This is a genomic window from Virgibacillus alimentarius (assembly GCF_000709085.1).
In the GTDB taxonomy this organism is placed as follows: domain Bacteria; phylum Bacillota; class Bacilli; order Bacillales; family Amphibacillaceae; genus Virgibacillus_B; species Virgibacillus_B alimentarius.
On sequence record NZ_JFBD01000010.1, the window covers coordinates 57,672 to 106,700 of the forward strand.

55 protein-coding genes and 2 pseudogenes (1 of these 57 cut by a window edge) are annotated in these 49,029 nt (G+C 39.3%); 15 read left to right on the top strand and 42 right to left on the bottom strand.

What is annotated here, in order from left to right; genetic code table 11:
• The 10 genes from GZ63_RS0102155 to GZ63_RS0102195 form a co-directional block, all read right to left on the bottom strand.
• Positions 1-685: the 5' portion of a 4'-phosphopantetheinyl transferase family protein gene (locus GZ63_RS0102155; protein WP_029266407.1), read on the bottom strand. It extends 47 nt beyond the left edge of the window; 685 of the gene's 732 nt are visible here — the first part of the coding sequence; it begins with the start codon at positions 683-685; its stop codon lies beyond the left edge, outside the window.
• A gap of 66 nt (positions 686-751) precedes the next feature.
• Positions 752-1,357, bottom strand: coding sequence for a carboxymuconolactone decarboxylase family protein (locus GZ63_RS0102160; protein ID WP_051681357.1), 606 nt, complete (start codon positions 1,355-1,357; stop codon positions 752-754).
• A 64-nt stretch (positions 1,358-1,421) separates the two neighbouring features.
• Positions 1,422-2,435, bottom strand: coding sequence for an alcohol dehydrogenase AdhP (gene adhP, locus GZ63_RS0102165; protein WP_029266412.1), 1,014 nt, complete (start codon positions 2,433-2,435; stop codon positions 1,422-1,424).
• Positions 2,436-2,747: 312 nt separating this feature from the next.
• Positions 2,748-4,205, bottom strand: a complete 1,458-nt coding sequence (locus GZ63_RS0102170) for a sigma-54-dependent transcriptional regulator (RefSeq protein WP_029266414.1) — start codon at positions 4,203-4,205, stop codon at positions 2,748-2,750.
• Positions 4,198-5,505 (bottom strand): GAF domain-containing sensor histidine kinase, encoded by a 1,308-nt coding sequence (locus GZ63_RS16295; RefSeq protein WP_084178906.1) that lies wholly within the window; start codon positions 5,503-5,505, stop codon positions 4,198-4,200. Before GZ63_RS16295 ends, GZ63_RS0102170 begins: the two co-directional genes overlap by 8 nt.
• A gap of 105 nt (positions 5,506-5,610) precedes the next feature.
• A complete protein-coding gene (locus GZ63_RS18265) occupies positions 5,611-5,919 on the bottom strand; it encodes a hypothetical protein (RefSeq protein ID WP_051681359.1) in 309 nt (102 codons plus the stop codon).
• A gap of 12 nt (positions 5,920-5,931) precedes the next feature.
• The gene (locus GZ63_RS0102180; RefSeq protein WP_029266416.1) at positions 5,932-7,080 is read right to left on the bottom strand and encodes an iron-containing alcohol dehydrogenase; all 1,149 of its coding nucleotides are present in this window, start codon (positions 7,078-7,080) and stop codon (positions 5,932-5,934) included.
• 435 nt (positions 7,081-7,515) lie between these two features.
• The gene (locus tag GZ63_RS0102185) at positions 7,516-8,031 is read right to left on the bottom strand and encodes a superoxide dismutase family protein (protein ID WP_029266418.1); all 516 of its coding nucleotides are present in this window, start codon (positions 8,029-8,031) and stop codon (positions 7,516-7,518) included.
• Between the two features lie 93 nt (positions 8,032-8,124).
• On the bottom strand, positions 8,125-8,841 hold the full coding sequence (locus GZ63_RS0102190; RefSeq protein WP_156947661.1) for an endonuclease/exonuclease/phosphatase family protein: 717 nt from the start codon (positions 8,839-8,841) through the stop codon (positions 8,125-8,127).
• A 536-nt stretch (positions 8,842-9,377) separates the two neighbouring features.
• Positions 9,378-10,439, bottom strand: a complete 1,062-nt coding sequence (locus GZ63_RS0102195; RefSeq protein ID WP_029266422.1) for an NAD(P)H-dependent flavin oxidoreductase — start codon at positions 10,437-10,439, stop codon at positions 9,378-9,380.
• Positions 10,440-10,594: 155 nt separating this feature from the next.
• Between GZ63_RS0102195 and GZ63_RS0102200 the strand changes: the two genes are divergently transcribed.
• Entirely contained in the window at positions 10,595-11,479 is an 885-nt protein-coding gene (locus GZ63_RS0102200) for a LysR family transcriptional regulator (RefSeq protein WP_038220865.1), read from the top strand.
• 299 nt (positions 11,480-11,778) lie between these two features.
• Here the strand turns inward: GZ63_RS0102200 and GZ63_RS0102205 are convergent, their stop codons facing one another.
• The 4 genes from GZ63_RS0102205 to GZ63_RS0102220 form a co-directional block, all read right to left on the bottom strand.
• Entirely contained in the window at positions 11,779-11,979 is a 201-nt protein-coding gene (locus GZ63_RS0102205) for a hypothetical protein (protein WP_156947662.1), read from the bottom strand.
• Positions 11,980-12,139: 160 nt separating this feature from the next.
• The gene (locus GZ63_RS0102210; protein WP_029266428.1) at positions 12,140-13,228 is read right to left on the bottom strand and encodes a LolA family protein; all 1,089 of its coding nucleotides are present in this window, start codon (positions 13,226-13,228) and stop codon (positions 12,140-12,142) included.
• 14 nt (positions 13,229-13,242) lie between these two features.
• Positions 13,243-14,691 (bottom strand): sensor histidine kinase, encoded by a 1,449-nt coding sequence (locus tag GZ63_RS0102215; RefSeq protein ID WP_029266430.1) that lies wholly within the window; start codon positions 14,689-14,691, stop codon positions 13,243-13,245.
• Positions 14,688-15,389, bottom strand: coding sequence for a response regulator transcription factor (locus GZ63_RS0102220; protein ID WP_029266432.1), 702 nt, complete (start codon positions 15,387-15,389; stop codon positions 14,688-14,690). The genes GZ63_RS0102215 and GZ63_RS0102220 overlap by 4 nt, the downstream gene beginning before the upstream one ends.
• A 199-nt stretch (positions 15,390-15,588) precedes the next feature.
• Here GZ63_RS0102220 and GZ63_RS0102225 point away from each other — a divergent pair, with 199 nt between their 5' ends.
• Both GZ63_RS0102225 and GZ63_RS0102230 read left to right on the top strand, forming a co-directional pair.
• Positions 15,589-15,783 (top strand): helix-turn-helix transcriptional regulator, encoded by a 195-nt coding sequence (locus GZ63_RS0102225; protein ID WP_029266434.1) that lies wholly within the window; start codon positions 15,589-15,591, stop codon positions 15,781-15,783.
• A gap of 1 nt (position 15,784) precedes the next feature.
• Positions 15,785-16,258: a hypothetical protein gene (locus GZ63_RS0102230; RefSeq protein WP_029266436.1), complete on the top strand. Its 474-nt coding sequence runs from the start codon at positions 15,785-15,787 to the stop codon at positions 16,256-16,258.
• Positions 16,259-16,372: 114 nt separating this feature from the next.
• Here GZ63_RS0102230 and GZ63_RS0102235 read toward each other — a convergent pair whose 3' ends face one another.
• On the bottom strand, positions 16,373-17,929 hold the full coding sequence (locus GZ63_RS0102235; protein ID WP_029266438.1) for an EAL domain-containing protein: 1,557 nt from the start codon (positions 17,927-17,929) through the stop codon (positions 16,373-16,375).
• A gap of 305 nt (positions 17,930-18,234) precedes the next feature.
• Between GZ63_RS0102235 and GZ63_RS0102240 the strand changes: the two genes are divergently transcribed.
• The 3 genes and pseudogenes from GZ63_RS0102240 (at position 18,235) to GZ63_RS0102250 (ending at position 22,048) form a co-directional block, all read left to right on the top strand.
• Complete coding sequence (locus tag GZ63_RS0102240; RefSeq protein ID WP_029266440.1) at positions 18,235-19,125, top strand: NAD(P)-dependent oxidoreductase; 891 nt, start codon at positions 18,235-18,237, stop codon at positions 19,123-19,125.
• Between the two features lie 29 nt (positions 19,126-19,154).
• A pseudogene (locus GZ63_RS16300) lies at positions 19,155-20,662 on the top strand (CoA-acylating methylmalonate-semialdehyde dehydrogenase).
• 96 nt (positions 20,663-20,758) lie between these two features.
• The gene (locus GZ63_RS0102250; RefSeq protein WP_029266442.1) at positions 20,759-22,048 is read left to right on the top strand and encodes a GntP family permease; all 1,290 of its coding nucleotides are present in this window, start codon (positions 20,759-20,761) and stop codon (positions 22,046-22,048) included.
• Between the two features lie 272 nt (positions 22,049-22,320).
• Here GZ63_RS0102250 and GZ63_RS0102255 read toward each other — a convergent pair whose 3' ends face one another.
• Together GZ63_RS0102255 and GZ63_RS0102260 are read right to left on the bottom strand one after the other, a co-directional pair.
• Positions 22,321-22,545 carry a hypothetical protein gene (locus tag GZ63_RS0102255; protein ID WP_029266445.1) on the bottom strand — a complete coding sequence of 75 codons (225 nt, stop codon included), beginning with the start codon at positions 22,543-22,545 and terminating at the stop codon, positions 22,321-22,323.
• Between the two features lie 110 nt (positions 22,546-22,655).
• Entirely contained in the window at positions 22,656-23,294 is a 639-nt protein-coding gene (locus GZ63_RS0102260) for an endonuclease III domain-containing protein (protein WP_029266447.1), read from the bottom strand.
• Between the two features lie 320 nt (positions 23,295-23,614).
• Here GZ63_RS0102260 and pdxK point away from each other — a divergent pair, with 320 nt between their 5' ends.
• Together pdxK and GZ63_RS0102270 are read left to right on the top strand one after the other, a co-directional pair.
• Positions 23,615-24,424 carry a pyridoxine/pyridoxal/pyridoxamine kinase gene (gene pdxK, locus GZ63_RS0102265; RefSeq protein ID WP_029266449.1) on the top strand — a complete coding sequence of 270 codons (810 nt, stop codon included), beginning with the start codon at positions 23,615-23,617 and terminating at the stop codon, positions 24,422-24,424.
• A 236-nt stretch (positions 24,425-24,660) separates the two neighbouring features.
• A complete protein-coding gene (locus GZ63_RS0102270) occupies positions 24,661-24,870 on the top strand; it encodes a zinc ribbon domain-containing protein (protein WP_029266451.1) in 210 nt (69 codons plus the stop codon).
• Between the two features lie 142 nt (positions 24,871-25,012).
• Here the strand turns inward: GZ63_RS0102270 and GZ63_RS0102275 are convergent, their stop codons facing one another.
• The 18 genes from GZ63_RS0102275 to GZ63_RS0102375 all read right to left on the bottom strand — a co-directional run bounded on the left by GZ63_RS0102275 (position 25,013) and on the right by GZ63_RS0102375 (position 36,829).
• A complete protein-coding gene (locus tag GZ63_RS0102275; protein ID WP_029266453.1) occupies positions 25,013-25,447 on the bottom strand; it encodes a hypothetical protein in 435 nt (144 codons plus the stop codon).
• Between the two features lie 406 nt (positions 25,448-25,853).
• Positions 25,854-26,111 (bottom strand): hypothetical protein, encoded by a 258-nt coding sequence (locus GZ63_RS0102285; RefSeq protein WP_029266455.1) that lies wholly within the window; start codon positions 26,109-26,111, stop codon positions 25,854-25,856.
• A 355-nt stretch (positions 26,112-26,466) separates the two neighbouring features.
• Entirely contained in the window at positions 26,467-26,595 is a 129-nt protein-coding gene (locus tag GZ63_RS18580; protein ID WP_264175917.1) for a hypothetical protein, read from the bottom strand.
• 566 nt (positions 26,596-27,161) lie between these two features.
• Positions 27,162-27,401 carry a hypothetical protein gene (locus GZ63_RS0102300; protein WP_029266457.1) on the bottom strand — a complete coding sequence of 80 codons (240 nt, stop codon included), beginning with the start codon at positions 27,399-27,401 and terminating at the stop codon, positions 27,162-27,164.
• A gap of 140 nt (positions 27,402-27,541) precedes the next feature.
• Positions 27,542-27,940 carry a hypothetical protein gene (locus tag GZ63_RS0102305; protein WP_029266459.1) on the bottom strand — a complete coding sequence of 133 codons (399 nt, stop codon included), beginning with the start codon at positions 27,938-27,940 and terminating at the stop codon, positions 27,542-27,544.
• Positions 27,941-28,009: 69 nt separating this feature from the next.
• A complete protein-coding gene (locus GZ63_RS18585; RefSeq protein WP_264175918.1) occupies positions 28,010-28,141 on the bottom strand; it encodes a hypothetical protein in 132 nt (43 codons plus the stop codon).
• 42 nt (positions 28,142-28,183) lie between these two features.
• Entirely contained in the window at positions 28,184-28,717 is a 534-nt protein-coding gene (locus tag GZ63_RS0102315) for a DUF1572 family protein (RefSeq protein WP_029266461.1), read from the bottom strand.
• 149 nt (positions 28,718-28,866) lie between these two features.
• Positions 28,867-29,229, bottom strand: coding sequence for a VOC family protein (locus tag GZ63_RS0102320; RefSeq protein WP_029266463.1), 363 nt, complete (start codon positions 29,227-29,229; stop codon positions 28,867-28,869).
• Positions 29,230-29,340: 111 nt separating this feature from the next.
• A complete protein-coding gene (locus GZ63_RS0102325; protein ID WP_051681360.1) occupies positions 29,341-29,610 on the bottom strand; it encodes a hypothetical protein in 270 nt (89 codons plus the stop codon).
• Between the two features lie 109 nt (positions 29,611-29,719).
• Entirely contained in the window at positions 29,720-30,916 is a 1,197-nt protein-coding gene (gene chrA, locus GZ63_RS0102335; RefSeq protein WP_029266467.1) for a chromate efflux transporter, read from the bottom strand.
• 18 nt (positions 30,917-30,934) lie between these two features.
• On the bottom strand, positions 30,935-31,240 hold the full coding sequence (locus GZ63_RS0102340) for a PadR family transcriptional regulator (RefSeq protein WP_029266469.1): 306 nt from the start codon (positions 31,238-31,240) through the stop codon (positions 30,935-30,937).
• Between the two features lie 440 nt (positions 31,241-31,680).
• On the bottom strand, positions 31,681-32,106 hold the full coding sequence (locus GZ63_RS0102345) for a MarR family winged helix-turn-helix transcriptional regulator (RefSeq protein WP_029266471.1): 426 nt from the start codon (positions 32,104-32,106) through the stop codon (positions 31,681-31,683).
• Between the two features lie 217 nt (positions 32,107-32,323).
• Positions 32,324-33,058, bottom strand: a complete 735-nt coding sequence (locus GZ63_RS0102350) for an SDR family NAD(P)-dependent oxidoreductase (RefSeq protein ID WP_029266473.1) — start codon at positions 33,056-33,058, stop codon at positions 32,324-32,326.
• Positions 33,059-33,071: 13 nt separating this feature from the next.
• Complete coding sequence (locus GZ63_RS0102355) at positions 33,072-33,821, bottom strand: SDR family NAD(P)-dependent oxidoreductase (protein ID WP_029266474.1); 750 nt, start codon at positions 33,819-33,821, stop codon at positions 33,072-33,074.
• 331 nt (positions 33,822-34,152) lie between these two features.
• Positions 34,153-35,094, bottom strand: coding sequence for an LLM class oxidoreductase (locus GZ63_RS0102360; protein ID WP_029266476.1), 942 nt, complete (start codon positions 35,092-35,094; stop codon positions 34,153-34,155).
• A 21-nt stretch (positions 35,095-35,115) separates the two neighbouring features.
• Complete coding sequence (locus GZ63_RS0102365) at positions 35,116-35,763, bottom strand: SDR family oxidoreductase (protein WP_029266478.1); 648 nt, start codon at positions 35,761-35,763, stop codon at positions 35,116-35,118.
• Between the two features lie 107 nt (positions 35,764-35,870).
• A complete protein-coding gene (locus tag GZ63_RS0102370) occupies positions 35,871-36,158 on the bottom strand; it encodes an ArsR/SmtB family transcription factor (RefSeq protein WP_029266480.1) in 288 nt (95 codons plus the stop codon).
• 71 nt (positions 36,159-36,229) lie between these two features.
• Positions 36,230-36,829 (bottom strand): NAD(P)H oxidoreductase, encoded by a 600-nt coding sequence (locus GZ63_RS0102375; RefSeq protein ID WP_029266482.1) that lies wholly within the window; start codon positions 36,827-36,829, stop codon positions 36,230-36,232.
• Positions 36,830-36,978: 149 nt separating this feature from the next.
• Between GZ63_RS0102375 and GZ63_RS0102380 the strand changes: the two genes are divergently transcribed.
• Entirely contained in the window at positions 36,979-37,353 is a 375-nt protein-coding gene (locus tag GZ63_RS0102380) for a winged helix-turn-helix transcriptional regulator (protein WP_029266483.1), read from the top strand.
• Positions 37,354-37,451: 98 nt separating this feature from the next.
• Here the strand turns inward: GZ63_RS0102380 and GZ63_RS0102385 are convergent, their stop codons facing one another.
• A complete protein-coding gene (locus GZ63_RS0102385) occupies positions 37,452-38,129 on the bottom strand; it encodes a phosphatase PAP2 family protein (protein WP_051681361.1) in 678 nt (225 codons plus the stop codon).
• A 343-nt stretch (positions 38,130-38,472) separates the two neighbouring features.
• Here GZ63_RS0102385 and GZ63_RS0102390 point away from each other — a divergent pair, with 343 nt between their 5' ends.
• From GZ63_RS0102390 to GZ63_RS0102415, 6 genes are all read left to right on the top strand, one after another.
• Positions 38,473-38,889, top strand: coding sequence for a hypothetical protein (locus GZ63_RS0102390; RefSeq protein ID WP_029266485.1), 417 nt, complete (start codon positions 38,473-38,475; stop codon positions 38,887-38,889).
• On the top strand, positions 38,886-40,352 hold the full coding sequence (locus GZ63_RS0102395; RefSeq protein WP_038220867.1) for a sodium:solute symporter family transporter: 1,467 nt from the start codon (positions 38,886-38,888) through the stop codon (positions 40,350-40,352). The genes GZ63_RS0102390 and GZ63_RS0102395 overlap by 4 nt, the downstream gene beginning before the upstream one ends.
• Positions 40,353-40,371: 19 nt before the next feature.
• Positions 40,372-41,916 (top strand): class I adenylate-forming enzyme family protein, encoded by a 1,545-nt coding sequence (locus tag GZ63_RS0102400; RefSeq protein WP_029266488.1) that lies wholly within the window; start codon positions 40,372-40,374, stop codon positions 41,914-41,916.
• A 40-nt stretch (positions 41,917-41,956) separates the two neighbouring features.
• On the top strand, positions 41,957-42,397 hold the full coding sequence (locus GZ63_RS0102405) for a MaoC/PaaZ C-terminal domain-containing protein (protein ID WP_226374292.1): 441 nt from the start codon (positions 41,957-41,959) through the stop codon (positions 42,395-42,397).
• A gap of 385 nt (positions 42,398-42,782) precedes the next feature.
• Positions 42,783-43,142 (top strand): PadR family transcriptional regulator, encoded by a 360-nt coding sequence (locus GZ63_RS0102410; RefSeq protein WP_029266492.1) that lies wholly within the window; start codon positions 42,783-42,785, stop codon positions 43,140-43,142.
• Positions 43,135-43,902 carry an HAAS domain-containing protein gene (locus GZ63_RS0102415; RefSeq protein WP_156947664.1) on the top strand — a complete coding sequence of 256 codons (768 nt, stop codon included), beginning with the start codon at positions 43,135-43,137 and terminating at the stop codon, positions 43,900-43,902. The genes GZ63_RS0102410 and GZ63_RS0102415 overlap by 8 nt, the downstream gene beginning before the upstream one ends.
• A 138-nt stretch (positions 43,903-44,040) precedes the next feature.
• Here the strand turns inward: GZ63_RS0102415 and GZ63_RS0102425 are convergent, their stop codons facing one another.
• The 6 genes and pseudogenes from GZ63_RS0102425 to GZ63_RS18035 form a co-directional block, all read right to left on the bottom strand.
• A complete protein-coding gene (locus tag GZ63_RS0102425; protein WP_029266496.1) occupies positions 44,041-45,183 on the bottom strand; it encodes an iron-containing alcohol dehydrogenase in 1,143 nt (380 codons plus the stop codon).
• A gap of 166 nt (positions 45,184-45,349) precedes the next feature.
• Positions 45,350-46,483 carry a bifunctional cystathionine gamma-lyase/homocysteine desulfhydrase gene (locus GZ63_RS0102430; RefSeq protein ID WP_029266498.1) on the bottom strand — a complete coding sequence of 378 codons (1,134 nt, stop codon included), beginning with the start codon at positions 46,481-46,483 and terminating at the stop codon, positions 45,350-45,352.
• Between the two features lie 14 nt (positions 46,484-46,497).
• The gene (locus GZ63_RS0102435) at positions 46,498-47,427 is read right to left on the bottom strand and encodes a PLP-dependent cysteine synthase family protein (RefSeq protein ID WP_029266500.1); all 930 of its coding nucleotides are present in this window, start codon (positions 47,425-47,427) and stop codon (positions 46,498-46,500) included.
• A 17-nt stretch (positions 47,428-47,444) separates the two neighbouring features.
• Positions 47,445-47,906 (bottom strand): S-ribosylhomocysteine lyase, encoded by a 462-nt coding sequence (locus GZ63_RS0102440; RefSeq protein ID WP_029266504.1) that lies wholly within the window; start codon positions 47,904-47,906, stop codon positions 47,445-47,447.
• A gap of 12 nt (positions 47,907-47,918) precedes the next feature.
• A pseudogene (locus GZ63_RS0102445) lies at positions 47,919-48,554 on the bottom strand (class I SAM-dependent methyltransferase); the annotation flags it as partial.
• Between the two features lie 274 nt (positions 48,555-48,828).
• Positions 48,829-49,029 (bottom strand): hypothetical protein (locus tag GZ63_RS18035; RefSeq protein WP_029266502.1); only part of this gene is annotated, 201 nt, incomplete at its 5' end.

Here is a 49,029-nt window from a genome sequence, read left to right on the forward strand (position 1 = left end):
CCATGAAATTACGGACGAGGAAGCTCGCCTGCATTTGCTTTATCTGTTCGGCAAATCCTTTATTTTTAGCACAAACAGCCAGTTTATACGCTGGATCGAGTGCGTATTCTTTAACATAAAAGGTTTGTTTCCCGTTTTCAACCTCATATTGCCCAGAACGAATCGAAGGGGTGATGCTAAAAGCATCCATGGAATGATACAATCCTTTTCCAGTTGCTTTTAGGTAACTTTCTTTCAAGCACCATAACCGATAATAATATGCTAATCGCTCTATTTCTTCTTTGTTCAGCAATTCCGCATATTCATCAGGAGTGAAAAATCGTTTCGCTTTAGCATAATCAATCGGATTCATTTTTTCAATAGCAACCCCAACAGACGTTGAGCTGATACTGCAGACAACCCACTCTCCAGAATAAGACAGATTAAAGTGAAGGGGCCTACTTGACTTCAACAATGGTTTACCATACTCATTTTGATAAAAGCATAAATCACTGCTTGCAACTTGTAATTTTTTGCTTAACACATATCTGGCCAACAGGCCGCCGATTAATGTCCGATGTGCTGCCAGATTATTCTGTAATGCACGTATTCGATTTTCCCTTTCTACTGACAGATAAGTCGACAATTGATGAAATGTTTCTTGGTCAAGCATCTGATCCAAATGAACTGCATAAATCCTAACCAATCGACACACCATCCTTTATTTTCGAGGAGATCCCCCCTACCGCTAGGGCAGGAGTGTAACCCCCTCTTATTTTTCGACAAAATTCGGGAAGTGACAGGCACCTGCGATTTCTTTGTTGGTTGCGCCGGAGTTTTTGGCATTTTTTAAGTGTAAGTCCATGCAGTGGGTACATCCGGATGCACATGCAACAGCGACCGCAATGAGCGCTTTTTCTTTTGCGTCAAGTAAACTTGGCTGCTCATGCCGATGAGAGAATTCGGTAAATGCTTTTGAAGCAGCCTCACTTAAAGAGGAGAATGCCTGAAGTTTATGGAAATAAACAGACCGATACACCCTACCCTGGTCAACTTTACTGAAGGCGTTTAAGGAAACCACACCATGCGCGATATCTGCTCCCGCCTTTAAGGCTGCTGTGAGCTTGATCACTTTCACTGCTTCTTCTTTTGATACTACTTTATTTTCCGCATGATTAACATGAAGTTTAACATAATAAGGACACCCTGTTGTATGTGCAACCGCAATGATAATTAATTCTTTTAACTTTGGTGATAAGACGTCTGAATCCGGGCCCTCTGGATGAACAAAAAACGTCTGGTAGATATCCGAATTTTTATTTTTAATTTGTTCTAATCGCTTGAAATATGCACTTTTATATAGGGTGTCTTTATACATACTTTTTCCTCCTGTTCATCATTCATTTCTTATTCGACAAAATTCGGGAAGTGACAGGCACCTTCTAAGAAAGGTTCATGACGATTCTGCCGTCAATTTTTCCTTTTTCCATTCGGTCAAAAATATCATTAATATTTTCAAGAGGTTCGACTGTTAAATTGGCTTTGATCTTGCCTTGTGCTGCAAAGTCGATCGCTTCTTGTAGGTCTTTTCTTGTGCCAACGATCGAGCCTTTAACGGATACGCCATTTAATACAGTATCAAAAATCGGAATCGGCAATTCATCGTTCGGAAGAGCTACCGCTACCAGTGTACCGCCACGTTTGACAGATTGATAGGCTTGTTCGAACGGCTTTTTGGCAACAGCTGTACTGATCGCTGCTTGAACGCCGCCAACCTCTTCTTTCATTACCTGTGCAGGGTCCGCTTTTATGGAATTGATGACTTTATCTGCACCTAACTTTTTAGCAAGCGCAAGTTTATCTTCATGAATATCGACTGCAATCACGTTAAATCCCATTACTTTGGCATATTGAAGCCCAATATGTCCAAGACCGCCGATTCCAAAAATAGCTACCCAGTCCCCTGGTTTTGCGCTAGAGACTTTTAGAGCCTTGTACGTGGTCACTCCGGCACAAAGAATAGGAGCGATTTCTTCAAAACTGACATTTTCAGGAATCTTTGCCACGTAATCCGCTGGTGCCTTGCAATATTCAGCGAAGGTCCCGTCCACTGAATAACCGCCATTCTCCTGATCATGACATAATGTCTCTCTGCCAGTTAAACAATATTCACATTCGCCGCATGCAGAGTATAGCCACGGAATCCCAACCCGGTCACCTACTTTAATCGATTTCACACCATCAGCAACCTTTTCAACAATTCCAACACCTTCATGCCCAGGGATAACAGGAAGCTTCGGCTTAACCGGCCAATCACCCGTTTTGCAGTGCAGGTCCGTATGACAAACTCCAGTAGCTTTTATTTTGACCAGAATTTCACCGTGTTCCAGCTCAGGAACAGGCACCTCTTTGATTTCAAGATCTTTGGTAAACTCATTAACAACTGCAGCTTTCATGAAATAACCTCCTAAAATAATTTTAAGATATCGTTTCATGATGATACATGCAATTGTCATGCCAATAGAAAAAGTGGATCATTTCAACATGAAAGGGAGATGAAGTGCCAAAAAATCGGCAAGTCTGTCGAAAAGTCGGCTAACCTGCCAAAAAATTGGTATTGGTCTGGTTCGTAAAAGATTATCAACCGAAGAAACGGGCAAATCGACTGGAGGGATGAAATTTCAACCGGAGAAACGTGCAAATCGACCGGTGGGATTACCCCCTCACATATGCCAACGTTGCACTCGCTTTCCATTTCAGAAGCGTTTTTAATCTTCCTTATTTTTTTCATTCAACAGATAACGGAACTTTCGCTGGGAAATATTTAAGAGATGTGCCGCTTCTTTTCGGTTCCCATCAGCTTCAATGAGAGCCTGTTTCATAAATGTGGTTTCGACCCGATGCTCCAGTTCTTTAATCTGGTTTTCGATGTGATTAAAGTCAAAGTTACGAAGATCCTCCAGCGAATGGATCATATGATTTTCCCATGCGTTTAAAAAAGATTTCAGGTCTGTTGTGTCATCATCCGTTGTTTGGACTGGCTGGCTACTATTCTTTTCACGCGTTTGAATTTCATTTCCAAGAATAATTTTTTCTGGTAAATCAGCTGGCGTGATGGTTGTCTTTTCCCCATCCATTAGTGTCGTGAGCTGCGTTACAGTATTTGCAAGTTCGCGGACATTACCGGGCCAGCTATAGTTTTTTAGGAGATTCATCGCCTCATCAGAAAAGGTTAAGCTGGAACTATTTTTTTCAAGGAAATAAGAGACAAACAAGGGAATGTCTTTGTTCCGTTCTCGTAAAGATGGAATTTGCAGTTTTACCACATCCAAACGGTAAAATAAATCTTCTCTGAACTGTTGCTGACGAACCGTTTCTCCCAGATTCGCATGGGATGCGGCAAGGATGCGTGTATTTGTTCTCAAAGGTTTTTCTCCACCGACTCGCATAAATTCGCGTGTTTCCAGTACACGCAGCAATTTTACTTGGACGGCGGGAGTCATTTCTGCGATTTCATCCAACAGCAATGTCCCTTGGCTTGCAATTTCAAAAATGCCGCTACGCTGGTTGACGGCGCCCGTAAAGGCCCCTTTTTCATGTCCGAACAACTCGCTTTCGAGTAAAGCGTGGGACAGTGCGCCACAGTTAATTCCAATAAATGGCTGATCTCTCCTCGCGCTTGCCTGATGGATAAAGCGTGCCAAAACCTCCTTCCCTGTACCTGTTTCTCCTTCTATTAGTACGTTGACATTTTTAGATGCAATTTTATAAGCCAATGTAACCAAATGCTTCATTTCTGCCTGCTTACCAATGATAAATCCAACCCCATGTGCCAGACTTTCAATTGTATTTTCTGTGTAATCCTTATCATTGAAAAGTGCATCAATTTGAACTTCCAACTGATCGATATCTTCAAATGGTTTTTCAATATAATCATTTGCACCAAGCTTGATTGCCTCCACTGCCGTTTTTACCGTGCTATATCCAGTCATGATAATTACTTTGCACAATGGGAGCTTTTGCTTGATTTCTTTTAATAGATCCAGTCCATTCGCATCCGGCAGCCTAACGTCGAGCATCGCAAGTCCAAACTTGTGATCGTTTAATAAATCCAATGTTTGTTTTCCACTTTCGGCCACACTAACACGATAGCCTTTCTCTTCTAATAAAAACGATAAAAAATTGCCAACTTCCTGCTCATCGTCAACGACTAATATGTTATCCATGCACATCCTCCCCATTTTCTTTTTTCGTGTGGGAAGGAATCATGAAGCAAAAACAGCTCCCCTGTTCTTCCCTATTACAAATCTCAAGTATTCCACCATGTGACTTTGCAATGCCAAGGCTTACCGACAGTCCCAAGCCTGTCCCTTTCATCGCTTCCTTTGTCGTATAGAAGGGATAAAAAATGTCATCTTGTTTTTCCACTGGGATTCCTCTCCCGTTATCCGAAACGCTAAGCATGACCCAGCTTGAACCTCCCCTCTCCTGTACACTTGTTTTGATCGTTATATTTTTGTTTGAATGGGTACATGCCTCTAGCTCGTCTTTGGCATTCATAAGCAGATTAATAACGATTTGTTCGATTTGCTGCATATTTCCTTCAACGAATGGAATATCATGGTTCAATTGCTTATTAAGTTGAATATTTTGCCGCTCTATTTGATAACCAGTTAAGCTAATGACTTGTTCCACCGCCAGATTGACCGAACATGTTTCAAAGCGTAAATCATCCTGTCTAGAAAAAGTAAGCAGATTGCGAATAATTTTTTTGCTTCTTTCCCCGCAATTATAAATAGCTTCCACCATACGGTATGGCTGATCTTGTTTATCCAATTTCCGCATGAGCAATTGGGAATTTCCGAGAATGGCAGTTAACGGACTGTTGAGTTCATGGGCTACCCCTGCTGCCATTTCGCCAATGGCGGCCAGTTTTGCCGATTGCATGAGCTGTGATTCCATATGAACTCTTTCGGTGACATCCTTCATATTAAGAATCGACCCAATGGTGTCTTGCGTTTCCTCATGGTAAACAGGTGATATCGACACCGCAAAAATACGGTCATTTTTTAGTCGAATTTGCTTCGAAACGGAGCTTTCCTTGAGGTGACTTTGCCTTAGAAGTTCTTGATTCTCATCATCAGACAGAGAAAAAACGCTTTGTATTGTTCTTCCATTTATTTGTTGATCCGGCAGTTGGAGAAGTTTGGAAACTGCTGCATTGAAACGCTGGATGACACCATTTTTATCCACAACAATGAGAAGATCCTGTACACCATGAAACGTATCTTCCCATTCCTTCTTGCTCTTAACAACTGCATGGTACAAGCGTGAGTTTTCAATACATACGGCAAATTGATCTGCCAGATGCTGAAAAAATGCCAAGTCTGCTTCATGGAATGTGATGTTTTCTTTACTACCAAGACAGAGCACACCTATCACACTTCTTCTTGAAATCAGAGGGATTACACAATTACTCTTTATTTGTAGTTGCTCAAAAGCCTTTTCTTCCAGGTACGATCCCATATGTTTATTTTCAGGTACGATCCCATATGTTTATTTTCAGGTGTTCGACAAATGATCCTTTTTTCTTTAATCACTTGCCAATAAAGGGAGTTTTCATCATGAATTTCACACCCGACTGGCCTTAAGAAGCTGCTTGTGGGATAGACATTTTTTTAAAACAAGCTGGCTATCTTCCAGCATCGCAAAACTGAGTCTAGATAAACGAAAAATCGGCTTTAGTTTTTCTAGCAGATTTTTAAGCATCGCATCAATCGACATATCCAAATCAAAACTTTTCATCATATCATTAATGATTGCTAGTTCTGCGTTTTTCTTCTGCATTTGCGCCATCGTTTTCTTCAGCTCTGTATAATAACTTTTTTTCGAGGACTTGATGCCTGTTAGTGATTCAATAAGATCTTGTTTACGCTGCATAGGTTTTCCTCCTTACAAAGCCAGACGAAACAATTCTTCGACATCACGAATCGTTACGTCTCTGGGGTTAGTAATCATGCATGCATCCTTTATGGCAATCTGACTCATGACAGGAATAGCGCTTTCATCCAGCCCCATCGCCGATAATGTTGTAGGTGTTCCAATGTCCCGAGCTAGCTTTCTTACATAGGAAATCGCTTTTTTCCCGGCTTCCATGGCCGTTAAGCCGTTGATGTTTTCCCCCATCATTTCTGCCATAACGGCAAATTGTTTCGGGGCTGCCAGCAGGTTGTACTCCATGACGTAGGGGAGCAACACAGCATTGATCTCTCCGTGTTCTAAGGAAAAACGTCCTCCAATCGCATGAGACATGGCATGTACAGCACCAAGGATAGCGTTTGAAAAAGCAAGTCCAGCCTGCAAACTTGCCATGGCCATTGCATTTCTCGCTTCTTTATTGGACGTTGAAGCAACTGAGGGACGCAAATATTCAGAAACAAGGGAAATGGCATTTTTCGCCTGTACGTCTGTCAACGGAGTTGCAGCAACACTGACATAAGCTTCAATTGCATGGGTTAAAACGTCCAGTCCGGTAGAAGCAGTGAGTGCAGCGTCTTTCGTTGAGAGCGTAATCGGATCCACAATCGCAATATCTGGAATAAGCGATTTCGAAACAATTGTCAGCTTCTTTTTTAATCCTGTATCAACAATGATTGAGAATTGAGATACCTCCGAACCTGATCCAGCGGTTGTAGAAACCATGACAAGCGGCGGCAGAGGCAGGTCGATTTTATCAACACCTTCATAATCGTGAATATTGCCACCATTTGTTGCGATAATAGCAATCGCCTTCGCTGCATCCAGTGCGCTCCCTCCGCCAACACCAACAACAGCGTCACATTCGTTGTCAAGATATACCTTAACTCCGCGATGAACTTCCTTATCTTTCGGATTGGAAGTTATATCACTAAATACGGTGCAGGCAAGATTGGCATCCTGGCAGTTTTTCACCACCTTTTCTCCCCAGTTCGCATGCATCACACCATCATCACAGACAATAAGCACTTTTTGAGCACCAAGCCTCCTACAGCTTTCTCCCACTTGATCCACAGCTCCATCTCCAAAAATAATTTCCGGTGTAACAAATTTGCTGATATGCATGAATAACGCCCCCATCCCTATTATTCTAGCTTTCTCATAAATCTGAAGTTTTTCCCTCTTATCCGGAGCTCATCGTACAAATACAACGTTTTCTTTCAGTTTACTTGACGCGTTTTTTTCTGTCTAGTGGATTGGATGTTAAGGTGCGTTGTGCTCCACTCGAGCAATAACGCTCCGGACTCGCGCAGTTTCATGCCTCACTCGAGCGGCAGCTACATGAACTCGAGCGGCTCCATGCCTTGCTCGCGCGATAACGCTACTAAGTCGAGTAATAATACCCAAAACTCACGCAGCACTTCTACCCCTAGCTATCTATAAATTTGTCACACATCCATAGGAAGATAGTCTATCTATACAAACTACACCTTACTCACACCATCCCACTCCCAAAAAAGCAGACTGCCTCATCAGAAAGAAGGAAGTCTGCTTCATTGTTTAAAATGCTTTAATTGGACCACATCCAATCCGTTTCCCGGAATCTCCGGATGGCTGTGAGCGGTAATCATCGGGATTTTGGTGGATCATAACCGATCTTCCGACCACATCTTGGGGGCGGAACCGATTTGTAAAAAATGTCATTCTTGCGTAACCATCATTGGAAAAAAGTACTGGAAAATCCCCTGCGTGATTGCCGTGGGGCTGATTATCGGGATTCCAGTGTCCACCTGCTGCTTGGAATGGATCTGATTCATCTCCTACTGTACAGTTTGCATGTTTATGAATATGGAAGCCGTGGGGGCCGATGGGATCCTGATCTCCTTGTGCAGGTTGATACGCAGGCAGGCCTGCTACTTCCACGGTTACCTCTGTCCCATAAGGAACCTCCATAAATGTGACGTACCCATGGAGGTTTGGAGCAAGCTCGCTTCCTCTTATTTGTGCAAATGCTCTTGTTACCTCTTGCCTGACTGGGTAGTACATTTGATATGGATGATAATGATAAGAATACATATTTATATTTCCTCCCTGATTCTTGGTGACACACTATTTTATGCCCAGGGAGCCCACTTCGTGAAAGGTGGTTAAAAAAGGGCTAGAGATTTTTTATCTAATCTCCGCTATTAACAAGGAGTGATCTGAAAAATTTTCAATTCGTTCGTGGTGGGAGAGGCAGCATTCCGTCAAACGACCGGAGAGATCCGGTGATAGGAAAATGTAATCCAAACGAAATCCGTTCTTTTTATGGCTATACCATGTATAGTCCAGTGTATCTTTGTGTATTTGTTTCCAGGCGTCGGTCCATCCGTTTGCTTCCATTTTCATGATAAAATTACTATATTTCTTTGGTGCGCGTTTCTTTTCATCACTTCTTGCGGTATTAAAATCCCCTGCAACGATGGAACGGATACCGGATCTGCGTTCACTATGCTCAAGGATTTGCTCCCAAAAAAATTGCTTGTCATACGTTTCATTCACATTTGGGACATGGACCCCTAGTAAAAATAAGTGATGGGTCGGGAGATATACTTCGTTCCAGCGGTGGGATCCATGCTCGTTGGAAAAAGGGACTTCACAAGTTTCGAGTGGATAAGTGGATAAAATAAGAATACCATTTTCTCGGTTTGGCGGATCGGATGACTGGATATGATGCCACCCTGCTTGCCTCAGCTCCGAAGTAAGAAACGCACCTGTCTGATTTTGCTTGTATTCTGTCAGCACGATCACATCAGCCCGGTGCTCCTTGAGTGAATCAACAATTTGAAGGATTGCCTTTTTTCCGCCCTGGCGTATATTCCACGTTAAAACTTTTAATCGATGCATCAATGCTAATCCCCCCCTTAACGGAGACCGATGGCATTAACCGGACCCCAGATTGTTATGTAGGAAGCCATACGTGGCTGTTTGATAAAGCAGCCCTCCCTATCCTTCCTTTCATATGTTCAAGAGGGATGAGCTTTTTAAAATGATTAATTGTGGATAAAACCTGTGGATATCTGTGTTTTATCTTGTGGATTTTGTGTATAACCTTGTTAATTACTTATTTGATCCTGTTAACGATGTGTATAAAACTGTGTATAAAATTTAAACAAGCTATAGTTTATAATGGTTATTACCACATTTTTTTAAAAAGAGAAGGAGAGCAGGTGAGCAAGAACTTAGTCATGTTTCCTTTCAGGCACATTCAAATGTAGGAATGGTAAAAGGATTTGGAAGAATGAAAATTACTTTGATGCAGAAGCACCATGTATCCGTTGAAACGAATATAGGGGAAATTAATATTGTCGAACGGGGATAAAGGGGGCAGGCGAGGAGCTGTCCCCCTTTATTTCTTTTTTCGACAAAATCCGAGGAGTCCCCTATCTCACAAGCTGATTTACTTGAGAAACGATGCCCACTACCAATTCACGTGCGGATAACCTTTTGCTTAACCGAGACCCCTGCCCGCTCCAAAGGCTCAGCCACTCCGGCCTATCTTGCTTTGCCGCTTCTGTGCGGATTTCCTTTGTGAGCGCGTTTTGTACGGGATAACTCGGCAATTCTTTTTCATATGGCGCCATTTTCGTCATGAATTCATTTTGAATGCCTCGTGCCGGCTTCCCGCTGAATACGGAGGTGATCTGCGGCTGATCCTCTGTGCTGTTTAAAATTGACTCGATGTGCTGCTTTTTCGCCCCGCTTTCCAGACTGGTGACAAAGGCTGTTCCCATCTGGACGGCCTGGGCACCAAGGGTGAGTGCTGCGAGAACTCCCCGCCCATCCATAATGCCCCCTGCTGCAATTACCGGGATACCGATATGATCCACGGTTTGCGGAACAAGCGCCATTGTGCCAACCATCGCCTCACCAAAAGGAATCGAGAAAGTTCCGCGGTGACCACCTGCCTCACTGCCCTGCACGACAACCATATCCACTCCGATTTCTTCATTGATCATTGCCTCGTTGACCGTTGTTGCAGTACCTACGAGTGTAATATTTTCCCGTTTTAGCTGTTGAATGATTGCTTTTGAAGGAACACCGAATGTAAAACTGCAAACAGGTACTTGTTCCTCGATAATGATCTCCAATTGTTGTTCAAAAAGAGCAGTCGATGGCTTTCCCACAGCCGGTTCCTTCAATTTTAGCTCTTCGCGAAAAGGACGCAGCCATTCATTCACCTTTTCCAAATCCACTTCAGATACTTCTGGAATTTCTGGTATGAAGACATTAACACCAAAGGGCTGATCCGTTAATGCTTTAACCTTCTGAATCGTCTGCTTCATCTGCTCCGGTTGCATATAGCCTGCACCTAAGTTTCCTAACCCACCGGCGTTGGAGACAGCAGCTATCAATTCTGGTGTGGTCACACCCCCGGCCATTCCTGCCTGGATAATTGGATAAGCAATTCCCAACTTTTGCGTAAGCTCATTTTTATTCCACATGCAACTTATTCCCCCTATCAGTTGTTCAACTTTCAAACGGTTTCTAAAAATGCTTTATATCTATTATAATGAAGAGACATAAACACGTAAAAGGATGTTTCTTGTTGCTTACCATCAAAAATAATGATACCTGAACATCGGCTGGAGGTTTTTATATGAATCTGGAAGATCTTCGTGTTTTTAAGGAAGTGGCAAAGCATGCCAACATGACAAAAGCGGCTGAGAGCCTGAACTTTGTTCAATCCAATGTCACCGCGAAAATGAAACGGCTGGAACAAAAATACGAAACCAAGTTATTTTATCGGCATAAACAGGGTGTTGAACTAACCTCACCCGGCAAAATGCTTTTATCCTATGCGGTGCAAACGCTCCAGCTGATGGATGATGCGGAAAAATCATTAAAGGAATCTCATGCACCGAGTGGAACTTTGTCCATCGGTTCCATGGAAACAACAACTGCTACCCGATTGCCGCGGATATTATCTGGATATCATGATCACTATCCAGCAGTTGAATTATCGCTTCAAACCGGAACTACAAAAGAACTTATCAAAGCTGCTTTAAAACGTGAAATAGATGGTGCATTTGTTGCAGGAGAAGTCCGTCATCCAAACCTTGTGAAAATCGAGGCTTTTGAAGAAGAACTGATGCTGATTGCAAAGAAAAATTCCCTTTCCAACGCGGAATTTGATCAGTTAGATAAGCAACTGTTCATCGTATTCAAGTCCGGCTGCTTTTACCGAGATACGCTGGAAAAATGGCTGGAGTCAAAAGGAATTATTCCCACACGGATGATGGAGTTGAACACATTGGACGGGATAATGGGCTGTGTTCAAGCTGGACTGGGCGTTTCCCTTTTGCCAAAAACGGCAACTGATCAACTTAACCAAAGCAAAACGATCACAAGATTTCCCCTGCCAGAACCATATGGGAAGGTCCAGACATGGTTTATTCATCATAAGGATATTGTGCAAACATCCGCATTTTGTAAGTTTAAGGAGATTTTTTATGATGAGGGAATTGTTGAAGTTGAGGGATAGTAGGTGTGATAAAAATGACAAAAAATAATCCCTCATGTGCTTTATCCAGCCGGTGAGAGATTATTCCTATCCATCCCCCCTTGATGGGGTTGTCTATTGTTTTCATAATAACTCCACTTTCGCACCCTGAAAATAGGTAGGTATCCCTTGATTTAGTGGCCATGAAAACACGACATCCCTTGTAAATACAATGGTAGTATGATGTGCTAGCCGCTACAAATTGACTTTTTTCCTTCCCCAGTCAGGTAATGATTCCTTGATCCGAGCACCTAACCAAGCCTTTCGTATCTTACGCCAACTTAACGAAGAAGTGACGGATTTGATTCGCCAGTACAGTGGCGGATGTGCTTGAAGTTGAATTCAATAAACCTGAAAAAACAATTATCACGATCTATACTCGACGTTCTTTTCATTGGCTTTTCGTCTGCCCCGCCATATTGAAGTCTTTTATCCCTTGCTTTATCTTGTGCTAATCCTAATTCACGGAGACCCTCTGCCATTTGGGTCATTCCACCCTCTAAAAGCTTTGCTCCTAAAAAGTCAGCCCGAATCTCCGTCCATTGTGCAACAAAAGATATATATATAGGGAAAAGGATCATTAAAATATAAATAAGAGTGATTTTTACCCACTACGGGAAAGACGCTTTAAAAACGAACCACTTACTTCACCGTATCCATTGTTTCCGTTAATGCTTGTAACTCTTCCAATGTAAGGCTTGGATCAATGATAACAAGGGAGTAATTTAATCCATCTTCTTGCCAAAATAAAGCACGAAAATCATTTGAATCTGTATAGGTTCCGTCCTGATTACGAATCGTAACCTTTTCTTCATCAGGGAGGAGAAGATCTTCATCTGTATCTTCAGGCGATTCAAAAACAGATAGTGTTAAAAATGGTGCATCTTCTTTCTTATAATCAATATTAATCTCCGTCCGGTTAAGTTTACCTTTTAGTTCATCCATTTCGATGGCTGATATCGCTACCCCGTCTTCCTCAGGAAAGTAAAGAAAAGGTTTTCCAATACCTTCTTTTGCTTCCTCTAACGTCACTTCTTCCGTCTTTAGTAAGTCATCTGAGTTAACGATATCTACATCATCAGGTAGATCAAGTGTAAATTTTTCATCAGGAATGCTCGTATCAAAATCAATATTGTTATAGACTATTTCTGTCTTTTGATTGCCTGTACTGGAAACGATCTTTAAAACAATCCAATTTTCTTTATCAATCCATATTTCTTGTTTTCCCAGTAAAACATCATCTTTTTTCGGGGTAGCTACCAGATGGTACGCGGATCGACCAGCTATTTCTTCTTCCCCTTTTCCTTCTATTTGATGCGTATCACGAACCATATCAAGAATCAAATCAACTTGTTCTTTAGGTGATGGTTGATTAAATTCCAATATTTCTTCATCATCAACCACAATCGCTTGATTTTGCTCTACTTCATATGTTGTAATCTTTTCCCCATCATTGACCGATATCGCTTTTTCTTCTTCATTTTGATTTTCAATTTCGACCCTTATCTTTCCATCTTTACTATGCCATTCTTTCATCTTCATTGCTTCCACAACGTCTTCATTTTCACGAATCGTTGATGTCGCTTCAGCTACGTATGATTCAGATTCTTTCTCATCTAAAGCATTATTAATCATTTGCTCTGGAGAATAATCACTTGTTTCCGAGCAAGCCGTCATCATAAAAATTCCTCCTGTCACACATAAAGTTACTAAAGCTTGATAGATTTTCATTTTTCTTCCCCTTTTCACTTCAATTTAGGTAGTTTGCATATGACACATGTACCAACGTTTTCTTTTGAAAATAAAAAGACTTCGCCGCCATGTTTTTCAATAATTTGTTTAGTAATACTTAAACCTAGTCCCGATCCATGTTTATATTGTATACTCCGTGCTTCATCTGCTTGATAAAGCGGTTCAAAAACATAAGCTGATTTTTCTTTTGCTATTCCTTTTCCTTCATTTTGAACGATGAAATAAACAGCACCTTTCGTTAACAATTCATTTGTGGGTATAAATTCAAATAACCAATCAGGGGGCATCTTTTCACTTGATCGGGCAGCAATCCACAGATGACCTGCCTTTTTTGTATAATGAATCCCATTACTAACTAAATTATCAGCCACACGTATCATTTGTTTTGGGTTCAAGTCATACGTTCCAACAACATCCGCATCTGCCTGTAATTCAATGCCTTTGTTTATGCATAACGCCTCATAATCTGAGACTAGCATTTCAAAAAACTCACTGCCTTCCACTTCCACTAATTCCATCGTATGGCTCGGTGACTTGAGTAACGTGTATGTTAACAAGTCATCTAACATAACCTGCATAAAATCCGCCTTTTCCATAATCACTTGGCGATATTCATTTTGTTCTTGATCTGTTAGTTTTTGCGTGTGAAGGGCTTCAGCATAAGCCATAATGGATGTAAGTGGCGTTTTTAGATCATGGGAAACACTTGCGATTAAGTATTCTTTCGCTTCTTGTTCCTGTTCAATTGTTTTTCTTGCTGTATCGATTTGATGTTTCATATGAAAAAAATGCGCTGTTAATTTTCCAATTTCATCTTGCTTTGTCTGGCGTTCATGAACGTCTTTACCAGTAGCAAAAGCTGTCATGTCATTCATCAACCCGGTTAGACGCAAGTTAAATTTTTTATTAACAAGAAGAATAACTGTTAAATAAATAAGCGTAAATACAACAAAAAACAGTCCTCCAACAATATAACTACGATTTGTCACACCTGCTACCCATTCGTCACGAGCTATTTGCACATCAAAAAAACCAATGAGTTTTCGATTATCGAAGACGGGTTGTTTATACGAATAGGAACTGTATCCTTGTTCTAATGTGTATAATTCTTGATATAGTTGCTCCTTGCTAAGTCCATACCTCGTTGATTTAAATGAAGGATTAGATGTATAGATAATCACTCCATTCTGGTCATAAAGCGTGATTGATTTTGTCTGATCCGCATATTTCTTAATTTTTTTTCGATCTGTTTGAGAGGTATATAGTTTTGGATCGTCTAAAATTTGTTTTAGGTCATCTAACTCCATTTGGATTTGCACGTGCTCTTCCACTTTTTGTTCATTGTTATACGAATGGATCCAGGCAAAAAGGAAATAAGCTGTCATCAAAGGAAGAATCATCACGATTAAATAAGATAATAATAGCCATGTTTTTATTTTCACAGCAGGTCACCTATAAACTTGTAACCTTTTCCCCAAACGGTCTGAATAAAATAGGGGGTTTTTACAGGGTCTTTTAATTTCTCACGTAACGATTTAATATGCACAGTAACCGTGTGCAACCCTTCCGCTTCAACTTGGTTCCATATATGTTCATAGAGTTCTTGTTTTGAAAAAGTGCGCTGCGGGTGCTTTGCTAAAACATGGAGTAAGTCAAATTCTTTTACAGTTAATAAAAGTTCATCCCCATGAAGCATGACCTTACGTTGATCCCAATCAATCGTTAAGCCGTCTGTGTACCTAGATCTATTTCCTGTTTCACAAACGCCTTGATATCGTCGCCATCTACGTAGTTGTGACTTGATGCGTGCTTTTAATTCAACAAGACTAAAGGGTTTTGCCAAGTAGTCATCCGCGCCCAGGCCAAGCCCTTCGACTTTATCTTCATCTTCTTTTCGGGCACTGATAATAATGATCGGGACATCACTTTTCAAGCGAATGTTTTTGCATAAAGTGAAGCCATCCATTTCTGGCAACATGAGATCAACAAGGACGAGGTCATACTTGGCTCCCTGAAAATCTTCCCATCCTTCAAGACCTGTAGTTGCCCAAGTTACTTCATACCCTTCTTGTATGAGTGTATTCCGCGTAATGCCAGCAATTTCTGAGTCATCTTCCACAAGTAAAAGACGAGCTTGCATGATGATTCCTCCCCTACAAATGTAAATATAGCATCCTTTTATAAAGATAAAGGAAAGTTTATTATTTCTTTATAATTAAGCGTTCTTCATTTTATCATTTCGCAGCTATGTCAAAACGTGTATGATTGACTTTTTTAAAAATAAAATGTAATATATATATGTCTAAATGACATATATATATAGCGTGGATGGTGACTAAATGTCGAATCGAATAAAAATGGCTCGAGTAGAAAAATCACTTACACAAGAGCAGCTTGCCAGCCGGGTGTCGGTGGCAAGACAGACAATCGGACTGATCGAAAAAGGAAAATACAATCCGAGTCTTAAGCTTTGCATTGCAATTGCCAAAACATTGGGGAAGACGCTCGATGATTTATTTTGGGAGGATGATTAAGATGGAAAAAACATGGATTGCCAATTTACTTCCACAGGATGAGTATAGGGAAAAACGACTTCTTTACTTTATTGCCGAAGCCGTTTTCATACTGGGTGTGTCGCTGTTTCTGTATTTAATGGTTGAATCATTTATAGTAGAGATGGATATGCCTGGTGATAGGATGGCACTTCTTTGTATTGGATTTTTAATCACGTATACGACTCTTCGCTCTACGTTGACCGGTATTGAATATCCAGACGTTGCATCAGAAAAACGATATCAAAAAGAAAAAAGGTTGAGAATTTATAGCACTATTCATTTCTGGATCATTTTTTTATTTATTTCTATCTTATTCAAAGGCATTCCATCCAATCTTGAAGAAACATTTGATATTGGTGGATCAGCTACTTTTGCCGCAATTTTCTTCTTTATCTTGAATTACCTTTCCTTAAAAAAATCGTACAAGAAAAACAAGGATTTGCTGGATGATTAAGACTTGATAGAATCGATTTGGTACCGTGGTTTGCGATGTTCTACTGATAATTTTCATCAAAGTTGAATTTCCAGCGCTATTTGGACAAGACCCATAACGCTGTCACTCAAGCTTTTACGCCTTAGGCTTTCCTATGTAGTACCCTTGCATTGCATCGACACCGAGGTTTTGCCAAGTTTTTAGTTGATCGGCAGTTTCAATGCCCTCTACAGTCACATCCCATTCCTGCAACCTGAAAATTTCTAGCATTTTTTTAATTGTTGACTCCAAATTGGGCTCCTGATCTAATTTATACACGAGGCTTTTGTCCAGTTTCATAAAATCAATCGGTAAATCGACGAGGTCGTTGAAAGAAAAATATCCGTTTCCAAAATCATCAAGTCCAACCCGGAATCCCTTTGTCCGAAGAGAATGCATAATCTGTTTGATCTGCTTCCGCTTATATAATTCTTTGCTCTCGGTAATCTCAAACTGCAATCGATCAGGTTGCACACGATATTCCCTGCATATATTAGACACGCTTTCTGATAATCCTGACAAAAGCAGCTGTTCAACAGAAATATTTACGGAATAGACAACATTTGTTTTATCCTTTTTAATGTGTTCACAAACATTACGTAATAAATATTCAAATACGTCATGAGTTAATCCGTAATTCTCCATTTGATGCACGAATTCATTCGGTTTTACTTCTCCTTTCTCTGGATGATTCCAGCGCAACAATGCCTCGCTGCAGATTACTTTGAACGTATCACGATCAACAATTGGCTGATAATGAATCTTGATTTCCTGCTTTTGCAAGGCTTGGAATAATTCATCCCTGCTAAAGGCACATGTTGTTGTATTGATGTTTTCTAAGGTTGCTGCTGGTTCACTATTTTGGGACTGAAATGCTTCCACTTCCATTCGAAATTTTTCTTCGACACTGCCATGCCCATCCAAATTATATTTATTTAAAAAATTTAATTCATCCAGTACTTTATAAAAGAAGTTTCTCCCAAAAAATTTGGCGTTAAAGTACACCAGCATCATTTGATAATGGGATAATTGCGCTCGAATCAATTCCACATATGAATTTCTTTGATTTTCGGAAAGTTGTTCACGATGTTCATAGATCCAATAGAACAATTGAAATAGATTTTTGTAATATAAATGGAAATTATTCGCATGAATTTTATCTAGTTTTTGCATCGAGGCAAGTAATCGCAAATCCTCATCCGTATCTTCTTCCGCGAGATAAATTTGCATCAAATCTGTATATGCCTTTTTGAAAAAATCCTGTCCCCCGTGACGCCCAAAACCATTTGGCGCTTCGTATACCAAATCCCTTACCATGTTACTATGTAGATCAAATAATTGGAAAAAAGTTCCTTCAATCCGCTGCCTCACTGATTCTTCTTTTTGTAATTTAAGCTGTTCCTTCTGACTCAAAAATGCCCATAAAGCAAATAGTGCCGTAATTATCGTTAATATGGGTGTGGTGATTCCATTAAAAAAATCAGCTAGATAGCCATAATTATCTCCAAAGGTAAATGCTGTTGTATCTTCATGGTGGATAATATAGTACATACTAAAATAAATCACGGAGCAACTCATCATCATGATGATGAAGGAAGGAAGAACATAGTAAAGTGCAGTCTTCCTTAATTGCGTAAGTCGTTTTTTCTGCATTTTAATTCCCTCTTTATTAAAACTAAGATTCTTCTTCATTATACACGACTTCGTAAGGGCAGTCCTGCCAAAATTATTCGGTATAAACTGGAGGGAGAACGATCGTAACCCCTCCGTTTCATTCGGTGAAATTCGGGGATGTACTTCGTGTGGGCAGTTCCCCTCCTCTCGCCTAGAGGACAGACCCTCTTATTGTCAAAATCTTATCATTTTTAATAGCTATTCAAAATATACTTATAGAGGCGCTATAAATAATCCGTATCGTTTAGCAGGATAACACTTATACGCAAACAAGGAGGGTGTGTATGGACAAAAAGAAGGTTGGTTTCGTTGGACTTGGAAACATGGGATTTCCGATGGCATCCAATCTATTAAAAAGCGGGTTCACGGTATACGGTGTGGACATTAAGAAAGTAAATGAGGAACGTTTAGCAGCGATTGGTGGAAAGACAGGCTACACGGTAGCAACGCTTACCGATGAAGTGGATATACTATTCACCAGCCTCCCGACACCGCAAATTGTAGAGGAGGTTTATCTTGGTAAAGCTGGCCTGATTCATCATGGCTCCTCTCCCCTTACATTCGTCGATGTAAGCACGGTTTCTCCGGAATTAAACCGAAAAATAGCGGAGAAAGCCACAGAAAAAAACATGCAATATCTAGGGGCACCAGTAAGTGGCAGTGTTTCCGGAGCAGAAGCAGCTACACTGACCGTTATGGTTGGTGGCAAAAAAGAAGCCTATCCCCATGCTTTGCCATATCTGCACGCAATTGGGAAAAATATTTTCCAAATTGATGAAGATGCTGGCATGGGGACGATAGTCAAATTAATCAACAATCTCATGACTGGTATTCATAATCAAGCGGTCGCTGAATCTTTGTCCATTGCAGATCATTATGGGCTTGATCACGATCTTATTCATCAGATCGTTTCTGTAAGTTCCGGGCAAAGCGATGTGTTCTCAAGAAATCATAAAAATTTTATCTCTCAAGATGAATATAGGAAGGGAGCGTTCACTGCTTCCCTATTACACAAAGATTTGAAATTGGCCAAGTATGTGTCCGGAGGAACGCTGCCCCTGGTTGAAACACTGATTCAATATTTTGATGACCATATGGATGGCTATGCAGATAAGGACATGTCTGCTACGTATTTGATGTTAAAGCAGCTGCATGCCAAGAAAAAGCAATCATGAATTTTATTTTAAAAAGGATGGATGGATAAATGGAAGTAACAACATTAGATCGGATTATGCATTATATCAATGGTAAAAAAGTAAAAGGTACGAGTAGCAGATTTGGTTATGTGTACAACCCTTCATCGGGGCAAAAAATTGCCACGGTACCGTATGCTACGGATGCAGAAGTGGATCAAACGATAAAATTAGCCAAAGAAGCCGCTGCAAAGTGGGCGAAAACTTCCGTTGGAAAAAGAGTAGCGGTATTGTTTAAATTTCGTCAATTCGTAAGCGAACATACGGATGAGCTGGCTCGATTAATCGGCAAAGAAAATGGTAAAACGATTTCTGATGCAAAAGGAGCTATTAAACGGGGCATGGAGTCGATTGATCTAGCTATCGGGGCACCGCATATCCTAAAAGGCGAGCACTCTGTCAATGTGGGTGGAGATATTAATGCCTATTCGATAAAACAGCCGCTCGGCGTCGTTACATGTATTTCGCCTTTCAATTTTCCTGTGATGGTGCCACTTGCGATGAGTACGATGGCAGTTGCTGTTGGAAATGCAATGGTTTTGAAGCCTTCTGAAAAGGTGCCTTATTCCGCTCTCTTCCTCTCGGATCTCTGGGAAAAGGCCGGGCTTCCTGCGGGGGTTTGGAATGTTGTCAACGGGGACAAGGATACAGTCAATGCCATTATTACCCATAAAGATATAAAAGCAATCAGTTTTGTCGGTTCTACGAAAGTCGCAGAAAAAATCTATGAAACTGGCACCAAACATCATAAGCGGGTTGCTGCATTTGGCAGTGGAAAAAACCATATGGTGATCATGCCAGATGCTGATATGGACCTTGCAGTTGATGCTTTTGTTGGTGCGGCTTTTGGCTCTGCTTCCCAGCGTTGTATGGCTATTTCAGTCGCTATGCCAGTGGGAGAAAAAGCAGCAGAAATTTTTACAAAAAAAGCAAAAGAGAAAGTAAAAAACCTAAAACCGGGTGCTTATCAAGATGAAACTGCCGATTTCGGGGCCTTGATCAGTGAAGAAGCAAAACAGAGCGTATTACGCGCAATCGAATCGGCGGAAAAAGAAGGAGCAAATATCGTCGTCGATGGAAGGAATCCTTCTGTAAACAATGCGAACGGATTTTACCTCGGTGCCACGCTGTTCAATCATGTCACACCGGAAATGGCGATGTATAAGGAGGAAGTTTTCGGCCCTGCACGTGCAATTGTGACGGCGGAAAGCTTGATCAAGCAATTGATCTCATTAATGATCATGCATATGGAAATGGTGTAACGATTTTCACCAACTCCGGCAGACATGCACGCAAATTTACGCAGGAAATCGAAGTCGGCATGGTCGGTGTCAACGTACCTGTTCCAATTCCAGTCGGCTATCATAACTTTGGTGGGTGGAAAGGGTCTCGTTTTGGTGAGGGTCAGATGTTTGGACCAGATACCGCGCGCTTTTTCACAAACACAAAAACCGTTTCAGAACGATGGCCGGAAGCAGATACAAAGAGCGAAACAAATTTTGATTTTCCGAGCAGTTAAACGAAAAATGATGATGGCTCCGTTTTCACACGGGGCCCAACCATAATCACATATCCATTTGAAAACGTTAACGTTTTTCATTCTCGAGGTGATTGGATGCTAGGAATTGTATTAGGGCTCTTGTTGCTTATTATCCTTGCATACAGAGGCTGGTCTATTATCTGGATTGCCCCGATTTGCGCGGGGGTTGTTGCATTATTTGGTGGACTTGATTTACTCGATGCCTATACAGGCACCTATATGGAAGGTTTTGTTGATTTCACGAAAAGCTGGTTCCCTGTCTTTATGCTTGGTGCTATTTTGGGAAAATTAATGGAATATACCGGTATGGCCCAATCGATCGCATCAGGAATCATCAAGCTTTTCGGAAAAAAACAAGCAACAATTGGCGTCGTACTCGCTTCCAGTGTTCTGGCTTATGGTGGGATTAGTGTTTTTGTCGTTGTATTCGCTGTTTATCCACTTGCCGTAAGTATGTTCAGGGAGGCTGACATTCCAAAAAGACTGATGCCGGGAACCATCGTTGCTGGCATGATGACCTTTGCCATGACTGCGCTTCCCGGGACACCGCAAATCCAAAATTTGATCCCAACGGATTATTTTGGTACAACCGCTGCTGCGGCACCAATGATGGGGGTTGCTGCGGCGATTGTAATGGGAGTTGGATCCATCCTTTATTTAAAATGGAGGGAAAAGAAATTAAAAGCAGCGGGCGAAGTTTTCATTGGATCGGACGAAGATGAAAAGGTAAAAAAGCAGCTGATGGAAAACCCGCCACACATTCTTTTATCTTTACTTCCCATTTTAGCTGTCATTATTACACTGAATCTCTTCAAATGGGATATTGTCATTTCCCTCCTGAGCGGTATCCTCTTGATTTTGCTTTTATCCGTGAAACGATTTAAAGGGTTTGTACCTGCACTGAACAAGGGTGCAGGGGATTCAGTGATGGCGATGATCAATACATCTGCTGCAGTCGGGTTTGGAACCGTGGTACGCGCAGTTCCCGGATTTCAGAAGTTGAGTGATTTTGTGCTTGGATTGGATGCAAATCCATTGATATCCCTGACGGTTGCTACCAATCTATTATCAGGAGCAACCGGCTCCGCTTCAGGAGGGCTTGGTATCACCATGGAAGCTTTAGGGCAAAAGTACAACGAAATCGCACAAGCTACCGGAATCGCTCCAGAAGCATTTCACCGTATTGCTTCCATTGCCTCCGGCGGACTGGATGCACTTCCGCATAATGGAGCTGTTTTAACCATTTTAATCGTCACCGGCATGTCACATAAGGAATCGTATAAAGATATTGCCGTTATCGCGATTGCCTTTCCAATGTTGTCACTCATACCAGCTATTCTGCTGGCTAGTTTGGGAATCTATTAATCGGAACGCAAGCGGATTTGAACAAACGATGTAAAGAAAAATTCGCTTTTTCCAGCAGTGATATGCATGATGGTGAAGAAGATTAGCTTTTTCGCTAATAAGACAGAATAAGCCACCTTCTAGTAATCTGGGAGATGGTTTATTTTGTAATTTCGCTGTAAACAATGCTTATTCAATATGGCACAGTAAATATAAGTGCATAAGGCTTTTACGGGTGGTTATATTTGTTGCCTGTGCTAAACAAACATAAAAATATGGTAAATCTTATCTTTTTAAGATGTATTTTTATTTTTTACAGATACCCTATGATTAGCTACATCACGATAAAGCTTCATTACTTCTTCATTTCGTTTATTAAAAAACGCGTCGTTTATAATTGGTATCTTATACGCTTTTTCTAAATCCGTCATTAACGCTGTTAAACGTAAATCCCGCTGAAACATATTGATATCAGCTTCCATAATATTTTTAAATCTTTCTTCAAATTCTTCTAACATCCAAACACCTCCGATTCATACATTCACTCTCAGCTTTTTTATATTTGTATGCATTCTCTTGCTTTTCTTTATCTTATCGTTATTTTTTTGCTGTTTTTATAGCAAGGAACTCATCCCATTCTCTGCATACAATGTTCCCTTAAGGGACACCCATCACAGATCGGCTTTGCTTTGCAATGCTGCTTCGCATGCTCAACAAGCAATGCATGAAACTCTTTCCAAAATAAAAGATCCTGCGATAAATCACCTTCCACTTCGATTCGAAACGGATCATATGACCCTGGCATATCATAACCAAGCCGATAAAATATTCTTCTTGCATAAGCGTCCACCACAAACACTGGCTTATCAAATCCATAAAGCAGCATGACATCGGCTGTTTCCTGCCCCACTCCTTTAATCCCCAGCAATTCTTTCCTTAAATCTTCACGGCTTTTCCCTTTTAAGGAACACACATCAAATTGATGATCCCTAAACCAATGGAGGAAAGCTTTCAACCGCTTTGCTTTGATATTGTAAAAACCACTTGGGCGAATTAATTGGGCTAATTGTGCTTCTTTTAATGAACGCATTCTTTTCGGATACAAATATGGAGCTACATTTTCCAACGCCTTCTCTACATTACGCCAGCTTGTATTTTGAACGAGAATAGCACCGACCATCATTTCAAAAGCCGTATCAGCCGGCCACCACCTCTGTGGTCCGTAATGTGCATACATTTTTTTATAAATAAAATCATAATGAAACATAGAAACCTCCAAAAACTTTACAAAATATTTACTTCAGGTAAGGATTTATTTTATATTCCTCTGATATCATTGAAATAGAAGATCATAAGATAGTCAGAATGGAGGTGTTCAATTGCGACTGCTTGCTAAAGTAACTATCTGTCTTACAGTCCTTATGATCTATATGAATTATTAATTTCCCTCATTTTTTACTCCTCCATTTTTGTATACTTCTATATTCCATATACAACGGCGAAACCCTTCATACTTTTTTTTCCGCACATTCTGTTATATTCTTAAATAGTAGAAATCTACTTTTAGGAAAACAGGAGGGAATACATATGTCTATGAAAAAAACACTAACACTAGCTGGTTCAGATACCAGCGGCGGTGCAGGCATACAGGCAGACCTGAAAACATTTCAGGAACACAGCGTGTATGGAATGACTGCACTGACATCCATTGTGACGATGGATCCGAAGAACAACTGGAGTCACGGGGTATATCCGATCGATGCTGCCATTGTGAGTAAGCAGCTGGACACCATTCTGTCGATTGGTATCGATGCAATGAAAACCGGAATGCTTGGTTCTGTTGATATAATCGAGCTTGGCGCACAGAAAATGGATGAATATAAACTGGATAAATTCGTTCTCGACCCAGTCATGGTATGTAAAGGAGAAGATGAAGTTTTACAGCCTGAAAATACGGATGCAATGCGGGAATTATTACTTCCTCGTGCAACCCTTACAACTCCAAATCTGTTTGAAGCTGGTCAGCTTGCACAAAACGGGCCAATCAAAACAATGGATGATATGAAAGAGGCAGCAGTGAAGATCCATGAACTTGGTGCAAAAAATGTTGTGATTAAAGGCGGCAAGGTATTTGATCACGAAAAAGCGATTGACCTCTTCTATGATGGCAAAGCGTTTACGGTTCTCGAAAATGAAAAAATCAATACCACCTACAATCATGGTGCAGGATGTACATTTGCAGCAGCAACAACGGCTAATCTTGCAAATGGCAAATCTGTGAAAGAAGCTGTAGCAAATGCAAAAGAATTTGTCACCGCAGCAATTGCACATGGATGGAAGATGAATGAATATGTCGGGCCTGTTATGCATGGCGCCTATCATCAATTTGGAAAATAAATGAATGGAACTGTTATGAAAATATTCCTTAGGAGAAGGATTTTTTCAACATGTTCCCCTAAATTAGGAACATGCATTTTGAAAAAGTCCTTCTCTTTTTGTGTAACACGTGTACAATGTGGATTTAACCATTTCCCCGTCTTTAGATAAACCATTGTCCCATGGGGATTTTTATGATAAAAATAACATAATGTTATTGCAAGAAAATAAAAATAATAAGGTAGGAGCTGATTCGCATGGAACATGCTAGAGGATGTATAAAGTGTGGAAGTACAGATGCAGACACAAAGGATGTATCAATGACTGGTACAGGACTATCGAAAATGTTTGATGTTCAAAACAATCAATTTACTGTTATCTTCTGTAAAAATTGTGGGTATTCGGAGTTTTATAATAAGAACAGTTCAAAAGCCAGCAATATTTTCGACTTTTTCCTCGGTGGTTAAATGGTGAATGGAAAAATCCCGCCACTATCATCATTCAGGCTTTGTTCCAGTAACAGGGCGCTTTGTTGAAGAGAATCACACATACGAATTGGTGTGATTCTTTTTTTCCTTAACCGAACAACAGCACGGCAAGATGCCTCAATTAATGATACCGAAACCAGACGAACCATCCATCCTCTTTATCTTTAGCTATAAAAATCTGGCCTTCTAATGCGCTGGCACTCTTCCCTTCCCATTTCGGAAAATATAATCTGACTAACCACGACTGTTCAGCAACTGCTTCCCCGCAAAAATTCTTCGCCATTTCATCATAAACCGCATCCTTTTTTTCAGCTGTTTTTGGGAAAGGAAGGGCAGTAATTACTTCCCACTCCGAAAACATTTCTCCATGCTCTCCTTTTTGGTATGTCGCAGGAACAATTTCTTTCAATGCCTTTAAAAGTTCCTCTTTATCTTTCATCGATGTTTTCTCTAATTGTTTTACATCAGGACATTTCACATCGGATTGGGCGTGAATTAGACTTGGTACAAAAGTGAAAAATAAAAGGAAAGAAATGATCATGCTTTTCTTTTTCATAAATGTCACCTCTGTAATAATATCCCAATGATCTTTCTACTTATGTGCAAAATAAAAATTTTTTCTTCATCCCGGAACAAGCCGGCCAAATTATGAAAAAGGCTGACATTGTTATATTAAAGTGGTCATTCGTCCAATCGTATTTATTTTTTATATAAACTTAACCCTAATCTGAAAAGCAATATTAAGAAAAATACAGTAATTACAACACCAATTGTATCCCAATTTATTTCTTCATTATTCAATAAATGTACAATAATTATCCCTGTAATTACGCCCGCAATTCCATAAAGAAATTGCTTCAACGAGTGAATCAAATTATCTCATCTCCCGTCTTTCATTCTAAACACTACTACCAGTTAGTTCTGGAAGCGAACTTCTTGTTGAACCATCACACTATTAACAATCACGAATCAGATACAGGCATATATTTTGTAAAATAAGCACCTACGATTAACAAAATAACAGTAATAGACCAATTTAACAGCCCCATAAAATTAAACCAATAAGCGGAAAGGTTTGTTACAGCAATAAGAAAAAAACAAATTGAAGTTAAAGCACTCCTTATCCCTGCAATACCAGCTTTTTTTCTTTTTCTTATCACAATAGACATGGAAAAAACAAGAGCAATTAGCAGTATGACACTTAAAATAATCGGTATCATTGCCTTTATCACCTCTCCAAACATTAATTTTACTTATCTGTGATTTACCACCTGTAAAAAGTTTTACCTTTTCACAAGACTATGCTTTATAAACTTATAAATGAGAATGATAGTCATCATAGCTAAGATTGAGAGGGCAATTATTTTAATAATTCCCTGTTTTCCATCAAAAGCACTTTTTATAAATAGATCCGTCCCAAACTGCAAAGGCATAAACCCAACTTGTTTCTAAAGTCTTACCTGGTAAAAGAGAAGTGAAAGCTTACCAAGAGATAAATGAATCAATTTCTAAGAATAATGAGTTAAAACATAAACGGCCAACCCCTCAACCACAAGATTTTGAAGATATCGAGTATTAGAAAAGACCATTTACCGCTTTCCAAATCGTCCATTTATTTTTTTCAATGGTATTTGTGTTTTCCGGCAGTGACTGGTCGATAGGCTCGATTAGCACTTTCCATTCTTTCTCATTTAATTCATGCAAGCTACTTCTTCCAGTTTTTTCGCTTACAATCACTTATGGAAGGACAAATAACCAAATGAACATTGAGAAAGCAAAGTTAATTATTATAAGATATAAGAGAAGGAAGTTTGATGAAGTTTTTATGCTGTGCATTTTCAGCCGGTTTTATTTGAGGGGGTAAAATAGATGGATCGTTGGTATGCTTCATTTATCGTAGGAATTGTTGTTTTTCTAGCAATCTTTTCATCAAAGATGATTGGAAATCAGCAATAAATTCTGGAGTCGGCTTTTTTCTAGGTTATTTTATCATTTTTTTAATAATGAAATTTAACAAAAGGAAGCATAAATCATGACGGCAAAGGTTAACCATACTGGAAATATCCTCATCAATGAAGACATCGTCATGCTACTCATCTCATAAATAACGCTGCTCCACTTGAAATTATCCAGAGTCCTCTAGAACACGAGAAAAGCGAAACACACGAATTTATGCCCAATCATGCGGAAGACTGTGATGAATTGCCTTTTACGTAGCAACTCGTAACGGAGCTAAATGGTGGATAGTTCAATTGATGCTAATGTAGTTATTAGTTCATTTTTTTCGATATAAAGTAAGCAATGGTTGCAGAAAGAAACGCTATAAATAATAGTAACAAAAAAGAGCTTTGACTGCTTTTAATAATAACTTCTTGAGATAAATTAGCACTCATATTCCAAGCATCATCTACATCTGGAGTATATGTAAATGTAAGAAGCATTCCAGACAATACTTGGAATAATAAAAACAATAATATAAAACTAATAGCGAAAATAAAATACCTTTTCATTGTTGACACCCCCCCAGTATTTAAAACGACTATACTTAAGGGAAAAGGTTCATTATTCCTCTAAACTGCCAGTTGTATGATAACTTCTATGAAAATAACGTTAATCCTGCTTGTATTATCCCCTCTTCCCATGAATTCCTTTATGGTCTATATCCTAACGTCATACTAAAGAAAAAGGCGTAAACAAAAAGCATTACCAATACAACTACAAAGAAAAGAAATATAAGGATTTTTTCTTTTAATTCCTGCTCTCTTTTCATCCAAAAAAAGCATAGGATTAGAAATATGACTACCGTTGGCAATAAATATAATAATAACGCTATATCAGCCCAATTTGAATTCTTTTCCCAATACATATCAGGTATTGGAGGATGTTCATAAAGGGAACTTATTCTTTCTCTTACTATGATGAAAACCAATGTTAGTACAAAGAAGTACCCATAACCAATATATCTAACAATATTAGGAAATATTTTTGAGCGATGGAGTACAGCGATAACACCGACTAGTAATGGTATTAATAGAATATAATCGCTCACTTCTTATCACATCTCCTCTGAAGTTTGATTATCCAGTTAGATATCCGAAAATAATACCTTCTATTTCCGCTACCTGAGTGTATAAAAATCATTCGCATTGATTTTTGAAAAACGTTGTTCCATTTCTTTCGGATGATACCCTAATTCTCCCATTAAAACTGCCAGTTGCTTGCTATCTTTTTCAGTTGCTTTTCTTATCAACATACATCTTTCCTATAGCTCACCTTTATTTCTATTCTGCTTTTATTGATGTTTATCTATTATTTTCTTTCGGTATTCTTCCGATTTTCCCTTTTGAATAGTGAGACTTTCCCATGCTTCATTTTTTATTTGTTTCCCGATATAGACGATTTGCCCGACGTGATAAGCATAATGTGCCATTTGTCTCTCAATCGCTTCAAGTACCAGATGATTTTCTCCACGAATAGTCACCTTTTTTAATAAGTCTTGTTCGCCTAGACTATTTAGTGTACGAAAAAGGGTTTGCCAGCCTTTTTCCCAAATATGGTGAAGCTCTGATATGGATGAAAGATCATCAATGAATTCCTCATCCCGCTTTCTATCCTCCTTCTCCCCATCAGAGGTTAAAAAGTCCGTCCATCTTGATACCATGTTTCCACTCATGTGTTTTACGATGACTGCAACACTATTAGACGTTTCATTATAAGTCCAGTGTATTCCTTCTTCGGATAATTGATTGATGGTTTTATCACCAAGGTCCTTTACACTTTCAAATCTGTCAATAATCACTTTTAAATATACCGATCCAATAGCCACTATATTCCCTCCTCGCTTTCAGGTTTTATAGACTTTTTAGATAATGTTTCAAGTCTCTCCTAAAACGTAAACGATCACTCACTGCATGATTGCCTCCTAGGTTTAATTCAGTGAAAATGTTGAAGCGATACAAGATTGATCATTTATAATTAAACTTCTTGAATCATCTCCACTCTATTGCCGAACGGATCTCTAAACTCAAAACGCTCAAAATTTGGTATTGGTACTGAATCAAATAATTTAATATCATTTTGTTCCAACACCTTTCTCCAATAAGATATATCTTCCACTTGGTAAGCTAAATGCGCTTTTGTCTGTATTCTGTCAAAGCCATCTTCTGTCCCTATATGTACTTCTTTATTTCCAACTTTTAACCAAAAGCCTCCTCGTCCTTGAAGCGATTTAGGCTTTTCAATCTCTGGTAATCCTAATACTCCACAGTAAAATTTTTTCCCTTCCTCTTCGGATCCTTTTGGAATCGTAATCTGGGCATGATGCAAACCAGTAATCACAAAATTTCCCTCCTAATCCTATGTTCCTTGTATCTAATTTTCATATTGAATATAGAATATAACTTTTCTGTATTCGTAAGAAAATATATAACGGTGCCATTAGTTAAAAGCTTATCGGGATGCTGCTAGCAAAAAGGCAATTACCATCCCTATTGGAATAGAAAGCCACATTATCCTGACAGATGTATGGAATTTCCTAAAGACGAGAAACAGTACGCCGACGAACCAAAATACTATAATAAGAAAGAAGATTGGAGCTACAAAAGTGTCATCGGTATAATTCTCCGCAATTGCTCCGGAAGCAAAAAACGTTGCCACTAAGATTGCAATGATCCCACTTAAAACAGTATGGAGAGTCATTGTTACCTTGTTACTTTTCAATAATTGTCCTCCTCTCTTTTAACTATTTTTATTCCACCAGCCCTCGTCTTTAGCACAAAAATATAATGAACGTTCGGGGTTTTTCTGTTCCAAGTTTTAAAAGAAACGATCACGAAAAAGGAAGAAGCTGTAAAACGTAACCACCTGCAACACCTAATATAACAATAAACCATGCGGGTACTTTCCATATATTTAACAAACCAAATAAAATGACACCTAAGGCAAAGTCTGTTGCATTAAAAATCGAACTGTTCATCACCGGGTCATAAAATGCAGCTAACAAAATACCTACAACACTAGCATTTACCCCCATTAAAATGCCTTGAAAAGATGCTCGTTTACGTAATTCATTTAGAAACGGTAAAGCTGCAACAATGAACAAAAATGAAGGTAGAAAGATGCCTATCGTTGCTACAATCGCTCCAGCTACCCCTTCCATCATTGTTCCCAGGTAACTAGAGAACGTAAATAGTGGACCTGGTACTGCTTGTGCCATTCCATATCCAGCTAAAAATTCATTCGCCGTTAATAAACCTGCGGGTACTATTTCTCGCTCAATCATTGGTAATACGACATGTCCCCCACCAAATACGAGAGAGCCAACCCTAAAAAAGATATCAAAAATAGTAAGTAGGGGGTTATCTGATAGTTTATTTAAGAACGGCAGTAAAATAAGCAAACTTATTAAAATGCCTAAAGAGGTTAAACCAAGCTTTTTTGAAATCGTAATGGAGAAAGGCTGAACTTTTGATTCGGCTTTATCTTTAAATAATTTTAAACCTAGTAAACCAGCACCTAAAATAATTAAAATCTGCATCCATGCGGATGGATATAATAACATGATAGCAGCAGCGACTATAGCGATCGCTAACCGTGATTTATCAGGTGTTAATTTTTTGCCTAATCCTATTAGCGCGTGTAGGACAACTGCTGCCGCGACTATCTTTAAACTGTGTATGAAGATCGCATCTTCTAGGGCGAATGTTTGATACATGACAGCAAATAAAATCAACACAATAATCGATGGTACGGTAAATCCAAACCATGAGAGAAGCCCGCCAAGCAAACCTCCACGCAACATACCAATGGAAATGCCTACCTGACTGCTAGCTGGACCAGGTAAAAACTGACATAATGCAATAATATCCGCATATGTTTTATCATCAAGCCATTTGCGACGGTCAATATATTCATCTTTAAAGTATGCTAGATGGGCAACGGGGCCCCCGAATGAAGTCAATCCTAATTTTGTTGAGGTTAGTAATATTTCAATGAGCGTTTGCATTTTATTTTTTTGTTTGGACATTGTGATTCCCCTCCTCTCTTATTTTATTTCTTTAAATAATTCATAGGCTTTTTTTCTTGCCTCTTTAAGCATTTCATTCCCTTTATCCGTCGTCGTGTAGTACTTTCTTATTTTGCCTTCCACATTTCTCTCTTTCTTTTTCAATAGCCCATCAGACTCCATGGAATGTAAGATCGGATAAAGGGTACCTGAGCTAATGGTATAACCATGCTCTTTCAGTTCATCCACCATCCAAACACCATAAATAGGGTGTTCCTTTGCATGGTGTAAAATATGAATGTGTATGAATCCAAGAAACAGCTTACGTAATACTTTGTTTTCCATTCTACCACCTCCAACAGCTTATTATCGATTTTAAATATCGAATCCCGATATCAATATCGTACATTTGATTCTTGAATATGTAAAGACCATGATGAAAAAATTTACAGTACTTTTACATTTATCTGAGGAAGAATTAGGAATAGTAGTGACCAAGAGAGGTTGACTCATATCATTTAGGAAACGACATTCCCTCTTAGCATGTCGTTTTTTTTATGATGTTTGCGGCGCATGAAAGATAAGCATTCATATCAACAAAAGCAACCGTTAACACAATAAAAAGAGAACCGAAAATGGTCCTCTTTATCTTTTTTATAGTGATCATTCGGTTTATATATCTAATAATTGCCATTTCCTTACCGAGCCTATCATCATTAAATTCCAAACTGAGTATAAACGATGTGCTACGAATAAAACCAAAACGGAATCATTTGGGATAAAACTTAATTCTTAATGGAATCATTTAGTTTCCCGTAAATGGATAATAATTGTTGCTGTTCCTCGTCTGACAACTCCTCAAACAAATTTTCACGGAGGCTTTTTCCTTCTTCATGTGCTTTCCTAACCAAATCGATTCCTTTATCCGTAATAGCTAAATAAATAATTCTACGATTGTTATCGTCTGTAAATCGAGTGGCTAATCCTTTTTGCACGAGTTTTTCTGATAAATGAGTTAAAGTAGAAGGAGTTAATCCTAACGTTCTCGCAATATCTGATGGACGGCTTTTTCCGTTATCTCTAAGGTGGCCAAGCACAAGAATATGGGAGATACCGAGGCTTTCATTGAACGTTTTATTCCATTGAATAATTAAATAATTCGTAACTCGGTCCATGGAATGAATAATTCCAAATATGTCTTTTTCGATCATAACTTACATCCCTGCTTTCTGTAATAGAAAAGCCCCTTCATAAATAGGGACTCTCACTGCATATAGTCAATTTTATCACACTTCATAGGGATGGGCAGGAAGGCACCCACCTTAAATGAGAGAAGCGAAGGTGAGCGATAACTGCCCATAAGAACCTAATAAGCTCAAACGAATTATGAATAAAGAATGAACGAAAACCAACGATTGGTAGTTTCCTTTATTGGGCAGAAAATCCGCCATCAATGACTAATTCTGCACCTGTAATAAATGAAGATTCGTCAGATGCTAAGAATAACGCCGCATTCGCAATATCCTCAGCTTGCCCTAATCGTTGAAGCGGAGTTGCTTGAACGAGGCGGCCGAGAAGTTCTTTTGATGTTTCCAACGATTTTGTCATTGGTGTTTCAATAATCCCAGGGAAAAGTGTATTGACACGTATTCCTTGATGGCCAAAAGTGGTGGCAGCTGCTTTAGAAATAGCACGAACTGCGCCTTTAGAAGCTGAATAATGATTAAATCCTTGCCCAATTTGCGCAGTATAAGAAGAGATATTTACGATAGAGCCTTTCTTTTGTTCTGCCATAAAAGGTGTTACATGTTTCATACCTGCGAATGGTCCAAACCCATTAATGGACAACATCTTTTCCCAATCATCAACATTAATTTCATGATATGGTTTTTCCGATGAAATCCCAGCATTGTTTACAAGAATATCAATTTTTCCGAAGCGATTATTCACTTCCTTAGCTAACGCAATCCAGTCTTCCTCTGAAGCTACATTTAACTTTATTCCATATACATTTTCTTTTTGGCTTGCTTTTTCAAGTGCTTCTTCGTTAATATCGGCAGCAATGACAATCGCCCCTTCTTTGCTGAAAAGATCAACCATGCGTTCACCGATACCCGAAGCTCCTCCTGTAATAATGGCCACTTTATGATTTAATCGTCCCATGTTGAATACCCCCTTAACGTAATTTAATTGATCCGCCATCTACCATAAGTGTTTGTCCAGTCATATAGTCCGAATCTTTGCTTGCTAAAAAGACAGCTACTCTACCGATATCTTGTTCCGGGTCACCAAGGCGACGAAGTGGAATTTTGTTAAGCATTGCCTCGTATAATTTTGGATCATTTTGACGCCATTGTTCAACACCTGGAGTACGTGCAATCGGTGAGATTAAATTGACGTTAATACCGTCTGGCCCCCATTCGTTCGCGGCGACTCGGGAAATTCCGCGAATAGCTTCTTTAGCCGCTGCATAGGAAGTTTGTGTAGGTTGTCCTTCTAGTCCCGCTCCTGAAGCAAAGTTAATCACTTTCCCTTTGGATTTTTTCAGTTCAGGGTATGCGGCTTTCATGAAATAGAAAGTCGGATAAAATCCAGTTCCAAAAGATAAATCAAAGTGTTCTAATGTTGTTTCCATGAAAGGCATCTGTCTGGATACATGTGCATTATTGACTAAAACATCTAACTTACCAAATTTCCCGACGACTTCATGGACAACTTCATCAACGTTTTCTTTCATTGATATATCTTTTATAAAAAGCATGCCTTCTGCATATTTGTTAACTTCAGCTAATGTTTCTTTTCCTTTTTCCTCATTTACATCAACAATGACGATATGAGCCCCTTCTTTAGCCATTGCTAGAGCTATTCCTCTACCAATACCGGAAGCACTGCCAGTTACAATTCCAACTTTTCCTTGTAATCGCATTTGAATGACCTCTTTCCGTTTATATATTTCTATATAAAACTATTTGATATCTAAATAATACCGAACTCTAAAATAAATTTCAACGAAGACCCCTTAAATGTTGACCTACGATTTCTCTTGACTTATCCATACAAACTGCTGATCATTAGAAAATATGGATTGAAAGCATATTTTCTAGATTTATATCAGACAGATTATAGGGTATCCTCATGGCACTATCCAAATACAAATAATCCCCACCTGTTTTCAGATGGGGATTTCGTGTATGCCTTATTTAGATTACGATATGATATATCAATTCCTTCGGTAAATTGCCACCTATTTGTTCTGTCTAGTTAAACGATGGAAATTGAGGTAATACTTCTAGAGCTAATTCCTCCATCACCTCTTGAGCATCACGCATTCCGTACTTCAGATTGAGCATGACATGGTTGACTCCGATTGCTTCTAGTGATTTCAAAAAATGAATCAGGTGTTTTCTCCCAAGGCGAAATCCGAGATGAATGGGACTTGGTTCTTCTTCAGGGTCTTCCGTCAAGTCAATATATAATGATTGGACGAACGGCTTGAATGTTGAAGTTGCATTACGCCATGACTGAATAGACTGTGATTGCTGATATATACTTCTTGGATAATACATCCAGCCATCTCCATGTTCTGCAATCCAATCAAAGGATTGCCGACTAGATCCTGTTATAATGATCGGAATGTCGCTATGATATGTTTTGGGTAAAATACCAGCATTTCCTTGAATCGTTCCAACCTTACTATCTATCGTTGGAAAATCCTCACCCAACAACTGCTTAAAATAAGCAAACGTTTCTCGGAATGCTTCGCCACGGGATGGAATATTGATATTAAAAGCTGGGAATTCCACTCTTCTATCACCAGAAGCAATTCCTAAGATAAGTCTACCTTTGGATAATTGATCAACAGATGCCGCTTCTTTTGCTAAATGAATCGGATGTCTGAGTGGAAAAATGATACTCCCCGTTCCTAATGTAATTTCTTTCGTATAAGCACTTAAATATCCTAGATAAACCCATGGATCAAAGATTTGCCCCACATCACCAAAATATGGATCATGAAGCGGTATATCTCGCACCCATAAGGCACCGAACCCTAATTGTTCTGCTTTTTGTGCCATTTGGATATGATTTTCCATGGTGGGAATGCTTCCAGTGTATGACTCAATTGGAATAAATAATCCAAGCGTCAGTTTATTTTCCTTAAAAATCCGTTTATATCCACTTTTTTGTTGGAATGTTTCCATCGTATTTCACTCCATTTTTGCTTACTTTATAGTTGATAAAGCTTCTTGAATAGCAGTATCTCCATCAATAAGTTCGATGGTTTGTTTAAATGTTTCTTCCATACCTAGGGATTGAACAACAATGTCAGCAACATTTTCTCTTGATATGCTGCCATCTTTCCCTAAGTGAAGACTTGCCTCGATTTTTCCCGATGGTTTTTCATTTGTTAACCAACCTGGACGTAAAATCGTGTAATATAATGAACTATTTCGCAATCGCTCATCCGCTCGTTTTTTTACTGTGTAATATGGTTCCATTCCTTCTTTCCAATTTTTGGGGGTATCGGAATGAAGGGCGCTTACCATGATAAAACGTTTTATATTGTGTTTTTCCGCAGCTTCAATTGTCTTAAAAGCACCCTCTAAATCAACAAGGATTGTTTTATCTGCCCCCGTATGTCCACCAGAACCAGCTGTAAAAACTACCGTATCAACACCCTCAGTTGCTCGGAAAATATCATCTTCCGTTTCTAAATCAGCAATCACTGTTTCTGCACCTAAATGGGTAAAAAAATCGGCCTGTTCTTGTTTACGAATCATCGCTTTGACCTGATGATGTTCATCCTTTGCTAAACGTTGAACCATATGACGTCCGATTTGACCATTCGCACCAACAACAAGTACTTTCATGAAATCGCTCCTTTAAGAATAGTATAGGAAATAGAATTAAGTAGGTCTTCTCCTCATCTTCATATCGGGAATTCTCGATATTTAAATCATAAGAAGGCTTACTTTACCTAAAGCTGATCTACGATAGATTGTTTTATTTTATCAATTTGTGTTTCATTTCGTTTGTAATATGTCCATTGCCCTTGGCGTGTCGACTGAATCAATCCGACATCTTGTAATATCGATAAGTATTGGGATACCGTCGATTGAGACAGTTGAACTTTCTTTTTGATATCACTAACACAAACACCTTCTGGGTACACTTCAGAAAAATGATGATGCGGTTCTTTCAACCAGTGTAAAATTTGCACCCGGATCGGATTAGCTAAGGCTTTATAAATACGGATAAGGTCCATTCTTTCTATTCACCACATATCTTTTTTCTATTAGTATATATCTAGAAATATCGATATGCAATGGTTTTTGATTATTCCCAACGACTAAATTCAGTCCCTAACTGATACCCTTTCGTTAATAACTCTTTTTGAAAATCTCCAAATTGTACTGGATCCAATGCTTTTTCAGACAATGTATCATACAATATTTCGACTTTCGAATGTGGAATACCTGTATAATCAGCAAGTCCAATATTTAAATAATGTTCGATCATTTTGTCATATTTTCGTTTTGCAAAATGTGCTTTCGATCCTCCAGCTAAACCAATCCAAAGAGCTTTTTCATGTGGAAGTTTGCTATTTCCATATGCATAATTATAGTTCCACACTCTATCAATATACCCCTTTAACATAGCCGGAATATTGTACCACCAAACTGGAAACACAAAGGCAAGTGCATCGTTTCGATTCATTCGTTCCATTTCTTTATGAACAACGGAAGAATATATGTTCTTCTCGGATTTCCAATCTGGCTCATCTTTTTCACGGACAAGTGGATCAAATTCCTCTTGATATAAGTCAAATAACTCCACTTTATGTCCAGCATCTTCTAGACCTTTTATAAATTCCAATGCCACTTTTGATGTTAAAGAATCTTTTCGTGGATGGGAAACAATGGTTAATACATTCATGATTAAATCCTCCCTTTCTTATAAAAGGCAAACAAAAAGCTGTGATCACCTTTCCCATTTATGATAAGTTAGAAATAATTCGTTAACAAGTACGCACATTTTTGTGCCTTAGGATAAAAACTAGAATTCGAAGAGGAGTGCGATGAATTATGATCGATATTAAAACAGGCGAAAATCATTGTCAGCATTGGGATGATATTTCTTCTTGTTTAGTCGAAACGACGATTCAAGTTATTAGCGGGAAATGGAAAGGAATTATTTTATATCATCTTCTTGATGGAACAAAACGATTTAATGAACTACGTCGACTTATCCCGACAATTACACATCGAATGTTAACTTTACAATTACGCGAATTAGAAGAACATCAAATTGTGCAGAGAAAAGAATATTCGGTTGTACCACCAAAAGTAGAATATTCATTAACAGCGGTTGGAGAAACGTTACGCCCCATTATATTGGAAATGAAACAATGGGGAGAAAAGTATCAGAAAGTAATGTTAACGAAACAAAAGATGTCCTAATAAACACTCCCATTCCTTTTTAAATATCGGTCGAATGGCAATAAAAAAGTGCGTAGCCAAGTTTGGTTACGCACTTCATTTTTTTAATATTTTTTTCGTCAGTGACTTTGTTCTTGCTCAGCAGGGGCTCGCCGGTGGAGACGTTCGTTTTCCGGAATGTACGTATAAAGGAGAATGTTGAAAAACAGCCACGATCCCCCGGCCAAAAATCCTCCGATGACATCAAATGGGTAGTGGACACCTAAATAAACTCGACTAAGACCAATAAGCCCTATCAAAAGGGCGGCACTCCACCAAACCCAATGAGCTGATTTTTCGGTTTCTTTTAACTTACGGTGCAATAAGTAGGCGAGAAAACCGAAAAAAGCGATCGAATGCATGGAATGTCCGCTCGGAAAGCTGTATGAACCCGCTTGGACAAGGTGCTCTAATTCTGGACGTGGTCTTTCAAAAATGGATTTCAGCAGTCCGTTCAGTAGCCGCACACCGATAAGATTAAGTAGTAACAAAAGCATGGTCCAATATCTTCTTTGAAACAAGAAAACCAGGAGGAAGATCAGCATAAGCGGGTAGGAGACATATGCTGAGCCGATATAGGTAATCACAACAAAAACAAAGTCCCCAAATGGTCCAAGAAAATCGTACAAATAGGATTGGACCCACTCACCGAAGTTTAAAAGCAATGGATCCTTAACGTTGAATGCGATCATGAGAAATAATAGCACTGATAGAACCATACAGGAAAATAAAAAAATCCTCCTTTGATGAACCCGCATGATGCCCCTCCTTCTTTCCAATTTGTTGTATTTATTTTTTCCCGGAATTTATCATTTCAATCGTTTTCATCTAAATTCTTGTGTTATTGAGCAATCATGAGGTCTTTTGACTATAGCTAGGTTTTATTTAAGAATCTAATCTATTTAGACCATAGAGTCAATTAGATTTACACAAATAAAACGTGTGCAAACAACAGAACCATCATTCTCAGCATAATTGAAAACGTTTACTCATACTGTATAGCAAGACAATTAAATTTTTAAGTAAAATAAGTCTCGCCTGAAACCTATGTTTTCTTTGGACTACCACTTTATCATTCAATTGAAAAGGAGGAACTAAAAGATGCATGTTTCCGATAGAATCATTTACTTATTTTTATTTCTTGTTGGTTTATCCCTGATTGGTATGATCCTCCAATCCTGGCGAATGATTCTCTATCCTTATTTAATCGTTATCGGGATAACCATATTAATCGGGATGTGGAAATCTATCATACATGTACCTAAAAAAATTTGTATTCCAATAAGTGTTTCTATTATTTACTTCATTTTATATGGACTGCTTGATATTCTCTCCCTTGATTCTATAGCTGACAAAGATTACTACATATTTGGCATGACACCTACGATGGCATTATATCTGATTGCGATATTACCTTCTGCTGTGATTATCTGTTTGCTTTATGCCATTACTTTTACCCATGGAAATATGTCTAATAACACGAACGAAAACCATGAATTGGATGAGGTGATTAAATGAACGGAATCATTACCGGGATTGTGGTAGTTTATCTTTTCATCTGTATCTTAATAGGAATCTGGGCAACTAGACAGACAAAGTCCACGAGTGATTTTCTAATAGCCGGAAGGAATCTAGGAATGTTTGTCATGGCAATTGCCGCATTCTCATCCATTCAAAGTGGGTTTGGATTACTTGGTGGAGTTGGACAAACTTATGATGCTGGAATGGGATTTGCTGCAGGTGTGTTAATAGCTGCTCCATTAGGTTTTGGTCTAACCTGGTTCCTTGTAGGCAAGCGAATGTGGATGATGGGAAGTAAAGGTGATGTATATACACTTGGGGATGTTGTTGAAAAAAGATACGATAGCAAGGCGGCACGAGGTTGGTTAGGCATTGCTATTACGCTGGGGGTTATCGGATATCTAGGAACACAAGTACAGGCGATGGGGATCATCATGCACTCTATATTTGGTGTTTCTCCGAAAGTTGGAGCATTGATAGGTTTGACAATTTTAGCCTTCTATTCAGTTGGAGGCGGAATTATCGCCAGTGTTTATACAGATTTATTTCAAGGGATTATCATGATTATCGTTTCGATTGTTATATTTTTCATAGCAATAAATGTAGGTGGTGGAATGCAAACAATAACACAAAACCTACAAAGTGCAGATCCGTTATTAGCTACTTCATTTGGAACCTATTCAATGGTGAGTATAGCATGCTGGATATTTTTATTCAGTTTAGGTGCTGCCGGACAGCCGCATTTCATAAATAAATTTTTAATGATAAAGAGTCCAAAACAATTGAAATGGGGAGCATTTACTGCCGGGATTGCGTATGCGATAACGGTTTTACTGGTAGTCAGTATTGGATTATCGGCAAGATCTCTCTATATTCAGGGAAAATTCCCCGAGCTCGCTACTCCTGATGATTCGTTGGTAGTATTCGTCACGCATTTTACACCTTCTGTTATAGGTGGATTGGTACTTGCTGGGTTACTTGCAGCAATCATGTCCACTGGCTCAGGATTTGTAACATTAGGGGCGGCGAGTATAGTCCGGGATATCCCTAGAGCCTTTAATATAAAAGTCAAAAATGAATTAATGATGAATAGGATAGTTGTACTGGCATTATTGATTATCTCTACTCTTTTCTCTTTTTATATGGATACACTCGTAGCATTACTTGGAGTATTTGGTTGGGGAACATTTGCTTCCACCGTTTTTCCTGCTGTTGTACTCGGATTGATTTGGAAAAGAGCAACCAAACAAGGAGCCATTGCAAGCATTGTAATTGGATTATTTTTAAATTTCCTTCTAGAAATAGGTCAAAAATATGGAATCGTTATATTACCTGAAGGTGTAGTTGTTGGAGCATTTTCATTAGCCATATCTATTATGACTTTTATTATTATTTCCTTATTAACACAAAAGGAAAACGTCCGTTTGGATAAAGAAATGTTAAAAGCGATGGAAGGTTAGACTTAAGGGGGTTTTATTGATGGATGTAGGATATCTCGTAAATCGGGTTGAAAAACATTTACAAACGATTGATCCAAATCAGTTAGCTATAAAGCTAGAGACAGAAGAGTCATGGACTTATGGAGAGCTCAATGCGTGGTCCAATAAATATGCCAATTCACTTAAAAGGATGGGAGTAAAAAAAGGAGATAGAGTTGGAATCCTTCTATATAATAACTTAGCGTATTTTGCGCTTTATTTTGCAATAGCAAAACTGGGAGCAATCGCTGTCAGAATCAACTTTAGACTGGAAAGTGAAGAGTTGGAATATATTCTTAATGATTCCGGGTGTAAAGTTTTATGTTTTGATGCAACACTATCTAAAAAAATGGATGTTATCCGAACCTCCATACCTGTAAAAGAATATGTATGCCTACCGAAAAATGACCAACCTGTACCCGATTGGTCAAAAAACTGGGAGGTTCTAAGACAAGGTGATGCAACATTTGCTTATCGGAGTGATATTGATAAATCAGATCCAGTTATGCTGATGTATACATCAGGAACGACAGGAAGACCTAAAGGGGCATTATGGACGCACGAAAACACATTATGGTTTTCTAGCATGCAGGCGCTAAAATGGGGATTTGATTCGAATACAGTTGGAATGACAACGGGACCATTATATCATGTTGGTGCTCTAGAAGATATTGCTTTAGCAGCACTTCTATCTGGTGGAACAGTAATCATTACCAAAAGTGGAAATTTTGATATTGGAAGAGTTTTGTCTGTTATTGAACATGAAAAAGTTACAGATTGTTTCTTATTCCCATTTATGATATACGAAATGCTCAAGCTACCGGAAATTTCCTCCTTTCATCTGGACCATCTCCAAAGGATTTATTCAGGAGGGGATCCCATTACCTCTTGGGCAATAGATCAATTAAAAGAATTATTCCCACATATTGGTTTAGTTCAGGTATATGGACTAACAGAAGGTACCCCCATTGCTACATCACTAGATCCAGAAGATGCAGAGTCAAAAGGGTATACAGCCGGCAAACCAATGCCTTTTACAAAGATAAAAATTGTTGATAATGAAAACAAGGTACAAGGTTTTGATACAATTGGTGAAATTTGTGTAAAAGGACCAGCAGTTGCCACAGAATATTGGCAAAAGCCAGAGGAAACAGAAACCACTTTTATTAATGGGTGGTGTCATACTGGTGATTTAGGATATATAGATCAAGACGGTTATTTGAAGATATCTGGCAGAAAAAAAGACATGATCCGTAGTGGAGGTGAAAATATATATCCGGTTGAAGTAGAGGATGTATTAATCAGATATGATGGAATTCAGGATGTTGCAGTTGTTGGAATTCCCGATCCGAAATATATAGAGTCGGTTTGTGCGATAATTGTACCGAAATCAGATATAGCTCTAACCGAAGCGGAAATTCTTGATTTTATTAAAGGTAAGCTCGCGAGCTATAAAAAACCTAGAAAAATAGTTTTCATGGATGAGCTACCACGAACTGCTTCAGGTAAAGTGCAAAAATTTAGATTAAGAGAGTTATATAGATAAGTACAGAAGTCATTCAAAATATTCTTCCATAAACTGTGAGGTGATTATAATTTTCAACAAATGCTATGAAGATTATCAAGTCGGAGAAACATGGTATTCTAGAGGAAGAACACTAACAGAGTCAGATCTTGTAAATTTTGCTTCCCTTAGTGGTGATTGGTTTCCGCTTCATACGGATATGGAATATGCCAAAGAAACACAGTTTAAAGAAAGAATTGCACATGGAATGCTCGTTTTATCCATATCAACTGGTCTAATGTTATTAGAACCTGGAATCATTGTTGCATTTTATGGAATGGACAACATCAGATTCATCGAACCAACTTTCATTAATGATACAATTTCCCTAGAAATGAGGGTTATTGATAAAAAAGACAAGAGTAAAAGCACTGGTGTAATTGTCACAAAGCTGCATGTCAAGAAACAAACAGGTAAAACGGTTACTGTCGGTAATCTAAGTATGCTAGTAAATAAAGAGTGAAAACGATATGGATCAAAATCAAATATCCTCTTCGTTCGTTATTACCCCTTTTTTCGTACATAAGGGGTAATAATGATTACATCCATTATTTAAGGGGATGGTTTAGATGAATAATTCATCGTCGGTAGTAGGCTGGCTCACCGAGAAACAATACTTTTGAAAAATGCAGCAAACACAGCGCTTTCTCTCCACTCTCCGTTTCCTACCACCGGATAAGTTGCTGACCATGTTTTTTTCCATTCCAGCAAATCTGCTAACTGAAGGTCACTTCTAAATTACCTTGCATTGCAAGATAAACAATGATACCCTAATCATATACCTTGTAATGCAATCTATTTTTAACCTTAACCCTTGCATTACAAGATACTAAAAGAGGTGATAACATTTGTCTACAACGCAAATGCTAAAAGGCATCCTTGATGGCTGTTTGCTGGCGATTATTAAAAATAAAGAAGTATATGGATACGAAATAGCCAAAAAACTGGAAAGCTACGGTTTTGCGTCTTTGAGCGAGGGTACAATTTATCCATTGCTCATACGGATGAAAAAGGAAGAATTAGTGACAGCAACCTCAAAGAAATCGACAGCGGGACCGAGGAGAAAATATTATTCGCTTACCCTTAAGGGAGAGGAAGCATTGCAATCTTTTATAAAGCGATGGAATGGGCTGCAAAATAATGTCAATAATGTATTGCGCTATGAGTCGGATGGAGAGGAAACAAAAGGAGATGAGCATGGTGAATGAACAACTGGGGCTTTCAGAGAAAAGCAAGGATTTTTTGGAGAATTTAAGACTTTATTTATTTTCCAGCGGGAAAAATTCAGGTGAAATCAAGGAAATTGTGGAGGAGCTGGAAGTCCATTTATACGAAGCGGAACAAAACGGCAAATCCGTTGAAAAGATTATAGGAAACTCACCGAAAGAATATATGGAAATGATTTCGGATGAAATGACGATTGACTACAAAACCTCGATCAAATATATTTGCCTCATCATTTTTGGATCGTTTTCGTTTCGAATCTTTCCGGACTTATTGGAAGGAAACCTGTCCTACTCTGTTTTGGAGATCGCAGGACATATTGTCATCGGCGCAATATTTGTTGCTTCCATTATAATCGGATTTAAATACCTTTCCACAAGGAAGCAAACTTTAAAAAAAATCATCATCACATTGATTCCTATCATGGTTCTTCCGATTGCTTTATTTGTCGGTTTACTCTTTTTAAACCATTCGGTTGAAACGCCGATGATTCAATTTGGCCATACAGGCAGTCTAATTGTCGCAGCCGTTACAGGAATCTTTTTAATTGGTGTATCGATATGGGCAAAAACATGGGTAATGGTCGTTGTCGTCGCGTTGTTGACATTGCCTGATTATTTCTTAAGCATGACATCATTAAGCGATAAAATGCAGCTCATGATCAGCCCATGGATTACATTTGCCGGCATTGCCATTTATCTTTGGATTTCATTTAAATTGGAGAAGAAGCGTTCAGAAAGTTAAAGAGGAGGTCTGTCCGCTTCAGGCGGGCCTAATTACATGGATCTCAATAAAAAAGCATTGTATACAATTTATTTGATCGTATACAACGCTTTTTTATTGGTGATTGTTCCTGCACAATAGGAAGGTCTTGATTGTCCTCTATTGATATGCAGCTTGAAAGATATCAATGATGTCTTTTTCTTTTCCTTGAATTGGATTGCTTACTGCGTTTCCGTCTTCAAGTGAAAGTTTAGCCATCTTTTCAAAATCTTCTTCCTTCACGCCTAGTTCACGTAAATTAGCCGGGATATTGACATCTTCAGATAATTTTCTAATAGCATCAATCGCTTTATCAGCAGCCTCTCTGACAGACAGTCCTTCCGTCTGTTCTCCCATGAATTTAGCGATATCCGCGAATTTTTGTGGATTAGAGATGATATTGTATTTTTCAACGTGAGGAAGTAATACAGCATTGGCAACCCCATGAGCAATATCATACAATCCACCAAGTTGGTGAGCCATGGCATGTACATAACCTAACCCGGCATTATTAAATGCCATACCTGCAAGTAAAGATGCATGTGCCATGTTTTCACGTGCTTCTAAATTTTGACCATATGCAACAGCCTGGCGTAAGTTCGTTGAAATTAACTTAATCGCTTGGATAGCCATGGAGTCTGTTACGGGATTTGCACCTAAAGATACATATGATTCAATCGCATGTGTCAGTGCGTCCATGCCAGTAGCAGCTGTTAATCCAGCAGGTTTACCCACCATTAATTCAGGGTCATTAATAGAAACAAGTGGCGTATTTCTCCAGCTTACAATAACAAATTTGACTTTTTTCTCTGTATTTGTAATCACACAGTGTCGCGTCACTTCACTGCCTGTTCCCGCAGTCGTATTAACAGAAACAAGCGGCGGTAGAGGGTTTGTCAGCGTTTCAATCCCTGCATAATTTTCATAAAGGTCCCCTTCATGTGTAGCTGCAATTCCAATCCCTTTGCCGCAATCATGAGCGCTTCCGCCTCCAACAGTCAAAATAAGATCACAATTTTCGGATTGGTAAACTTCGAGTCCATCTCGTACATTCGTATCTTTCGGATTTGGCTCTACTTTATCATAAAAAGCGTAATCGATTCCTTCTTTCTTTAGAGAGGCAATCACTTTATCTACTGGTCCGCCTTCAAGTTTTTTTAAAAATTCATCGGTTACAATCAGCGCCTTTTTAGCACCTAATATTTGACAACGTTCGCCAACAACATCTATTGAACCACGGCCAAAAAAGTTTACATTCGGCATAAAAAAATCATCGCTAATGCAATCGTCAGTAGTATGATTTTTTTACATTTTTAATATACAACTTATATGATTTTTATTCAAAAAAGATGCTTCTCCCCCTAATATTATTCGATAAAATCCAAGGAGAGCTAGGCACCTCCCAGGAACCACCCGGAAGGCAGCACCTTTATTCCATGGCTTGTTCTAAATCCTCCATTAAGTCTTCGCTATCTTCTATTCCTACCGATAGTCGGATTAATCCATCGGTAATGCCAAGTTCTTTTCTTCGTTCAGGTGGAATGGATGCATGGGTCATTTTGGCAGGAATCGAGATCAAGGTTTCTACTGCACCAAGGCTTTCAGCTAGTGTAAAATACTGCAGACGTTCCAGTAGACTGTCTGCGGCTTTTTCACTCCCAACATCAAAGGAAATCATGCCCCCGAAGCCGGTTGCTTGCTGTTTTGCGATCTCATGTCCTGGGTGAGCCGCTAAACCAGGATAATAAATAGAAGAAACCTGCTTCTGTTCTTGTAAAAAGGCTGCAATTTGCTTGGTATTCTGTTCGATTGCTTCCATGCGCAACGCTAATGTTTTGATTCCGCGCAGGAGCAGCCAAGCGTCTTGAGGACCTAAAATGGCTCCAGCAGAATTTTGTATAAAGTGAATGCTTTCAGCTAGTGCATCAGATTTAACAGCAACAAGTCCTGCGACAACATCACTATGCCCGCCGATATACTTGCTTGCACTATGCAGTACAATATCTGCACCAAGTGATAATGGTTGCTGAAAATATGGGGTTGCAAATGTATTATCGACAATCAATAACAGATCATGTTTTTTTGCGATCTCGGCCATTTTCCAGATGTCAGTTATTTTTAATAATGGATTGGTTGGTGTTTCAATAAATAAAGCTTTCGTATTCGGCTGTATGGCTACTTCCACCTCTTCGGAATGGCTGGTATCCACATAAGTCGTACTTAAATGGAATTGATCCCATACATGAGACATCAAGCGGTAAGATCCCCCGTATATATCATCTGTCATCACGATATGATCCCCAGCTTCAAACAGCATCATCACCGAAGTGATCGCTCCCATTCCGGAACCAAAGGCAAAACCGGCTGTGCCATTTTCCAAATCTGCAATCACGGATTCAAGAGCATGCCTTGTTGGGTTTCCAGTCCTGGAATATTCATAGTCACCAGGATTTCCAGCTTGCTTTTGTTGATACGTACTCGTTTGATAGATCGGAACAGAAACGGCCCCTGTATGTTCATCGGAAGTTATCCCGCCATGAATCATTTTTGTCTTCGCTTTCATCTTCTTCCTCTCCTTTATCTATTATCCATCTTTCGAAAAATAGCTTTACTTAAATACCGGTCACTGCTATCTGGAAAAACAGTTACAATTGTTGTTCCTTCTTCTGCCTGTTCGGCCTCTTTTAATGCGGCAAACATGGCGGAGCCGGAGGAGCTCCCTACAAGCAGTCCCTCTTTACGTGCGAGTGCGGCAACCGTCGAAAATGCATCCTTGTCAGAAACCGTATGAATCGCGTCCATATAGGATCGATCCACAAAGGGAGGCAAAAATTCCATGCCGATCCCTTCCGTTTCATGTGGTCCCGCTTCTCCTCCGCCAATAATGGATCCTTCAGGTTCGACAATCACCGTCTTAATCTTGGGATTTTTTTCCTTTAAATAGCGGGAGACACCCATAAATGTTCCGCCTGAACCTGCACCAGCTACAAATATATCTACTTCCCCCGTAAGGTCGCTCCATATTTCCGGTGCCAGTGTCCGGTAATATGCTAGCGGATTTGTGAAGGTAGCGAATTGTTTTGGTGAAAAACTATTTGGAATGTTTTCTAGTAATTCATTTGTTTGATCAATCGCCCCCTGCATCCCTTCTTCCCGTGGCGTATGAACAATCTTTGCACCCAGTGCTTGCATAATCACTTGTTTTTCCCGGCTAAAATGTTCTGGGACACAGAAAATAACAGATATGTTTTTCTTTAAAGCTGCCACAGCTAAACCAATTCCTGTATTTCCTGCTGTCGGTTCAATCATCGTTCCCCCTTCTTGCAGATGACCTTTTGCAAGTGCATCTTCTATAAACACACGACCCAGCCGATCTTTTATACTTCCGCCCGGATTATAAAACTCCAGCTTCGCAAATAACCGGACCCCTTTCGGCAGGGAAAATTGGGTTATTTCCAGTAAGGGAGTGTGACCAATTAAATCATTGATGGATCGATAAATCGTCATCATCATCGCCTCTACTTTTAAAAAACTTCATGCCACTCTGCTTTTTCATTCAGCATATCGCGTGCAATGTTTTTCGCACCTTCTAAACTGTGACTTGCCGCCCAGCCACACTGTACTTCATTACATGCAGGCACCTCCTCTGCTTTTAGCACATCCTGCAATGTTTTTTCCAGCACGTGAAGCACTTCCCCGTAATCATCATGATTCAGTAAGGTTAAATAAAAACCGGTTTGGCATCCCATCGGTCCGATATCTAACACTTCATCCATATGGTTGCGGATTTTCTCTGCCATCAGATGTTCAATGGAATGCAGTGCGGGCATTTCCATATGTTCACGGTTTGGCTGTTTAAAACGGATGTCATATTTGTAAACCATATCTCCTACGTCACCTTGTGTAACACTTGCAAGCCTTACATATGGTGCTTTTACTTTTGTATGATCCAGCTGAAAACTTTCAACATTCATTTTCTCCGTCATTCTACCCTCTCCTTTTTTTATCGCTACAATCAACCAGACAAATTCATTCATTTGCTTCCAACTTACTTCAAAATCATGTGCGGTGAAAATATCGTCGAGAACCGGAACAGTCGTATAATATTCGCGTTGTAAATCTGCGGCCAAATCTGGGAAATTGCTTTGTTTTGCTTTGGCAATCGCTGACTCCTTTGCTTTTTCAGTTTCAAATACAGTATCCGCAAAAATGACTTTCCCCTTTTCAGGAAGGATAACTGAAAATTGCTTAATCGCTTTTTCTTTCTCTTCATCCGTTAAATGATGAAATGCATAAGTGCTGACAATACTGTCAATCGGCATATCACTTTTAGGGAAAGATAAAAAGTCCCCTTCCTCCAAGTGAGCGTTTGGTAATTTGGTACGCGCTGCTTGCAGCATCGATCCCGACGGTTCGATGCCAATCACCTTATGATTCGCCTGCAATAGTTTTTTTGTCAGATTACCTGTACCAACGCCATATTCCAGCACATTGCCAAACGTCCGATCCACTACTTCCTGCAAAATATCCTCATACCCGGAAAAAACAGCTGCATATTGCGGATCCATCCCAGCTACTGTTTCATCATACGTGCCAGCCCAACCCTCAAATAAATCAATAAACTCACGTCCCATTCTTTTTCAACCCCATTTCATATAATCCCTATTAATTTAATCTGTTTAATAAGAATATATGCATATAGTAGCACAAGGTGCATCAAAAGAAAAGGGGGAAAAACGAAGAGCCAGCGAGGGGGGGTGCCTGTCTAGGGGGGTGCCTGTCACTTCCCGAATTTTGTCGAATAAAATACATGCTAAACCAACGAAAAAACAGCCTCCTCTTTTGAGTAAGGCTGTTTTCTAAATATGCTATTCCAATCACATCATTTTTTATATGATCGCATCCTTTTTACGCTTCCTCTCCGGTTGATTTGTTCTCTCTCCGGTTGATTCTTCCAGCCCTCTGGTTGATTTGTTCTCTCTCCGGTTGATTCTTCCAGCGCTCCGATTGATAAGCACTCTCTCCGGTTGATTCTTCCACGCTCTGGTTGATACGCACTCTCTCCGGTTGATTCTTCCAGCGCTCCGGTTGATAAGCACTCTCTCCGGT

Excerpts from the sequence above, each read along its gene's own strand:
- GZ63_RS0102370 (WP_029266480.1), bottom strand. The coding sequence starts at position 36,158 with ATGGACCTTATCCGTATTTATAAAGCCTTAGCTAATCCGATCCGGGTG.
- GZ63_RS0102205 (WP_156947662.1), bottom strand. The coding sequence starts at position 11,979 with ATGGCAGAGGGTCTCCGTGAATTAGGATTAGCACAAGATAAAGCAAGG.
- GZ63_RS0102365 (WP_029266478.1), bottom strand. The coding sequence starts at position 35,763 with ATGAAAGTACTTGTTGTTGGTGCGAATGGTCAAATCGGACGTCATATG.
- GZ63_RS0102395 (WP_038220867.1), top strand. The coding sequence starts at position 38,886 with ATGAACGGAATCATTACCGGGATTGTGGTAGTTTATCTTTTCATCTGT.
- GZ63_RS0102440 (WP_029266504.1), bottom strand. The coding sequence starts at position 47,906 with ATGACGGAGAAAATGAATGTTGAAAGTTTTCAGCTGGATCATACAAAA.
- GZ63_RS0102170 (WP_029266414.1), bottom strand. The coding sequence starts at position 4,205 with ATGGATAACATATTAGTCGTTGACGATGAGCAGGAAGTTGGCAATTTT.
- GZ63_RS0102160 (WP_051681357.1), bottom strand. The coding sequence starts at position 1,357 with ATGTATAAAGACACCCTATATAAAAGTGCATATTTCAAGCGATTAGAA.
- GZ63_RS0102360 (WP_029266476.1), bottom strand. The coding sequence starts at position 35,094 with ATGGAAACATTCCAACAAAAAAGTGGATATAAACGGATTTTTAAGGAA.
- GZ63_RS0102220 (WP_029266432.1), bottom strand. The coding sequence starts at position 15,389 with ATGCAAGCTCGTCTTTTACTTGTGGAAGATGACTCAGAAATTGCTGGC.
- GZ63_RS0102240 (WP_029266440.1), top strand. The coding sequence starts at position 18,235 with ATGGACAAAAAGAAGGTTGGTTTCGTTGGACTTGGAAACATGGGATTT.
- GZ63_RS0102195 (WP_029266422.1), bottom strand. The coding sequence starts at position 10,439 with ATGTGGAATAAAAATGAGCTTACGCAAAAGTTGGGAATTGCTTATCCA.
- GZ63_RS0102250 (WP_029266442.1), top strand. The coding sequence starts at position 20,759 with ATGCTAGGAATTGTATTAGGGCTCTTGTTGCTTATTATCCTTGCATAC.
- GZ63_RS0102340 (WP_029266469.1), bottom strand. The coding sequence starts at position 31,240 with ATGGAAAACAAAGTATTACGTAAGCTGTTTCTTGGATTCATACACATT.
- GZ63_RS0102230 (WP_029266436.1), top strand. The coding sequence starts at position 15,785 with ATGGAAAAAACATGGATTGCCAATTTACTTCCACAGGATGAGTATAGG.
- GZ63_RS18265 (WP_051681359.1), bottom strand. The coding sequence starts at position 5,919 with ATGCAGCGTAAACAAGATCTTATTGAATCACTAACAGGCATCAAGTCC.
- GZ63_RS0102275 (WP_029266453.1), bottom strand. The coding sequence starts at position 25,447 with ATGAAAAAGAAAAGCATGATCATTTCTTTCCTTTTATTTTTCACTTTT.
- GZ63_RS0102235 (WP_029266438.1), bottom strand. The coding sequence starts at position 17,929 with ATGCAGAAAAAACGACTTACGCAATTAAGGAAGACTGCACTTTACTAT.
- GZ63_RS0102400 (WP_029266488.1), top strand. The coding sequence starts at position 40,372 with ATGGATGTAGGATATCTCGTAAATCGGGTTGAAAAACATTTACAAACG.
- GZ63_RS0102425 (WP_029266496.1), bottom strand. The coding sequence starts at position 45,183 with ATGCCGAATGTAAACTTTTTTGGCCGTGGTTCAATAGATGTTGTTGGC.
- GZ63_RS0102430 (WP_029266498.1), bottom strand. The coding sequence starts at position 46,483 with ATGAAAGCGAAGACAAAAATGATTCATGGCGGGATAACTTCCGATGAA.
- GZ63_RS0102210 (WP_029266428.1), bottom strand. The coding sequence starts at position 13,228 with ATGAAAATCTATCAAGCTTTAGTAACTTTATGTGTGACAGGAGGAATT.
- GZ63_RS16295 (WP_084178906.1), bottom strand. The coding sequence starts at position 5,505 with ATGGGATCGTACCTGGAAGAAAAGGCTTTTGAGCAACTACAAATAAAG.
- GZ63_RS0102385 (WP_051681361.1), bottom strand. The coding sequence starts at position 38,129 with ATGCGGGTTCATCAAAGGAGGATTTTTTTATTTTCCTGTATGGTTCTA.
- GZ63_RS0102380 (WP_029266483.1), top strand. The coding sequence starts at position 36,979 with ATGATCGATATTAAAACAGGCGAAAATCATTGTCAGCATTGGGATGAT.
- GZ63_RS0102285 (WP_029266455.1), bottom strand. The coding sequence starts at position 26,111 with ATGATACCGATTATTTTAAGTGTCATACTGCTAATTGCTCTTGTTTTT.
- GZ63_RS0102200 (WP_038220865.1), top strand. The coding sequence starts at position 10,595 with ATGAATCTGGAAGATCTTCGTGTTTTTAAGGAAGTGGCAAAGCATGCC.
- GZ63_RS0102190 (WP_156947661.1), bottom strand. The coding sequence starts at position 8,841 with ATGCATCGATTAAAAGTTTTAACGTGGAATATACGCCAGGGCGGAAAA.
- GZ63_RS0102345 (WP_029266471.1), bottom strand. The coding sequence starts at position 32,106 with ATGATCGAAAAAGACATATTTGGAATTATTCATTCCATGGACCGAGTT.
- chrA (WP_029266467.1), bottom strand. The coding sequence starts at position 30,916 with ATGTCCAAACAAAAAAATAAAATGCAAACGCTCATTGAAATATTACTA.
- GZ63_RS0102260 (WP_029266447.1), bottom strand. The coding sequence starts at position 23,294 with ATGTTTCATTATGATTTTATTTATAAAAAAATGTATGCACATTACGGA.
- pdxK (WP_029266449.1), top strand. The coding sequence starts at position 23,615 with ATGTCTATGAAAAAAACACTAACACTAGCTGGTTCAGATACCAGCGGC.
- GZ63_RS0102255 (WP_029266445.1), bottom strand. The coding sequence starts at position 22,545 with ATGTTAGAAGAATTTGAAGAAAGATTTAAAAATATTATGGAAGCTGAT.
- GZ63_RS0102435 (WP_029266500.1), bottom strand. The coding sequence starts at position 47,427 with ATGACGATTTATCGATCCATCAATGATTTAATTGGTCACACTCCCTTA.
- GZ63_RS0102225 (WP_029266434.1), top strand. The coding sequence starts at position 15,589 with ATGTCGAATCGAATAAAAATGGCTCGAGTAGAAAAATCACTTACACAA.
- GZ63_RS0102390 (WP_029266485.1), top strand. The coding sequence starts at position 38,473 with ATGCATGTTTCCGATAGAATCATTTACTTATTTTTATTTCTTGTTGGT.
- adhP (WP_029266412.1), bottom strand. The coding sequence starts at position 2,435 with ATGAAAGCTGCAGTTGTTAATGAGTTTACCAAAGATCTTGAAATCAAA.
- GZ63_RS0102350 (WP_029266473.1), bottom strand. The coding sequence starts at position 33,058 with ATGGGACGATTAAATCATAAAGTGGCCATTATTACAGGAGGAGCTTCG.
- GZ63_RS0102375 (WP_029266482.1), bottom strand. The coding sequence starts at position 36,829 with ATGAATGTATTAACCATTGTTTCCCATCCACGAAAAGATTCTTTAACA.
- GZ63_RS0102270 (WP_029266451.1), top strand. The coding sequence starts at position 24,661 with ATGGAACATGCTAGAGGATGTATAAAGTGTGGAAGTACAGATGCAGAC.
- GZ63_RS0102185 (WP_029266418.1), bottom strand. The coding sequence starts at position 8,031 with ATGTATTCTTATCATTATCATCCATATCAAATGTACTACCCAGTCAGG.
- GZ63_RS0102355 (WP_029266474.1), bottom strand. The coding sequence starts at position 33,821 with ATGCGATTACAAGGAAAAGTTGGAATTGTAACTGGCAGTGCTTCCGGT.
- GZ63_RS0102300 (WP_029266457.1), bottom strand. The coding sequence starts at position 27,401 with ATGAAAAGGTATTTTATTTTCGCTATTAGTTTTATATTATTGTTTTTA.
- GZ63_RS0102180 (WP_029266416.1), bottom strand. The coding sequence starts at position 7,080 with ATGCATATCAGCAAATTTGTTACACCGGAAATTATTTTTGGAGATGGA.